This is a genomic window from uncultured Litoreibacter sp., from assembly GCF_947487515.1.
Classification (GTDB): Bacteria; Pseudomonadota; Alphaproteobacteria; order Rhodobacterales; family Rhodobacteraceae; genus Litoreibacter.
In genome coordinates, this window is record NZ_CANKWO010000004.1 from 54,097 (window position 1) to 108,193 (window position 54,097).

The 54,097-nt window shown below is 57.6% G+C and carries 60 protein-coding genes and 2 tRNA genes (2 of these 62 running past the window's edge); 38 read left to right on the plus strand and 24 right to left on the minus strand.

The window, feature by feature from the left end; translation table 11 throughout:
* Positions 1-759, minus strand: partial view of an O-acetylhomoserine aminocarboxypropyltransferase/cysteine synthase family protein gene (locus Q0746_RS14160; RefSeq protein ID WP_298261402.1) — the 5' portion only. It extends 534 nt beyond the left edge of the window; only the first 759 of its 1,293 coding nucleotides appear in the window; it begins with the start codon at positions 757-759; its stop codon lies off the left edge, out of view.
* A gap of 80 nt (positions 760-839) precedes the next feature.
* Between Q0746_RS14160 and Q0746_RS14165 the strand changes: the two genes are divergently transcribed.
* Positions 840-1,253: a VOC family protein gene (locus tag Q0746_RS14165; RefSeq protein WP_298261404.1), complete on the plus strand. Its 414-nt coding sequence runs from the start codon at positions 840-842 to the stop codon at positions 1,251-1,253.
* Between the two features lies 1 nt (position 1,254).
* Here the strand turns inward: Q0746_RS14165 and Q0746_RS14170 are convergent, their stop codons facing one another.
* The 3 genes from Q0746_RS14170 to rlmB form a co-directional block, all read right to left on the minus strand.
* On the minus strand, positions 1,255-1,728 hold the full coding sequence (locus Q0746_RS14170) for a CoA-binding protein (RefSeq protein ID WP_298261406.1): 474 nt from the start codon (positions 1,726-1,728) through the stop codon (positions 1,255-1,257).
* A 184-nt stretch (positions 1,729-1,912) separates the two neighbouring features.
* A complete protein-coding gene (locus Q0746_RS14175; protein ID WP_298261407.1) occupies positions 1,913-2,179 on the minus strand; it encodes a hypothetical protein in 267 nt (88 codons plus the stop codon).
* 9 nt (positions 2,180-2,188) lie between these two features.
* Positions 2,189-2,965 (minus strand): 23S rRNA (guanosine(2251)-2'-O)-methyltransferase RlmB, encoded by a 777-nt coding sequence (rlmB, locus tag Q0746_RS14180; protein ID WP_298261409.1) that lies wholly within the window; start codon positions 2,963-2,965, stop codon positions 2,189-2,191.
* Positions 2,966-3,059: 94 nt separating this feature from the next.
* Here rlmB and Q0746_RS14185 point away from each other — a divergent pair.
* Positions 3,060-3,143 (plus strand) — tRNA-Tyr (locus tag Q0746_RS14185).
* Between the two features lie 278 nt (positions 3,144-3,421).
* Here Q0746_RS14185 and Q0746_RS14190 read toward each other — a convergent pair.
* The gene (locus tag Q0746_RS14190; RefSeq protein ID WP_298261411.1) at positions 3,422-3,829 is read right to left on the minus strand and encodes a hypothetical protein; all 408 of its coding nucleotides are present in this window, start codon (positions 3,827-3,829) and stop codon (positions 3,422-3,424) included.
* Between the two features lie 244 nt (positions 3,830-4,073).
* On the opposite strand from Q0746_RS14190, the gene Q0746_RS14195 reads away from it, so the two are divergent.
* Complete coding sequence (locus Q0746_RS14195) at positions 4,074-5,036, plus strand: hypothetical protein (RefSeq protein WP_298262143.1); 963 nt, start codon at positions 4,074-4,076, stop codon at positions 5,034-5,036.
* On the opposite strand, the gene Q0746_RS14200 is transcribed toward Q0746_RS14195, so the two are convergent.
* Together Q0746_RS14200 and hisF are read right to left on the minus strand one after the other, a co-directional pair.
* Positions 5,033-5,341: a phosphoribosyl-ATP diphosphatase gene (locus Q0746_RS14200; RefSeq protein WP_298261413.1), complete on the minus strand. Its 309-nt coding sequence runs from the start codon at positions 5,339-5,341 to the stop codon at positions 5,033-5,035. The two genes, Q0746_RS14195 and Q0746_RS14200, sit on opposite strands and share 4 nt — an antisense overlap.
* The gene (hisF, locus tag Q0746_RS14205) at positions 5,338-6,102 is read right to left on the minus strand and encodes an imidazole glycerol phosphate synthase subunit HisF (protein ID WP_298261415.1); all 765 of its coding nucleotides are present in this window, start codon (positions 6,100-6,102) and stop codon (positions 5,338-5,340) included. Before hisF ends, Q0746_RS14200 begins: the two co-directional genes overlap by 4 nt.
* A 123-nt stretch (positions 6,103-6,225) precedes the next feature.
* Here hisF and Q0746_RS14210 point away from each other — a divergent pair, with 123 nt between their 5' ends.
* Positions 6,226-6,666: a DUF302 domain-containing protein gene (locus tag Q0746_RS14210; RefSeq protein WP_298261417.1), complete on the plus strand. Its 441-nt coding sequence runs from the start codon at positions 6,226-6,228 to the stop codon at positions 6,664-6,666.
* Here Q0746_RS14210 and Q0746_RS14215 read toward each other — a convergent pair.
* Both Q0746_RS14215 and hisA read right to left on the minus strand, forming a co-directional pair.
* On the minus strand, positions 6,663-7,136 hold the full coding sequence (locus Q0746_RS14215) for a DUF2867 domain-containing protein (RefSeq protein ID WP_298261419.1): 474 nt from the start codon (positions 7,134-7,136) through the stop codon (positions 6,663-6,665). The two genes, Q0746_RS14210 and Q0746_RS14215, sit on opposite strands and share 4 nt — an antisense overlap.
* A gap of 94 nt (positions 7,137-7,230) precedes the next feature.
* A complete protein-coding gene (hisA, locus tag Q0746_RS14220) occupies positions 7,231-7,953 on the minus strand; it encodes a 1-(5-phosphoribosyl)-5-[(5-phosphoribosylamino)methylideneamino]imidazole-4-carboxamide isomerase (RefSeq protein ID WP_298261422.1) in 723 nt (240 codons plus the stop codon).
* Between the two features lie 118 nt (positions 7,954-8,071).
* Here hisA and Q0746_RS14225 point away from each other — a divergent pair, with 118 nt between their 5' ends.
* Entirely contained in the window at positions 8,072-8,458 is a 387-nt protein-coding gene (locus tag Q0746_RS14225) for a DUF2147 domain-containing protein (protein WP_298261424.1), read from the plus strand.
* 134 nt (positions 8,459-8,592) lie between these two features.
* A complete protein-coding gene (locus tag Q0746_RS14230; RefSeq protein WP_298261426.1) occupies positions 8,593-8,748 on the plus strand; it encodes a hypothetical protein in 156 nt (51 codons plus the stop codon).
* A gap of 3 nt (positions 8,749-8,751) precedes the next feature.
* Here Q0746_RS14230 and hisH read toward each other — a convergent pair whose 3' ends face one another.
* Positions 8,752-9,402 carry an imidazole glycerol phosphate synthase subunit HisH gene (gene hisH / locus Q0746_RS14235; protein ID WP_298261428.1) on the minus strand — a complete coding sequence of 217 codons (651 nt, stop codon included), beginning with the start codon at positions 9,400-9,402 and terminating at the stop codon, positions 8,752-8,754.
* A gap of 49 nt (positions 9,403-9,451) precedes the next feature.
* Positions 9,452-10,039 carry an imidazoleglycerol-phosphate dehydratase HisB gene (hisB, locus tag Q0746_RS14240; protein WP_298261430.1) on the minus strand — a complete coding sequence of 196 codons (588 nt, stop codon included), beginning with the start codon at positions 10,037-10,039 and terminating at the stop codon, positions 9,452-9,454.
* Between the two features lie 270 nt (positions 10,040-10,309).
* On the opposite strand from hisB, the gene Q0746_RS14245 reads away from it, so the two are divergent.
* Positions 10,310-11,956 carry a Hint domain-containing protein gene (locus tag Q0746_RS14245; protein ID WP_298261432.1) on the plus strand — a complete coding sequence of 549 codons (1,647 nt, stop codon included), beginning with the start codon at positions 10,310-10,312 and terminating at the stop codon, positions 11,954-11,956.
* 94 nt (positions 11,957-12,050) lie between these two features.
* Here the strand turns inward: Q0746_RS14245 and Q0746_RS14250 are convergent.
* The 6 genes from Q0746_RS14250 to Q0746_RS14275 all read right to left on the minus strand — a co-directional run bounded on the left by Q0746_RS14250 (position 12,051) and on the right by Q0746_RS14275 (position 15,405).
* Positions 12,051-12,125 (minus strand) — tRNA-Gly (locus Q0746_RS14250).
* Between the two features lie 76 nt (positions 12,126-12,201).
* On the minus strand, positions 12,202-12,513 hold the full coding sequence (locus Q0746_RS14255; protein ID WP_298261434.1) for a hypothetical protein: 312 nt from the start codon (positions 12,511-12,513) through the stop codon (positions 12,202-12,204).
* Positions 12,514-12,551: 38 nt separating this feature from the next.
* A complete protein-coding gene (locus tag Q0746_RS14260) occupies positions 12,552-13,562 on the minus strand; it encodes an endonuclease/exonuclease/phosphatase family protein (protein ID WP_298261436.1) in 1,011 nt (336 codons plus the stop codon).
* Positions 13,563-13,572: 10 nt separating this feature from the next.
* Entirely contained in the window at positions 13,573-14,262 is a 690-nt protein-coding gene (locus Q0746_RS14265; protein WP_298261438.1) for a molecular chaperone DjiA, read from the minus strand.
* A gap of 31 nt (positions 14,263-14,293) precedes the next feature.
* Positions 14,294-14,785: a GNAT family N-acetyltransferase gene (locus tag Q0746_RS14270; RefSeq protein WP_298261440.1), complete on the minus strand. Its 492-nt coding sequence runs from the start codon at positions 14,783-14,785 to the stop codon at positions 14,294-14,296.
* Positions 14,782-15,405, minus strand: a complete 624-nt coding sequence (locus Q0746_RS14275; RefSeq protein WP_298261442.1) for a VOC family protein — start codon at positions 15,403-15,405, stop codon at positions 14,782-14,784. Before Q0746_RS14275 ends, Q0746_RS14270 begins: the two co-directional genes overlap by 4 nt.
* 65 nt (positions 15,406-15,470) lie before the next feature.
* On the opposite strand from Q0746_RS14275, the gene Q0746_RS14280 reads away from it, so the two are divergent.
* From Q0746_RS14280 to Q0746_RS14300, 5 genes are all read left to right on the plus strand, one after another.
* Positions 15,471-16,058: a 5-formyltetrahydrofolate cyclo-ligase gene (locus Q0746_RS14280; RefSeq protein ID WP_298262144.1), complete on the plus strand. Its 588-nt coding sequence runs from the start codon at positions 15,471-15,473 to the stop codon at positions 16,056-16,058.
* Positions 16,055-16,870: a TIGR00282 family metallophosphoesterase gene (locus Q0746_RS14285; protein WP_298261443.1), complete on the plus strand. Its 816-nt coding sequence runs from the start codon at positions 16,055-16,057 to the stop codon at positions 16,868-16,870. The genes Q0746_RS14280 and Q0746_RS14285 overlap by 4 nt, the downstream gene beginning before the upstream one ends.
* A gap of 48 nt (positions 16,871-16,918) precedes the next feature.
* Positions 16,919-17,824, plus strand: a complete 906-nt coding sequence (locus Q0746_RS14290; protein WP_298261445.1) for a DMT family transporter — start codon at positions 16,919-16,921, stop codon at positions 17,822-17,824.
* Positions 17,825-19,612 (plus strand): SLC13 family permease, encoded by a 1,788-nt coding sequence (locus tag Q0746_RS14295; RefSeq protein ID WP_298261447.1) that lies wholly within the window; start codon positions 17,825-17,827, stop codon positions 19,610-19,612.
* 82 nt (positions 19,613-19,694) lie between these two features.
* On the plus strand, positions 19,695-20,138 hold the full coding sequence (locus tag Q0746_RS14300; RefSeq protein WP_298261448.1) for a hypothetical protein: 444 nt from the start codon (positions 19,695-19,697) through the stop codon (positions 20,136-20,138).
* Here the strand turns inward: Q0746_RS14300 and Q0746_RS14305 are convergent.
* A complete protein-coding gene (locus Q0746_RS14305; RefSeq protein WP_298261450.1) occupies positions 20,135-21,916 on the minus strand; it encodes an SLC13 family permease in 1,782 nt (593 codons plus the stop codon). The two genes, Q0746_RS14300 and Q0746_RS14305, sit on opposite strands and share 4 nt — an antisense overlap.
* 118 nt (positions 21,917-22,034) lie before the next feature.
* Here Q0746_RS14305 and Q0746_RS14310 point away from each other — a divergent pair, with 118 nt between their 5' ends.
* Positions 22,035-22,775 (plus strand): YebC/PmpR family DNA-binding transcriptional regulator, encoded by a 741-nt coding sequence (locus tag Q0746_RS14310; protein ID WP_298261452.1) that lies wholly within the window; start codon positions 22,035-22,037, stop codon positions 22,773-22,775.
* Between the two features lie 95 nt (positions 22,776-22,870).
* Here the strand turns inward: Q0746_RS14310 and Q0746_RS14315 are convergent, their stop codons facing one another.
* Positions 22,871-23,749, minus strand: a complete 879-nt coding sequence (locus Q0746_RS14315; RefSeq protein WP_298261454.1) for a LysR family transcriptional regulator ArgP — start codon at positions 23,747-23,749, stop codon at positions 22,871-22,873.
* Positions 23,750-23,840: 91 nt separating this feature from the next.
* On the opposite strand from Q0746_RS14315, the gene Q0746_RS14320 reads away from it, so the two are divergent.
* From Q0746_RS14320 to betA, 7 genes are all read left to right on the plus strand, one after another.
* The gene (locus Q0746_RS14320) at positions 23,841-24,443 is read left to right on the plus strand and encodes a LysE/ArgO family amino acid transporter (protein WP_298261456.1); all 603 of its coding nucleotides are present in this window, start codon (positions 23,841-23,843) and stop codon (positions 24,441-24,443) included.
* A gap of 38 nt (positions 24,444-24,481) precedes the next feature.
* Entirely contained in the window at positions 24,482-25,378 is an 897-nt protein-coding gene (locus Q0746_RS14325; protein ID WP_298261458.1) for a DMT family transporter, read from the plus strand.
* Positions 25,379-25,498: 120 nt separating this feature from the next.
* Complete coding sequence (locus Q0746_RS14330; RefSeq protein ID WP_298261460.1) at positions 25,499-26,119, plus strand: hypothetical protein; 621 nt, start codon at positions 25,499-25,501, stop codon at positions 26,117-26,119.
* A gap of 77 nt (positions 26,120-26,196) precedes the next feature.
* Positions 26,197-26,769 carry a transcriptional regulator BetI gene (gene betI, locus Q0746_RS14335; RefSeq protein ID WP_298261462.1) on the plus strand — a complete coding sequence of 191 codons (573 nt, stop codon included), beginning with the start codon at positions 26,197-26,199 and terminating at the stop codon, positions 26,767-26,769.
* Positions 26,766-28,274 (plus strand): choline-sulfatase, encoded by a 1,509-nt coding sequence (betC, locus tag Q0746_RS14340; RefSeq protein WP_298261464.1) that lies wholly within the window; start codon positions 26,766-26,768, stop codon positions 28,272-28,274. Before betI ends, betC begins: the two co-directional genes overlap by 4 nt.
* 30 nt (positions 28,275-28,304) lie before the next feature.
* On the plus strand, positions 28,305-29,759 hold the full coding sequence (gene betB, locus Q0746_RS14345; protein WP_298261466.1) for a betaine-aldehyde dehydrogenase: 1,455 nt from the start codon (positions 28,305-28,307) through the stop codon (positions 29,757-29,759).
* A complete protein-coding gene (gene betA, locus Q0746_RS14350; protein WP_298261469.1) occupies positions 29,759-31,417 on the plus strand; it encodes a choline dehydrogenase in 1,659 nt (552 codons plus the stop codon). The genes betB and betA overlap by 1 nt, the downstream gene beginning before the upstream one ends.
* A gap of 50 nt (positions 31,418-31,467) precedes the next feature.
* Here betA and Q0746_RS14355 read toward each other — a convergent pair whose 3' ends face one another.
* The gene (locus Q0746_RS14355) at positions 31,468-32,328 is read right to left on the minus strand and encodes an AraC family transcriptional regulator (RefSeq protein WP_298261471.1); all 861 of its coding nucleotides are present in this window, start codon (positions 32,326-32,328) and stop codon (positions 31,468-31,470) included.
* 305 nt (positions 32,329-32,633) lie between these two features.
* Here Q0746_RS14355 and Q0746_RS14360 point away from each other — a divergent pair, with 305 nt between their 5' ends.
* From Q0746_RS14360 to Q0746_RS14370, 3 genes are all read left to right on the plus strand, one after another.
* Positions 32,634-32,954: a hypothetical protein gene (locus tag Q0746_RS14360; RefSeq protein ID WP_298261472.1), complete on the plus strand. Its 321-nt coding sequence runs from the start codon at positions 32,634-32,636 to the stop codon at positions 32,952-32,954.
* An 83-nt stretch (positions 32,955-33,037) separates the two neighbouring features.
* Positions 33,038-33,574, plus strand: coding sequence for a peptide-methionine (R)-S-oxide reductase (locus Q0746_RS14365; protein WP_298261474.1), 537 nt, complete (start codon positions 33,038-33,040; stop codon positions 33,572-33,574).
* Between the two features lie 86 nt (positions 33,575-33,660).
* The gene (locus Q0746_RS14370) at positions 33,661-36,042 is read left to right on the plus strand and encodes a UvrD-helicase domain-containing protein (protein ID WP_298261476.1); all 2,382 of its coding nucleotides are present in this window, start codon (positions 33,661-33,663) and stop codon (positions 36,040-36,042) included.
* Here the strand turns inward: Q0746_RS14370 and Q0746_RS14375 are convergent.
* The gene (locus Q0746_RS14375) at positions 36,039-36,635 is read right to left on the minus strand and encodes a LysE family translocator (RefSeq protein ID WP_298261478.1); all 597 of its coding nucleotides are present in this window, start codon (positions 36,633-36,635) and stop codon (positions 36,039-36,041) included. The two genes, Q0746_RS14370 and Q0746_RS14375, sit on opposite strands and share 4 nt — an antisense overlap.
* Before the next feature lie 73 nt (positions 36,636-36,708).
* Here Q0746_RS14375 and Q0746_RS14380 point away from each other — a divergent pair, with 73 nt between their 5' ends.
* Positions 36,709-37,161: an Lrp/AsnC family transcriptional regulator gene (locus Q0746_RS14380; RefSeq protein ID WP_298261480.1), complete on the plus strand. Its 453-nt coding sequence runs from the start codon at positions 36,709-36,711 to the stop codon at positions 37,159-37,161.
* Between the two features lie 274 nt (positions 37,162-37,435).
* Here the strand turns inward: Q0746_RS14380 and Q0746_RS14385 are convergent, their stop codons facing one another.
* Positions 37,436-37,648, minus strand: coding sequence for a DUF1127 domain-containing protein (locus tag Q0746_RS14385; RefSeq protein WP_298261482.1), 213 nt, complete (start codon positions 37,646-37,648; stop codon positions 37,436-37,438).
* A 341-nt stretch (positions 37,649-37,989) separates the two neighbouring features.
* Here Q0746_RS14385 and Q0746_RS14390 point away from each other — a divergent pair, with 341 nt between their 5' ends.
* From Q0746_RS14390 to murD, 11 genes are all read left to right on the plus strand, one after another.
* Positions 37,990-39,048: an Mrp/NBP35 family ATP-binding protein gene (locus Q0746_RS14390; protein WP_298261483.1), complete on the plus strand. Its 1,059-nt coding sequence runs from the start codon at positions 37,990-37,992 to the stop codon at positions 39,046-39,048.
* A gap of 178 nt (positions 39,049-39,226) precedes the next feature.
* Positions 39,227-39,667: a glyoxalase superfamily protein gene (locus Q0746_RS14395; protein WP_298261485.1), complete on the plus strand. Its 441-nt coding sequence runs from the start codon at positions 39,227-39,229 to the stop codon at positions 39,665-39,667.
* A gap of 1,420 nt (positions 39,668-41,087) precedes the next feature.
* Entirely contained in the window at positions 41,088-41,600 is a 513-nt protein-coding gene (gene mraZ, locus Q0746_RS14400; RefSeq protein ID WP_298261487.1) for a division/cell wall cluster transcriptional repressor MraZ, read from the plus strand.
* Positions 41,601-41,604: 4 nt separating this feature from the next.
* A complete protein-coding gene (rsmH, locus tag Q0746_RS14405) occupies positions 41,605-42,594 on the plus strand; it encodes a 16S rRNA (cytosine(1402)-N(4))-methyltransferase RsmH (RefSeq protein WP_298261489.1) in 990 nt (329 codons plus the stop codon).
* A complete protein-coding gene (locus tag Q0746_RS14410; RefSeq protein ID WP_298261491.1) occupies positions 42,594-42,968 on the plus strand; it encodes a cell division protein FtsL in 375 nt (124 codons plus the stop codon). The genes rsmH and Q0746_RS14410 overlap by 1 nt, the downstream gene beginning before the upstream one ends.
* Positions 42,965-44,749, plus strand: coding sequence for a penicillin-binding protein 2 (locus tag Q0746_RS14415; protein ID WP_298261493.1), 1,785 nt, complete (start codon positions 42,965-42,967; stop codon positions 44,747-44,749). Before Q0746_RS14410 ends, Q0746_RS14415 begins: the two co-directional genes overlap by 4 nt.
* A gap of 37 nt (positions 44,750-44,786) precedes the next feature.
* The gene (locus Q0746_RS14420; protein ID WP_298261495.1) at positions 44,787-46,268 is read left to right on the plus strand and encodes a UDP-N-acetylmuramoyl-L-alanyl-D-glutamate--2,6-diaminopimelate ligase; all 1,482 of its coding nucleotides are present in this window, start codon (positions 44,787-44,789) and stop codon (positions 46,266-46,268) included.
* Complete coding sequence (murF, locus tag Q0746_RS14425; protein WP_298261497.1) at positions 46,265-47,668, plus strand: UDP-N-acetylmuramoyl-tripeptide--D-alanyl-D-alanine ligase; 1,404 nt, start codon at positions 46,265-46,267, stop codon at positions 47,666-47,668. Before Q0746_RS14420 ends, murF begins: the two co-directional genes overlap by 4 nt.
* 18 nt (positions 47,669-47,686) lie before the next feature.
* Positions 47,687-48,772 carry a phospho-N-acetylmuramoyl-pentapeptide-transferase gene (gene mraY, locus Q0746_RS14430; RefSeq protein WP_298261498.1) on the plus strand — a complete coding sequence of 362 codons (1,086 nt, stop codon included), beginning with the start codon at positions 47,687-47,689 and terminating at the stop codon, positions 48,770-48,772.
* Entirely contained in the window at positions 48,773-49,108 is a 336-nt protein-coding gene (locus tag Q0746_RS14435) for a hypothetical protein (protein WP_298261500.1), read from the plus strand.
* Positions 49,105-50,508, plus strand: coding sequence for a UDP-N-acetylmuramoyl-L-alanine--D-glutamate ligase (murD, locus tag Q0746_RS14440; protein ID WP_298261502.1), 1,404 nt, complete (start codon positions 49,105-49,107; stop codon positions 50,506-50,508). Before Q0746_RS14435 ends, murD begins: the two co-directional genes overlap by 4 nt.
* 19 nt (positions 50,509-50,527) lie before the next feature.
* Here murD and Q0746_RS14445 read toward each other — a convergent pair whose 3' ends face one another.
* Together Q0746_RS14445 and Q0746_RS14450 are read right to left on the minus strand one after the other, a co-directional pair.
* The gene (locus tag Q0746_RS14445) at positions 50,528-50,842 is read right to left on the minus strand and encodes a hypothetical protein (RefSeq protein ID WP_298261504.1); all 315 of its coding nucleotides are present in this window, start codon (positions 50,840-50,842) and stop codon (positions 50,528-50,530) included.
* Positions 50,843-50,990: 148 nt separating this feature from the next.
* Positions 50,991-51,578 (minus strand): DUF6151 family protein, encoded by a 588-nt coding sequence (locus tag Q0746_RS14450; protein WP_298261506.1) that lies wholly within the window; start codon positions 51,576-51,578, stop codon positions 50,991-50,993.
* A gap of 155 nt (positions 51,579-51,733) precedes the next feature.
* Between Q0746_RS14450 and Q0746_RS14455 the strand changes: the two genes are divergently transcribed.
* The 3 genes in view from Q0746_RS14455 to murC are tightly spaced (each overlapping or abutting the next) and all read left to right on the plus strand, a layout consistent with a single transcriptional unit that may run on beyond the window.
* Complete coding sequence (locus Q0746_RS14455) at positions 51,734-52,903, plus strand: putative peptidoglycan glycosyltransferase FtsW (protein ID WP_298261508.1); 1,170 nt, start codon at positions 51,734-51,736, stop codon at positions 52,901-52,903.
* Positions 52,903-54,000, plus strand: a complete 1,098-nt coding sequence (gene murG / locus Q0746_RS14460) for an undecaprenyldiphospho-muramoylpentapeptide beta-N-acetylglucosaminyltransferase (protein ID WP_298261510.1) — start codon at positions 52,903-52,905, stop codon at positions 53,998-54,000. Before Q0746_RS14455 ends, murG begins: the two co-directional genes overlap by 1 nt.
* Positions 53,997-54,097 carry the beginning of a UDP-N-acetylmuramate--L-alanine ligase gene (gene murC / locus Q0746_RS14465; RefSeq protein ID WP_298261513.1) on the plus strand. It continues 1,306 nt past the right edge of the window, so the window shows 101 of its 1,407 coding nt (coding positions 1-101); the start codon lies at positions 53,997-53,999; its stop codon lies beyond the right edge, outside the window. Before murG ends, murC begins: the two co-directional genes overlap by 4 nt.

Below are 54,097 nucleotides of genomic sequence, written 5' to 3' on the forward strand. Positions count from 1 at the left end.
GGCGAAGGTCAGGCCGTGATAGGCGGGCTCGGGTTGGGAAAGCGACGGGAACTTATCCGATGCTGTCCAGTCAAACTTGCCGCTGTCCACAACGCAGCCACCGGTCACCGTGCCGTTGCCGGTCAGGTATTTCGTGGTGGAGTGGACGACCAATGTGGCCCCAAGGGCGATTGGGTTGCACAGGTAAGGGGTGGCGGTTGTGTTGTCGATGATCAAAGGCAGACCGACCTTATCGGCAACATCTGCGATTGCGCGCACGTCCATGACATGGCCACCAGGGTTGGCGATGGCTTCGCCGAAAATGGCGCGGGTGTTTTCATCGACAGCGGCCTCAACGGCGGCAGGGTCGTCCATGTCGACAAATTTAGCCTCCCAGCCGAAGCGTTTGATTGTTTGGGACAATTGCGTCACGGAGCCACCATAAAGGCGTGTAGATGCCACGATGTTGCACCCTGGCTGCATCAATGGAAACAACGCCATGATCTGAGCGGCGTGCCCCGAAGAACAGCAAACTGCGCCTACGCCACCCTCTAGGGTTGCGATACGCTCTTGCAACACTGCAACCGTGGGGTTGGTCAGACGCGAATAGATATAGCCTACTTCTTGCAGGTTGAACAAAGCGGCCGCGTGCTCGGCGTCGCGGAACACATAGGCTGTTGTTTGGTAGATAGGGGTTTGGCGTGCGCCGGTTGCTGGATCTGGCCGTGCACCTGCGTGGATTTGCAGCGTGTCGAAGCCAAGGTTTTGTGGATCGGACATTTGAATCTCCCTAAGATTTTAACTTGCGGTGGACACTAGAGGGTTGTCCGGACTGCTACAATGGTATGTAAATCATCATCATGTTGACTCCCTTTCATCTTGCCTACCACGTAACCGACCTTGACAAGGCCCGTAGGTTCTACGGTGACGTATTGGGGTGCAAGGAAGGGCGATCCACAGACACTTGGGTGGACTTCGACTTTTTCGGGCATCAGTTGTCCCTGCATGTCGGAACCCCGTTTGCCAATGATCTGACGGGAAAAGTCGGGGATCACATGGTGCCGATGCCGCATCTGGGCTTGGTGCTTGACTACAATGACTGGCGCCTTTTGGCTGACCGCTTGGCGCAGGCGGGCACTGAGTGGGTGCTGCCGCCTTCCGTGCGCTTCGAAGGGGAGCAGGGGGAGCAATGGACGATGTTCTTCCGTGACCCGTCTGGGAACCCGATCGAAATCAAAGGGTTTCGCGACATGTCAGGCGTTTTCGCGAGCTAAGCTACAACTTCGACGAAATCACACCGGTGTTGAAGCCGCCCATACGCAATTCGCCAAACAGACGTTGGTACTCAATTTTCGGGCAACGGTTTTGAATGACCGTGACGCCTGCGGTTTCCGCTTTGGAGGTGGCCGCATCATGAGAGACGCCGATTTGCATCCAGACGGTGCGCAACTCAGGCAAAACCTCAAGCGCCTCGTCGACAATTGCGGGAACTGCGTCGGATCGGCGGAAGATATCTACCATATCCACATGGGCGTTCTTTGGGATGTCCGACAGGCGCGCCGCGACGGTCTGGCCAAACAGGCTTTGCCCCGCCAAGCCAGGGTTCACACCAATGACCGTAAACCCCTTTAGCGTAAGATAGCGCGCCACATAGTAGCTGGGCCGCACGGGGTTGGCCGAAATGCCAACGCAGGCAATCACCTTAGTGGACTTCAAGACGTTTTTAAGATGGGCATCGGAGTATTCCATTCCGAAACTATGGAAGTGGATCACCGGTGACGCAAGCTACAAAAAAAGCGCCCATGGCGGGGGCCACAGGCGCAGTCACGGAACGAGGGACAGTATATTGGGGCGCGCAGTTCCGATGCGGCGCCCATGCAATCGACATGGGAATGGGCGGCAGCGATTGCCAGCATTCTTACAGAAACGTGATCTAGTCGAAGATATCTTCGACCTCGTCCCAGACCTCTTCGAGGGCGCGACGCCAGAACGCCTTTCGCGGCTTTCGTTTGCGGGCCGAATGAAAGGTCTTGGTCGGACGCGCCTTCACAGGCTGCGCCGGTGCCTTTAGCCATTTCATTTCGTGCAAGGGGGCCCCGCAACTAGCGCAGGCTAATTCATGCCCGTGGCGCGCGGTGGGCTTCAGCATGGAGCGGCTGCCGCAATAGCAGCAGGTGGCGATTTTGATGTTTGGGCGCATCGGTGACTCTTAGCTGGGGCGACCCACAGCATATAGGGACACTGCCGCCGCATTCGAGACATTGAGCGAGCCAAATTCCCCCGCCGGATCAATTTTTGCCAGCGTATCGCATGTTTCCTTGGTTTTTTCGCGAAGACCAGGGCCTTCTGCGCCCAAAACAAGGGCGATGGGTTGGTCTTGCTGAATGTCATCAAGCGATGTGTCACCCGTCGCATCCAACCCGACCACAAGGTAGCCCATCTCGCGTAGGGCTTCCATCGTGGTCGCAAGATTCTTGATGCGCAGATACGGCTGGCGTTCCAGTGAACCGGAGGCTGTCTTGGCCAAAGCACCCGTTTCTGGGGCTGAATGGCGATGCGGGGCGATTACTGCACGGGCTCCGAAGACTTCCGCCGAGCGTAGAATTGCCCCCACATTATGCGGATCGGTTACACGGTCCAACAGGATCACCCGAGCATTCTTTCCACGCGGGGCACAAAGTTCGGTCAGGTTGCCCCAATCCAGAGGCTTCACCTCAAGTGCGGCCCCTTGGTGGACGGATTGAGGATCAATCGGCGCTGCAAATTTGCGCGGGTCGCTGATCTCAGGTTCCATACCTGATTTGGCGATGTCTTCGGCCAAACGGTCGGCGGCATTCTTGGTCACAACAAGGCGCAGACGTTCGCGCATTGGGTTGGACAATGCGTCGCGCACAGCATGAATGCCAAAGAGCCAAACGGTCTCGGCGGCGGCAGCGCGGCGGTCGCGCTCTTTTTGGATGACCCATGTGGGTTTTTTCTGCTTCATAAGGGGGTCTAGATCATCTGAGAGAGAAAAGCGCAAGCGGCGGTGTGTTTTCGTATTGACGGGGCAGTGGTTGGCTTATATCTCAGCCGCCAGTGGGCGACAGGCCGCAAGGTGTGGCAGGAGACTGTAACTCTCTCGCGGAGACGCACGCCTGGTTCGATTCCAGGGTCGCCCACCACTAATCCAACATGTTGATTTATATACATCTCATCGCGGTATCGCGGCTGGGCTAGCGTCACGCCGTGACCTGCAAGTGGGGAAGATCTGCGAAGATATCAGGCCCTAGTTTCATATCGACCGAAAGGGGCGGATCCGTTGGCGCCCCCAATTCGGGCCGCTTTGGCGGTCGTTTCTCCGCCTATCAGTATAAAGGACGTGCGGGATGCTCAAAGGCTAGCACCGGTCTTGCGCCTTGGGTGCATGAGGGCACTGATTCCGGAATATACCGGTAGCACTTCAATTGATCTGCACATCCTTGCGCTGGTAACTATGTTCCAGCGTGGAGCCGTCATCAAACACCAGCTCGATGGACACCGTTTGCAAACTGTCCAAAGGGGCCACCACATAGGGCAGGTGGTCTTCCATTTTCAACGCCATCGGGGCGGCCTCGTCGCGGTGGCACGGTTCACCCTCCCAGACCTGCATGTCCGCGCCGTTGGTTGCATAGCGGATTTCCTCAATGCCGCAGCGATAGGTCAACAACGTGGTCATATAGAGCAGGTCCTGCCCCTCATAGGGGCGAATGGCGATCCACTGAGGGCGGATCAGTTCCAAAACCGGCTTGACCCCTGCCGATGTGGTGAAGTCTTGTGCTGCCAGCTGAACGGGCATGGCAAGGGCGAGAGCCAAGAAGTAAGCGCGCATAGTGGGGCCTCCGGTTCGGGTGATATGGCTCAGTATCGCGCAACTCTGCCGCAGGACGCAAACAATTCACATCCTGCACCCCCATATGACTTCCGGCGCAGATGTTTTCGACCTATGCTGTCCTCAATCAAAAAGCAGAGACGACATGGCCAAGAGCACCAAACCCAAATCCGCCAAAGCGACGGCCAAGCCGAAAAAGGCCAAAGCTGCCAAGAAACCCGCGCCACAAACCTTCAATATATTGATGGTCGGCCAAGGGGGGCGACTGCAATTCGAAGCGCTGTTGTTGGTGGCGTCCTTGCGCCAGACCAATCCGAATTTCAAAGGCCGCGTCATCATTGCCGAGCCGCAAATGAATCACCGCTGGGACAATGACCCGCGCATGGCCAACACCGATGTTCGTGAGGCGTTGGAAAGGCTTGGCGCTGAGATCAGGCCCTTTGAGAACCAAGTCTTCGGCTGTGGCTACCCTTACGGCAACAAAATCGAGGCGCTTCAGGTGATGCCCGAGGGCGAGCCGTTCTTGTTCCTTGATACCGATACAATCATCACCGGTGACCTGAGCAAGGTTCCGTTCGATTTTGACCGCCCCACGGCGTCGATGAAGCGTGAAAACACATGGCCGCAGTTGGAGCTATACGGGCCAGGATATAATCAAATCTGGGGCTCGCTCTACACGAAATTCGGGCTGGATTTTGAAAGCTCGCTCGATACCAGCTATCCGGATGAATACTGGCGCCGGTATATGTATTTTAACGCGGGCTTTTTCTACTTCCGCTGCCCCAAGGAATTTGGCGAACGCTTCTTGGAGTATGCCCGCCTGATCCGCGACGAACCACCTGAAGAACTTATCTGCCAAGAGATGAAACCATGGTTGGATCAAGTGGCCTTGCCCTTGGTGATCCAGTCCTTCGGAGGCGGGCGGGTGCCCGAAGTATCGGATATGTTGGACAATGTGGTGACCTGCCATTACCGCGTGTTGTCGCTGCTTTACGCACGCGAAACCGACGAGACGGTCAAGGTGTTGGAAGAGGTCGTCGCCCCCAACAAGATCAAGAAGGTCCTCAAGCAATATGAACCGATCCGCCGGATCGTGTTGCAAGGCAAAGGACATAAGGTGCGCGAGATGTTTGACCGCGAAAACCTACCGCGCCGTGAACAAGCCCTGCGCAACCAGATCAAGCGCGCCAAACTGTGGCTGCGCTAATCGCGCGCGGCTTTCTCGGCAAGTCCTGATTGGCCTGTACGGGCCTCTAGCACAGCCATGACGTCGCTCAAGGGGACATCGCGGGCCGCCAGCATGACCAGCAGGTGATACAAAACATCTGCGGCTTCATTGGTCAGGTTTTCGCGGTCGTCTTTTGCGGCGGCGATAATCGCTTCAATGGCCTCTTCGCCAAATTTCTCGGCGCATTTTTCTGGGCCCTTGGACAGCAGTTTGGCCGTCCATGAGCTGTCAGGGGCCGCCTCTTTGCGCGAGGCGATAATGGCTTCCAGATCATTTAGGGTCATGCGCCCAACCTCATGTTTAATCCCGCTTTGGCCATATGTTCTTTGGCTTCGGCAATGGTGTAATCACCAAAGTGGAAGATCGAGGCTGCCAGCACCGCATCTGCGCGCCCTTCGGTGACGCCCTCAACCAAGTGATCCAATGTGCCAACGCCGCCAGACGCAATGACCGGTACGCGGACCGCATCCGCAATGGCGCGGGTCAGAGGCAGATTAAAGCCCGCTCGCGTGCCGTCGCGGTCCATGGAGGTTAGCAAAATTTCACCAGCCCCTTTGGCCACAACGGTTTTGGCGAATTCTACTGCGTCAATGCCTGTGGGTTTGCGCCCGCCGTGGGTGAAGATTTCCCATTTGCCGGGGCTTACGGTTTTCGCGTCCAACGCGACAACAATACACTGAGAGCCAAAGCGGTCAGCTGCCTCGCCCACGACATCGGGATTGGCCACCGCAGCCGAGTTGAAGCTGACCTTATCGGCCCCCGCCAAAAGCAGTTTGCGCACATCCTCATGGGTGCGCACACCGCCGCCCACTGTCAGCGGGATGTAGCAGGCCTCTGCGGTGCGGGTGACCACATCAAACATAGTGCCGCGGTTTTCGTGGGTGGCGTTGATGTCCAAGAAGCACAACTCATCCGCTCCGGCGGCGTCATAGGCCTTTGCGGCCTCAACAGGATCACCCGCATCGACGAGGTCCACGAAGTTGATGCCCTTCACCACGCGGCCGTCCTTGACGTCGAGGCAGGGGATAATGCGGGTTTTCAACATGATGACGTCTCCGGCTGGTCTGGGGGCGGTTTAACGCCAATTTGCCCGTGATGCCAGTGATGTGATTGGTGTTTCAGTCCTAGGTATCGTGTTGTGCGCAAATTACATTTGAGGAGACCCATCATGCGTCAGATAATTATGTCTGCAGCCCTAATTGTGAGTGTAGCTATGCCTGCGTCCGCTGAACTGATCACTGTAAAATCCGCGAAACCTGTATCGGAGACCATGGACGCCCTAGAGGCGGCGGTTGGAAATGCCGGTGCAACCGTTTTCGCCCGCGTCGACCATCAAAAGGGTGCGGCAAATGCCGATCTGCAAATGCCCGCAGCCCAAGTACTGATCTTCGGCAACCCGAAGCTTGGCACACCGGCAATGAATGCCGATTTGCGCGCGTCTTTGTACCTGCCTTTGAAGGTAGCTGTGCATGAGGTCGAGGGCGGCTCTGTCCTGACCTATGAAGATCCCGCCGACATGTTCGCGGATCTTGATATCGCGGCGGACGCCCCCTTCGTCAAAAAGATGCAAGGTGCTTTGGGCAAGCTGACAGGTGCGGCCGCGAACTAGGCGGCAACCGGCCTTGACGCTTTGGCCACGCGGGCCAACGCGTTGCGGGCAATGAGAATGTGAAATGGCATGATGGCGGCAAGGTAGCACTTGCCGCCTATGTTGTGTGTATGCACCCAAGTTGCCAAAGATACCTGACCATGGTGCGCCAAGACCGATACGCGAAAATTCAGGTGCTTGTCATTGAAGCCGGCGATGACCTCGGTGTCGCTTGTATATTCGACGGGGAAGGGGCCCAATTTGTCCTCGGCGTCAGGGCCGTCTTGCGATAGGCCGAACGGGGCCGTGATCAACCCACGCAAGCGCAGAAGGGGCTGCGCCCAGTTAGGGAAATCAACTATAATTTCAGCGGCTTGGCGCGCGGGCATAGGGCTGGATACCGTGAAGCAGTCTATGAAGTCCCCATGCGCGACATAGCTTTGCAAACGGCTGTCTGGGGACAATTCACTGGATTTGACTTTGTGGGACATAGTGCACTTCCGAAATCGCGGACGGTATTGCCCGCGCCTGATCGACCCTATTATGTCTTGCGCAAATTACCCTGCGCTATCTGCGCGCAGGTCGCTAGCTTTTTAGCAGGTCCAGCGCTTCTTTCAGATCAATAGCCCCGTCATATAATGCACGCCCCGAGATCGCGCCGTCCAAAGGAGCACCCGTTGCCTTCAAGGCGCGCAGATCGTCCAGCGACGACACGCCACCCGATGCGATCACAGGGATAGAGACCGCCCGCGACAAAGCTGCGGTGGCCTCCACGTTTGGACCTTGCATGGCGCCGTCGCGGTTGATGTCCGTGTAGATCAACGCCGCGACGCCCGCGTCCTCGAACTGACGAGCAAGGTCCGTCACCTCAATGTTGGTTTCCTCGGCCCAGCCGCGCGTGGCAACCATGCCGTTACGCGCGTCCAAGCCAATGGCAACCTTGCCCGGAAAGGCACGGGCCGCTTCACGTACCAGATCGGGGTCTTCGACGGCCACCGTCCCAAGGATCACGCGCGCCAGACCTTTATCCAACCACCGTTCAATTGTGGCCATATCACGAATACCGCCCCCCAACTGGGCAGGGACTTGCGTTTGCTCAAGGATCGCATCCACTGCATCGCCATTGACCGGCTCACCGGCGAATGCCCCGTTCAGATCGACCAGATGCAGCCATTCGCACCCAGCTTCGACAAAGGCCATGGCCTGTGCGGCGGGGTTGTCGTTGAACACAGTCGCTTGCTCCATCTCGCCTTTGTACAGGCGGACACAATTCCCATCTTTGAGGTCGATTGCAGGGTAAAGGATCATGGCATTGGGCTTTCATGTCAGCAAGATTTGAGCGGTCTATTCCACATTCGCGCCCCGACGTCACGCTTGATTTGCGCGCCAGATTTCGCACCATGTTTGCCAGAACAGGGAGGACACCATGAAATCAGTTAAATTCGCAGCCGCGTTTGTACTGGCGTTTGCAGGTCAGGCAATGGCCGATCCGGCCGAAGGCGTTTGGAAGACACAGGTCGATGACGGTGCCTATGCACATGTTACCATGGCGAAATGTGGGGCCGCCATTTGCGGGACAATTTCACGGACGTTCAATGCGTCGGGGGAATATAAGTCACCAAATCTTGGCAAGCAGATTGTGCGCTCGATGAAGCCATTGGGCGGTGGCAAATACGAAGGCAAGGTTTGGCGGCCCTCAAATGACAAAATTTATTATGGCAAGATTGATCTTGGCGGAAACAGCTTGAAACTGGCGGGCTGCATTGCTGGTGGCTTGCTGTGCTCCAAGCAAACATGGACCCGCTTGAAGTAGATAGAATTCACAATCTATTTAGATAAATGTCGAGGTAACCCCTCGGCCTTTTGGTTCCAAAATTCACCCAATCTTATCTCCTGCAGCGGATTGTCAAGCAGAGCCACAAATGGTTCGTTGCTTGGGAGAAACAGATGAAAGCTTTTATTTTACTTGCCATCACCGGAAGTCTGACATTGGGGTGCTCGGCCATCAAGATGGATGTTCCGCTCACGGAAGTCGAAGGCTGGGTGCAGATGATTTCCAATTCCGAAGTCAGCGGCGTGCCTGTTCTATCTGTGACCTGGTAGCCGTTACGGCGCCCAGCGCAGAAAGTTCGAGATCATGCGCAGGCCTGTGGATTGGCTCTTTTCGGGGTGAAACTGCATCCCGATCATGTTGTCGCGCCCCACAATGGCGGTGATGTCTCCGGCGTAATCCACATGTGCCAAGCGATGGGCAGGGTCTGCCACGCGGAAGCTGTAGGAATGGACGAAATATGCGTGATCGCCGGTTTTGACACCCTCTAACACAGGGTGGGCCGCGGGCACGTCATCCAAAACCAGATCGTTCCACCCCATATGAGGCACTTTCAACGAAGGGTCCGAAGGTGTGATCATCGCAATCTCGCCTCCGATCCAGTCAAACCCTTTTGTATCCTCGTATTCGCGTCCCAAGCTGGCCATCATTTGCATGCCGACGCAAATCCCCATGAAGGGGCGCGCCTTGGCAATGACAGCGTCTTCAATGGCTTCGAACAAGGCGGCACGATCACGGGTTAAGGCGTTGCGACACGCTGGAAAGGCCCCGTCACCAGGCAACACAACCCGATCAGCCCGCGCCACGTCTTCTGGCTTGGAGGAGACGATCACCTCCCCGCCGTTAACCTCTGCGGACATGCGTTGAAACGACTTTTCAGCCGAGTGTAGATTACCGCTATCGTAATCGACGAGGACGGTCAGCATAGTGAGGCTCCGGTTCTAGGGGCAGGGCGTTCGAGGTTGCGATCAGCGCTCAAAGCGTGCCTTTGGTCGATGGGATGGCATCGGATTTGCGCGGGTCGGTCTCAACGGCACTGCGCAGGGCACGGGCCACCGCTTTGAACGCAGCTTCCACAATGTGGTGGCTGTTGAAGCCGTGCAGGCGGTCGATGTGCAACGTAATGCCGCCGTGGGTTGCCAGAGCTTGGAAAAACTCTTGAACCAGCTCCGTGTCAAATGCCCCGATCTTTTGCGTAGGAATGTCGAGGTTGCAGATCAGATAGGGGCGCGCCGACAGATCCAACGCGCACCGAACCTGCGCGTCATCCATGGCAAGGTGGCACTCGCCATAGCGGCGGATGCCGCGTTTGTCGCCCAAGGCCTGTGCCAGAGCTTGGCCCAACGCGATCCCAGTATCCTCGACGGTGTGGTGGTCGTCGATGTGCAAATCACCTTTGGCGCGAATGGTCATGTCAATGAGCGCGTGACGGCCCAATTGATCAAGCATGTGGTCAAAGAAGCCCACGCCGGTTTGGTTGTCATAGATGCCGGTGCCGTCGAGATTGATCTCTACGGAAATGTCGGTCTCAGCCGTACTGCGCGTAATTTTGGCGGTTCGCATGGGGCTCTCCTTTGGGCCGTTCGCTGCGTTATACGCAGGCGGGTTGCTTAGGCCAAGGGGGCGCGGTTCGGGCGTGGGCAGTTGTCGCGAAAATGCCGGACAGTCTTAACGCCACAATTGAACCACCGCGGCTAGGGGCGGGCTCGGCCAAGCAATGGGGCTCAATTCAGACAATTTGAGATAAAGGCGCAAAAACTCCAAAACCGCGCCATATTTCGAACACGCCGACACGGTCTTTGAACGCCAAGAGTTAGGTGGAGACGAGTAAAGATGGCGGCGTTGAACGCAGATTTATCGGCCAGCGCGGTAGCGATGGCCACAGAAATTTTGGGGGCAGGGTTCACGATCAACTCGGCAACCTATTTTGGCGATTCGGCCTCTTCGGGTATTTACACCGATGGGGACACGACCAATCCTGATGTTCTTCCTTCTGACACCGGCGTCATCTTTTCGACAGGCAATGTGTCGACATTTGCCAATGCAACAGGCGCGAACAACAACGGTGTGGGCACGACTACCGACACGGCAGGCATCGACGGCAACGCGGCGTTTAATACGGCGGCGGGGCAGTCTACCTTTGACGCTTCCTACATTGAAATCTCGTTCACCCCTGAGCCCGGGCAAACCTCGATCAACCTCGAGTTTCGCTTCTATTCGGAGGAATACAACGAGTATGTATATTCCAACTTCAACGACATCGCATTGGTCCAGCTTGACGGGGTAACGCAGCCAATTTCTGTCGGGTCGGGAGAGATTTCGGTAAACGGCATCAATGACGCGGGCAACGTTAACCCGACAAACGGCAGCGAAGCCAATGACCCCAATCCGGGAAATGGCCAGTTCGATAGCGCAAACCCGAACTTATACATCGACAATGTCAGCGGTGCGTATCAAACGGAAATGGACGGGTTTACGGTGACTTTGTCGCTGGATATCCCTGTCACCCCCGGAGTGACCCAGACCTTGATGATCGGAATCGCTGATGTAGGGGACACTGCCTACGACAGCTCGATTGTGATTGCATCGAACAATGTGCCCGATACCTCGGATACCGACCCGATTGCGACAGATGACACCGGCATCGAAACTTGGGGGGTAAACCCCAAGACCGTAGATATTCTGGCCAATGACACTGACCCGACGGGGCAGGCGCTCACGATTACGCAGATCAACGGTGTGAACGTTGTCGCGGGGCAAACCGTGAACCTTCCCACGGGCCAAGATGTGACGCTGAATGCCAATGGCACGATTACGCTGGTGAACACTGCGGGCAACTTGGGGTCGACTTCATTTAGCTACACGGTCGCCGATACTGACGGGAACACGGACAGTGCCTTCGTCACCTTTGACGCGGCGCCGATTTGCTTTTGTGACGGGACGCTGATTGATACACCAAGCGGCTTGCGCCGTATTGAGACGTTGCGCGTCGGTGATCTTGTGCTGACGCAGGACGACGGCCCGCAACCGATCCGGTGGACGGGCAGCCGAGACATGTTTGCCAGCTCCAAACACGCGCCGATTGAATTCGACATAGGCGCGATTGGAAACGACCGCGTCTTGCGGGTCTCCCCCCAGCATAGAATTCTTCGCGCAGGCCATCTGCCGCAAATGTATTTTGGTCAAGAAGAGGTGCTGATTGCAGCACGGCATTTGGTCAATGGAAGCAGCATTCGCCAGTTGGGGATGGGGCGGGTGAGCTATCATCACCTGATGTTCGACAAACACCAGATTGTGGTGGCCGACGGGGTGGCTTGCGAAAGCTATCAACCCGGGGACTACAGTCTGCCTGGGTTGAACGACGCCGCGCGGGATGAGCTATTTGAGGTGTTTCCGGAATTGCGTTCGAACGTTGGCAGTTTCGGTCGGGCCGCTCGTATGAGCGTGACAGGCGCAATGTCGCATCTTCTGGCGGCTTGACGGAGCAGGGGATCAGGCTCCATGCGCCCCTCAGGGCGTCCATCAAACAAAGAAAAGCCCCGGCTCGCGCCGAGGCTTTTTCGTTTTGACCAGATGGAGCGGGCGAGGCGATTCGAACGCCCGACCCTAACCTTGGCAAGGTTATGCTCTACCCCTGAGCTACGCCCGCGCCGTCTGGTGAGCCGTGATTTAGCGGTGGTGCGCGGGGGCCGCAAGAGGGAATTCACGACAAATGCAAAAAACTTTCACAAGTCGATGCTTCCGTCCGGATTTACCTTAGGTTCCGCGTCGGGCTGCACATTGGGGCTTGGTTTGCGGCGAATAAGGATATCGCCATTCGGGAGCACCTCGGGGGCCTCGTAAGCATTGAGGTCAGACATTTTGTCCGACAGCTGTTCCATTAAGGGCAACATATCCTCCGCCAGCCCTTCGAATAATTCCCGAAAGTTCTCCGCAAGCGGCGCAAGCTCCTCAAGCCCGAACGGCGTCGACGTGTCCTGCGCCGATGCGTGGCTGGGGGAGAGCGCCAAAGCGCATAGGATGATCACATGTTTCATGCCCAGAATATGGGGGCAAACCGGTCGAATTTCAAACTTTACAGATCGATGTCCAATGTGACCGGAAAGTGGTCCGAAGCGGTTAGCAACGCGTCTCGTACCTCGGGAGAGTTCCAGCAGTCCGGATCATCAAACGGGTGCCAAATGTGCCATTTCGGGGCTTTGGCCTTTAGATCGGGGGACACCATGATGTAGTCAAGCAACGCGTTTAGATAGCGGTTTTCGTGGCGCACAAAGAAACGCGACGTAGTTGGGCGGGCCCCAAAGGGCTGCGTCATGACCGCATGGGCGTGGGGGTCAAACAAGGCCAATGAAGGGTCGTCGGTTTGCCCCAACACAATTTCCACGCCAGAGCGGCCGAATAACTTCTCATAGCCATCCAATCCGGGGCCGTCGTTGAAATCGCCCATGACGGCAATCGACTCGCCGGCTTTCAGGTGCTCGGTTATGCGGGCGCGCAGCCAGATACATTGCGCCAGCTGCTTGCGGCGGTTGGCGATCGAGATGCGCATGGCATCCGCCTCGTTGCGCGCGCCATGCGGGGCCTTGGATTTGAGATGCGCACCGATAAGGCGAAGGGTGTTTCCCGCTTTGGTGGTCAAAGACACCTCCAGGGGGGGCTTGGAGAACACCACATCGTCCTTCTTGGCGTCGATGTCCAAATCCATCTGAAAGGTTTCGTTAAAATGCGGCGCATCCTCGCTTTGGCGCGGGTCATGGGTCGCGGTTACCACCTTGGGGTCATAGAGAAGGGCGATTTCTTGTTGGGTGTTGTTTGCATAGCCAATCAGGGCCTTGGAGGCGCGCAGCCCGAAATGTTGCGCGAAGGTTTCCAGTGCGGCACTGCCCGACCGGTTGGGGGAGCTGTCCGGAGCCTCAATCACCATCACCACATCCGCGTCTATCGCGCGAAACACCTGCCCCACGGCCTGCGCCTGCATTGCTTTGGTCACATTGTAGCGCGACGACCAGCTGTCATCTTGCAGCAAGGCATTGTTGGAATCGAAGAGGTAGGTGAACCATTCGACATTATAGGTGGCAATTCTCATAGAGGTGTTTTCACTCTGCGGGTTCAAGCGCAGAGTGGATTTCATCCCACGCGGCGTTTATGCGGATCAGGCGACGCTCGGCCAGTTTGACCGCCTCATGCGGGACCCCGCGGGCTGCCATGATGTCGGGGTGACTTTCCTTGACCAACTGGCGCCAGCGTTTGCGAATCTCCTCGACATCCATATCGCGGGTGACCTGCAGCACGGTGTAGGGGTCGGGGGTCGCGTCGGGGACAAAACGTGATCGAAGGCAGCGGAACTCCTGATCGGTGATGTTGAAAATGCGTGCGACATCCGCCAGATAGTTTTCCTCCAGCGGGTGGTAGTTCCCATCGGCCATTGCGATGTGGAACAGCCCCTCCATCAAGTCATAGAGGGTCGTGTGGTTGTCCTCGAACATATCTGCGATTTTGCGCGCATAATCGTCAAATCCGGCAACGTCTTGCCGTGCAAGGTTGAACAGCTTGGCCGCTTGTTCTTCTTCTTCTGCGGGGATCGTGAACACTTCGCGAAATGCCGTAACCTCATCGCGGGTCACCCGCCCGTCGGCCTTGGCCATCTTCGCGCCAAGGGCAATGACGGCAATGGTAAACCCCACGCGCCGCTCCGGAGGGGTGCGCAGATGCTCAAAAACCGCCAAGAGGCTTTCCCCTGCGGCCAGCGCCGAAAGCGCGTTTGATATGCGTGTCCAAACTGACATGGGGCTAGGCTAAACCATCCGGTTCAGCTTGTCAGACAAATTTCTGCATCAGCATAAGGTCGATGTAGCGTTCGAACTTATGGCCTGCCCTAGGGATCAAGCCGACCTGCGAGAACCCCAATTTTTTGTGAAATGCGATGGCCTGCGGGTTTTCCGCCGAAATGCCCGCAATCATCGAATGAACCTGCGCCGCGCGCGCATGGTCTTCCAAGGCGGTCACCAAGGTCCGCCCCAAACCGCGACCGCGCAACGTTGATGCAATGTGGACGGTTAGCTCCACCGTTTGTGCGTAGCCGAGGCCCGACCGGAAGGGCCCGTATTTTGCGTAGCCCACCACCGCACCGCTGTCTTCGGCCACCAGATAGGGATCGCCGCGCTGGGCATGGTTGGCCACCCCGTCCTTGACGTCACTTGGTGTAACGGGCTGCGGGGAAAATGTGATCGTGGTCTCTTGAATGATCGGGTTGAGAACCGCACAAATACCGGTCGCATCTGACGGGCGCGCGGGGCGGATCAGGGTCACGAAAGCCGCTTTGGCCCGAGCGGGGTGTCGAATGTTGCCGACAGGCTTGGGGTCTCACTTGGCGCAAAGACCATAGTGTCGCGCGGCAACAAAGGCGCGAAGATTTCGGCAATTTCTTCGGCCTGCGGGTGGTTCAGCACCAATGAGCTCAACCGGATGTTTTGATCCGGCAACTCAGGGGCAGGGTGCTTGCCCCCGTGCCATTGTATCAATGCAGGCCCCCAACCACCCCAAGGCAAGATGCCATCGTCGGGAACGGCCATCGACCACCTGAAATCTCCGCGTTCCAAGGCAACGGCTTTGCCAAAGCCATCTGGCAGCGCGGCCAACGCGGCCTCCAGATCGTCGGTGCCAAGGATCCAGTTGGTCAGCCGTGGCGGGCCGGAGAAATTGTCGATGTTGAACCAGCGCGGTCGGTTTGGCGCGGGCGCATCTGGGTTTATGGAGATGACCTCAAAATACTCCTGCGGCCCCAAAGACAGCAGGTGATTATGTGTGGCCATATGTGGATGCTCGCCGCGGGTTGCGAGCTTGACCCCCAAGGCGGTTTCCACATGAATGCGGCCCGCGTCCAAGGTTTCGGCAGCGACGGCGAGGTGGTCAAATTTGAGTGTGTTCATGCGTCGCACTCTAGGCACTCAGAGGAGGTCTTGCCAAGAGGCTTGTGACGGGCAACAACACCGGAATGGATGAATTGACCCAAGCTAAAGCCTCAGCGCGCAAGGCCGCCTTCGCCCGCCGCAAAGAGGCCAAGTCAACTGACAGGGATGCGGCGGCTGTCGCCCAGCTGTTGCAAGCTGTGCTGCCCTTTCAGGGGCGTGCAATGGCGGGCTACATGCCGATACGAACCGAAGTTGATCCGGTGCCGGTGATGGCTGCCATGGCGGCTTGGGGGGCGGTATGTGTGCCGGTGATAAAAGGCGCAGGGCAGCCGTTGGAGTTCCACCGCTGGGAGCCGGGTTGCGAAATGGTGGAAGGTGCCTTCGGGGCATATGTCCCCGCCAAAGCCGAAGTGATCGTGCCAGAGGTGCTGATCGTCCCTTTGGTGGCCTTTGACCGCCAAGGCGGGCGATTGGGCTACGGCGGCGGCTTTTATGACCGCACGCTTGAGGGCCTGCGCGCCCGCGGGAAAACCACCGCAATCGGCTACGCCTTTCAAGCCCAAGAGGCCGAAAACCTGCCGTTAGAGCCAACGGACCAGCCGTTAGATATGATGGTCACCGACGCGGCTGTGTTGCGTCTGTCTGGGAATGCGCCTAGGTCTCGCGGATGAAGATATTGTTTCTCGGGGATGTGATGGGGCGTGCGGGGCGCGCGGCCATCGTGGATCGACTGCCCAAACTGCGGGCAGAGTGGGCGTTGGATTTTGTCGTCGTGAACGGTGAGAACGCCAGCTCTGGCATGGGGTTGACCGCTGCGCACGCCAAGGTGCTTTTGGATGCGGGCGCGGATTGCCTGACGTTGGGCGACCATGCCTTTGACCAGCGCGACATGCTGCAGTTCATCGAAAAAGAGCCGCGCGTAATTCGCCCTTTGAACTTTGCGAAGGATGCCCCAGGCCGAGGTCATGGGGTGTTTGAAGCGGGCCGCGGGCGCAAAATTCTGGTCACGCAAGTGCTGGGGCAAGTGTTTATGAAGCGCGCCTTTGAAGACCCCTTTGGCAAGCTTGAACAAGTGTTGAAGGCGCATCCTCGCGGGGGGATGGTGCAGGCGTCTTTGGTGGATATTCACTGCGAAGCCACTTCCGAAAAAATGGCAATGGGTCATTGGTGCGACGGGCGCGCAAGCGTCTGCGTGGGCACCCATACCCATGTGCCAACCGCGGATGCGATGATCATGCCGCAAGGCTGCGCCTATCTGACGGACGCGGGCATGTGCGGCGACTACAATTCGGTGATCGGCATGGAAAAGGCCGAGCCAATGCGCCGCTTTGTCACGGGCATGGTCAAAGGCCGGTTTACCCCCGCAGTGGAGGAAGCGACCCTCTCCGGCCTTTATGTAGAGACCGATGATCGCACAGGTGCAGCCACCCGCATCGAGATGGTCCGCCAAGGCGGGCGGCTGGCGCAAACTGGCCCAGCGTAACACCCTATTTGAGCCCCGATATGAGCCCCCGAAAAGGATGACCCTACCATGAGCGAGCGCAACAATTTGTTCGGTGCGCTGCTTGTTATGGGCGCGGGGTGGGGGCTGACCCAACCGCTGAGCAAAATCGCCGTTGAAGGCGGCTATAGGCAATTCGGCTTGGTGTTCTGGCAGGTGGTTATCGCGGGCTGCGTGCTTGGCGTGATCTGTATGTTGCGCGGCAAGCCGATGGTCTTCGGGCGCCACCAGATTTGGTCTTGCACTGTGATCGCGTTGATCGGGACGGTTCTTCCGGGGGCGGGGTCTTTTGCAGCGCTGGAGGTTTTGCCGTCCGGTTTGGTGTCCATCCTGCTGTCGTTGGTCCCCATGTTGGCCTTTCCTGTCGCGGTTCTCTTGGGAAACGAGACTTTCCAGTGGTCGCGGCTGATTGGGTTGGTCTTTGGCCTGTGCGGAGTGTTGCTGATCGTGCTGCCAGAGGCCAGTTTGCCGGATCGTGCGATGGTGGCCTATATCCCGCTGGCGATGATTGCCCCGCTGTTCTACGCGGTGGAGGGCAACTACGTCGCCCGTTGGGGCACGGCTGGGCTTGATCCGTTGCAATTGCTGTTCGGCGCAAGCGTGATCGCGGCGTTGGTATCGGGACCTGTGGCCCTGCTGCGGGGGCAGTTTATTGATCCCGTGACCAGCTATGGGCTTGCCGAATGGGCGCTGATCGCTTCCTCGCTTGTCCATGCGTTCGTCTATGCCGGTTACGTCTGGCTTGTGGGCCGCGCAGGGCCGGTGTTTGCGGTGCAGGTCGGCTATCTTGTGACCGCATTCGGAGTCGTTTGGGCAATGTGGTTGCTGGGAGAGCGCTATTCGCTTTGGGTCTGGGCCGCCTTTGCTATACTGATGGTCGGGCTGGCTCTGGTACACCCACGCGCACCTGAAAAGATTGAACCACTGGAACCCTAGATGGAACTTCTCGACCTGTCCCAAAATACCCGCGCTCTCTTGGCCTTGCTTGTGGTCATTGGAATGTTTGCCCTGTTCGTGCGCGAAACCTACCCGACCGAAGTGGTGGCGATCGGCGGGGCGTCGGTGTTGCTGGCGACGGGGGTGCTGCCCTATCAGTCGGCCTTGGCGGTGCTGTCCAATCCGGCCCCTTGGACAATTGCGGCCATGTTTATCATTATGGGAGCCTTGGTGCGCACGGGGGCGTTGGATTGGTTCACACAAACCGCCGATAGAAACGCGGCCAAGAACCCTGCGTTGGCATTGGCCGCGATGTTTGCCTTCATCGTGTTTTCCTCGGCAATCGTGTCCAACACTCCGGTGGTCGTGGTGATGATCCCTGTCTTCGTGCAGCTGTCTCGTACTTTGGGGGTGTCCGCCTCGAAGCTGCTGATCCCGTTGTCCTATGCGGCGATTTTGGGGGGGACGCTGACGTTGATCGGGACCTCGACAAACCTGTTGGTCGATGGTGTGGCGCGCGCCAACGGGCTGGCCCCGTTTACGATCTTCGAAGTCACGCCCTTGGGCATCATCTTGGTGGTTTGGGGCATGATCTACCTGCGCTATATCAGTCCGCGCTTGCTTCCCGAGCGCGACAGCATGGCGACGATGCTGTCTGATCGCTCCAAAATGAAATTCTTCACCGAGGCGGCGATTCCCCCAGACAGCAACTTGATCGGCCGCGAAGTCTTGGATGTGCAGCTGTTCAAACGGGAAGGTGTGCGGCTGGTGGATGTGGTGCGCGGTGACACCTCTTTGCGCCGCAACCTGCAAAGCGTCACGCTGCAAACCGGTGACCGCGTGGTGTTGCGTACCGAAATGACAGAGCTTTTGTCGCTGCAACGGAACAAAGAACTCAAGCGCGTCGATCAACTGTCGGCCGTTGAGACCTCGACGGTGGAGGTCCTGATCACGCCCGGATGCAAGATGGTCGGGCGCTCGCTTGGGTCCATGCGCTTGCGGCGTCGCTATGGGGTGTATCCTTTGGCGGTGCATCGGCGGAACCAAAATATTGGGCGGCAGCTGGATGATCTGATCGTTCGGGTCGGTGACACGTTGCTTTTGGAGGGCGCGCAGGAAGATATCTCGCGGTTGGCCAATGACATGGAGCTTGTTGATGTCTCGCATCCCTCCGCGCGGGCCTTTCGCCGATCCCACGCCCCGATCGCCATCGCGACCCTTTTGGCGCTTGTGGCCTTGGCGGGATTCGGGGTGGCTCCGATTTTCTTGCTGTCGATTCTTGCGGTGGCCACGGTGTTGCTGACCCGCTGCATTGACGCGGATGAGGCGTTTTCCCATGTCGATGGCCGCTTGCTGGTGCTGATCTTCGCGATGCTGGCCATCGGGGCAGCGCTTGAGGCCTCGGGCGCCGTGTCGCTGATCGTTGAGGCTTTGGCCCCATGGATGATGAATTTGCCGCCGTTCTTTGTGGTGTGGGGGATTTACCTGCTGACCTCTGTTTTGACAGAGCTGGTGTCCAATAATGCGGTGGCCGTGGTGGTCACGCCCATCGCCATCGGGTTGGCCTCGGCCATGGGGTTGGATGCGCGGCCCTTGGTGGTGGCGGTGATGGTGGCTGCCTCCGCCAGTTTTGCGACGCCCATCGGCTATCAAACCAACATGCTTGTCTATGGCCCGGGGGGCTATAAGTTCACCGATTTTATGCGCGCAGGTATTCCGTTGAACCTGTCGATCGGGTTGCTGGCGTCCTTGGTGATCCCGATGATTTGGCCTTTGTCCTTGCCATAAAGCGTTAATCTTCCGTATTGGGGGATTCCCTGAGCGGGGCGGGCAGTGTAGATTGCCCGCAAATTACGTATGCGAGGACCCTATGCGCGCCACAACCTGTAGCCTTATTGCCGTAGTGGCGCTGTCCGTGTCCGGATGTGGTTTCCTGCGCGATGTTCTCTTCGACCGCCGTGCCCCCTTTGAGACACCAGCCCCACAGCCAGAGCGCGAAGCCCGTCCGGTTCTTGTCGCCCTAGAGGCGGATGCGGTGTTGGTCGGCATGGATGACACCGTGCAATGTCTGGGCAGTGCAGGGGCCGCGGGTCGCGCCAACGGCTGGACCGGTACGTTGTCCGAATGCCCGTACCCCTATACCTACGAGGTGGTTTTGGCGGCGGGCACTTTGCCGGGGCGCGTGGTGTTGCAAGAAGTGATCAACCCGTTGATCGTGGATGACGCCGAAGTGCCCTTCCGCCCGCTGGCGGTGGTCACTGTGACGGACCCGAACGGGCAATCCTACCGCTTTGAAAGTGCGGCAGGCTTCTAAAGCGGCCAGAACGCTAGGATGGCAGGGATAGACACCGCCACCACCAGAATTTCCAAAGGCAACCCCAAGCGCCAGTAGTCCCCGAAGCTGTAGCCGCCCGGGCCTAGGATCAACGTGTTGTTCTTGTGCCCGATGGGCGTCAGAAATGCACAGGATGCGGCCACGGCGACGGCCATCAAGAACGGGTCGGGATTTACCCCCATGGTTTGCGCCATGGTGATCCCAACCGGAGCCGCCACAATCGCGGTGGCCGTGTTGTTGAGCACATCCGACAAGGTCATGGTTACCACCATCAAAATGGTCAGCACGGCCCAAGGGGGCATGCCATCCGTCAATGACACAAGGCTGCCCGCGATAAGCTCTGTGCCGCCTGATGCTTCAAGGGCCGCCCCCAGAGGGATCATCGACCCCAGTAGCACGACCACCGGCCACTCGATGTGGGTGTAGAGCTCTGACAAAGGAACGATGCGCGTCAGCACGAAGGTCACGACAACTATCCCAAGCGCCACCGGCAGGTAGATAATCCCCAAGGAGGCCGCAATCACGGCGGCGGCGAACAGGCCAATCGCCAGCCATGTCTTCTTGTCTTCAGTCACCGCAAGCCCGCGGGCCGCAAGTGGAAGGCATCCCAGCCATTCAGTCACGTCGTTGGCGCTGTCTTGGGGCACCAGCAGCAACAGAATGTCGCCGGTTTCAACCACGGTTTTACGCACCTGCTTGCGGATGCTCTTCCCGCTGCGTGATATGCCCATCAGCACAGAGCGTTGGCGCCAAGCCAGCCCGATCGCCTGCGCTGTCTTGCCGTTGATGCGGCTTTGCTCGGTGACCACGACCTCGATGACCTTCAAGCCGTCGCTGTCGGCGCGCAAGTGGCCTTCGCGTTTGGCGTCGGCAAAATCCAGCGACAATGTCGTGCGCAACTCATCCAAGGCGTCGGGCGTGGCCTCTAGAACCAAGGCGTCGCCTGCCATCAGGGCAGAGTTCTGCGCCGTGCCATAGCGGCGTTTGCCATCGCGGATCAGGCCCAAAATGGCGACATCGGCTTTCTCGGCGTCTTCTTGCAGTTCGCGCAGGCGTTTGCCGATCAGCTTGGATTTCTCGGGGATCGTCAGCTCCGCGATGTAATCCGCGTAGTCATCCATCGGATTGCCCGCGCGGCCTTGGTCGCTGCCTTGCGGGATCAGGCGCCACCCGATGAGAGCCACAAACAGCAACCCCGCAATGGCAGTGACACCGCCCACTGGTGCGAAGTCGAACATTTTGAACGGCTCGCCCAACATGTCCTCGCGAATGGATGCGATGATGATATTCGGCGGCGTGCCGATCAATGTCGCCATGCCTCCAAGAATGGTGCAAAACGACAGGGGCATCAGCGACAGACCGGGGCCGCGCCCCGCTTTGCGGGCCGTTTGGATGTCTACGGGCATGAGCAGGGCCAAGGCCGCCACATTGTTCATAAAGGCAGATAACACGCCGCCAATCAGCCCCATCAACGCGATATGCGCCCCAAGGGAGCGCGCGCTATCAACCAATGTGCGCGTGATCAAGAAAACCGCACCAGATCGCACCAACCCCGCAGAGACCACCAAAACCAAGGCCACAACCAAAGTGGCAGGGTGCCCGAAGCCCTCGAAAGCGTGCTTGGGCTCGATCACGCCGAGCACAACCCCCGCCATCAAGGCGGAAAAGGCAATTAGATCATACCGCCAACGCCCCCACAGCAAGAGAACGAAAACAACTCCGAAGAGGGCGAACAGGGTGATTTGATCTTGTGTCATGGGGTAGGTGTATCGGTCTTTTGCGCGCGCCGGAAGCGGGGAAAATCGTGCTGTGTCTTGCAGATTGCAGGACGCTTGCCTAAAAGCAGCGCAACACAGCATTTAAGGGGAGAGACCCATGGCCGGCCACTCAAAATGGGCAAACATCCAACACCGCAAAGGTCGTCAGGATAAACTACGCTCCAAACTGTTCTCCAAGCTTGCCAAGGAAATCACCGTGGCAGCCAAGATGGGCGACCCTGATCCCGATAAAAACCCGCGTCTGCGTTTGGCTGTTAAAGAGGCAAAATCGCAATCCGTGCCCAAGGACGTGATCGATCGCGCGATTAAAAAGTCGCAAGGCGGTGATGCTGAAAACTACGACGAAATTCGCTATGAAGGTTACGGCCCGGGCGGTGTGGCTGTCATTGTTGAGACGATGACCGACAACAAGAACCGTACTGCATCCACCGTGCGTTCGACGTTTACAAAAAACGGCGGCAACTTGGGCGAGACAGGCTCGGTTGGTTTCATGTTCGATCGCAAGGGACAGGTCATTTATCCTGCTGCAGTGGGCGACGCAGACACCGTGATGATGGCGGCCATCGAGGCTGGGGCGGAAGATGTGGATTCCTCCGACGAGGGCCATGTCATCATTTGTGCGGACACGGATTTGAACACAGTCTCCACTGCACTAGAAGCTGAACTGGGGGAATCTGAATCAACGAAGTTGATCTGGCAGCCTACCACGACGACTGAACTGGATTTGGAAGGTATGACCAAGCTGATGAAGCTGATCGACGCGCTGGAAGATGATGACGACATCCAGAACGTTACCGCCAATTTCGAGGCCAGCGACGAGGTCATGGCGCAGCTCTAGTTTCGCCCCATTTTTTTCGCCCTATGTGCGGCGCGATCTTCCTGAGCGAAGGTCGCGCCGTTTTGTCTTGCGATGGTGGTCGCGCATGTTGCCTGTCAGGGGCGGTGAACAAGATTTGCTTTTGCGTGGTGCAATACTGATTTTGTGAGGGATTGAAGCGGCTTGGCGGTTCGGCGTGACACCTGCCAGTATAGCTGAACCTCCATGGGTGCGTTCGGGGAAACCTCTACAAGCCGCCCCGCGCGCAGATGTTCACGGCACAGCATTTCAGGGTTCATCCCCCAGCCCAAACCCAGACAGGCGGCTCTGATGAAGGCATGCGTCGAGGCCATTCGGTGCTTTTGCAAGGTGACCGCACGGCCAGCCACAGCCTTTGCCCAGTCGCTTTGCAGCCTGTCTTTGTCATTGAACGTGAGGGCAGGCGCGGCCTCCAGTGCTGTGAGGTTTGGCCCCTCTGGCATGTATCGCGCCATATACTCTGGGGAGGCCGTTGCGAAATACCGCATAGCCCCCAATGCGTAGCTGTCGCAGCCCTGCACTGGGCCGGGATGGCCGGTAATCGCCGCCGCTACCTCGCCAGAGCGCAACCAGTCTGCGCTATGGTCTTGGTCGTCTACAATCAAGTCAAACAAAAAGCTGTCATCGGTGGAAAGGGCCGGCAACAACCATGTCGCAAGGCTATCCGCATTCACCGCAATTCGGACCGGCGTTTTGGATTCGCTTGCGGGCAGCCCGACCTCCAGTGCTTTCTCCATCAAGCGGACTTGATCGGTATGGACCGCAAGAAGCCTGCCCGCTTTGGTGCCGCTGCACGGTTGCCCGCGCTTCACAAGGACGGTGCCAACTTGATCCTCAAGCTGTTTGATGCGCTGCGAAATCGCTGATTGCGTCACCCCAATTTGAGCCGCAGCAGTGTCGAAGCTGCCGGTGCGGATTACGGCACTAAGGGCCTCTAGCTGTTTGTAGTCATACATAAGCTATTCTAATGCCAATTAAGAATGATTAGCTAGTCTATATAGGTCAGCACATATATCACCCCAAAGAAACGTCAATTAAGGTCATGATATGCAAGTCTTCTTTTCAGGGTTTCTGCTCAGTTTTTCGCTGATCATGGCGATCGGAGCTCAGAATGCCTTTGTGCTCCGGCAAGGTATTCGCCGCGAACATGTGTTACTTTGCGTGGCGGTCTGCGGGGTGTCGGATGCCTTGCTCATCACATTTGGGGTGACAAGCTTCGGCGTGTTGAACGAGATGATGCCGTGGCTTGGTCCGATCATGCGGTATGGCGGAGCGGTATTTTTGCTGGTTTACGGGGCAATGGCGTTCAAATCCGCATGGACCAGCACAGAGGCCTTGGACGTCGAGGGGCGCGCGCGCAAAGATTGGCGCAAAGTTGTGGCGACCTTATTGGCGCTGACCTTCCTGAATCCTCATGTCTATCTGGATACAGTGATTTTGCTGGGCTCCATTGCTGCGCAATATGGTGAGGACCGCACGCTGTTCGGGGCTGGGGCGGTGATTGCGTCGCTTACATTTTTCACCTTGCTTGGATTTGGCGCGCGATTGCTGGCGCCGTTGTTTGCGCGGCCCAAAGCATGGCGGGTTCTGGATGCCATGGTGGGGGCTACGATGTGGCTGATCGCCTTTAGCCTCATCTTCAACGGATAGGGGTTGCACCTCCCGAAGCAAGCGCGTCAGGTGACGCCATGGCACAAACGCGAAACAGGCCCGTTGCGGGCGCAATCTGGATGTTGATCACTGGGCTGATGTTCGTGGCCGTGACCGCAATCGTAAAATATGTCGGGTCCGAGTTGCCCGCCGCTCAAGCCGCCTTTTTGCGCTACCTTTTGGGGCTCGTCTTTGTGATCCCGATGATCGGCGCAATTGTTCGGGCAAAACTGACGCCGCGCGCTTTGAAAATTTTCTGTTTCCGCGGGGGTATTCATACTTTGGGTGTGACGCTGTGGTTCTATGCGATGACCCAGATTTCAATCGCCGAGGTCACGGCGATGAACTACCTGTCGCCAGTCTATGTGACACTCGGGGCGGCGGTCTTCTTGGGCGAGAAGCTGGCCTTTCGCCGCATGATGGCGGTGGCTGTCGCTTTGATCGGGGCGATGGTGATCTTGCGTCCAGGGTTTCGGGAGTTGTCCTCTGGTCATTTTGCGATGTTGGTCACGGCCGTGATGTTCGCGGGATCCTACCTGTCGGCCAAGTTGATGGCGGATGAGGTCAGTCCGGCAATTGTTGTGAGCATGCTGTCTATTACCGTGACCATCGGCTTGGCTCCGTTGGCGGCAATGGTTTGGGTGACCCCCAGTTTGACGCAGCTTGGTTGGATGTTTCTGCTGGCCTGTTTTGCCACTGCGGGGCACTATTCTATGACGCTGGCTTTCCAAGCGGCACCGGTCACAGTCACCCAGCCGGTGACGTTTTTACAATTGTTCTGGGCCGTGCTTTTAGGCGCGTTGGTGTTTGGCGAGGGGTTTGACGGCTGGGTGATCTTCGGCGGGGTCATCATCCTTGCGTCGGTCAGTTTCATTACGTGGCGCGAAGCTGTGTTGAGACGGTCTGAGGAGCCCAAACTCACCCCAGAAGCCTAGCAAAAAACCGATAGATTTCAGAGCGCATATCGCTCTAATTGGTGCCAGTATTTTCAAAAATGATTTAAAGGGACCAGCTCAATGCACCTCAATTTATGTTCAAGATATGTAGTGGCACTGATGGCGGCATTATTCCTAGCCTCGTGCAATGAAGTTTCGACGTCACAAAGCGGTCCGGATAGCGGCACAGAGCGAAAGGCCAGCCGTATGATGTCGCTTGTGGCAAAATCAGCGATCATCAGCCCAGCCCCCTTGGCTTGCCCGTTGAGCATTTATCGCAGCAAATCCAATCAAGACGGCGAAGTCGCAAACTGTAAAACCCACCCGAAGCTGTGCATTGCGCAATGTGAGCAGGGCAATCGAAAATCGTGCTTTGATGCGGCTCAGGTGATCGAGGCCGCGCGGGCGCGCGATGGCAATCAAGCAACCTATCCGCTGTATGTAGAGGGCTGTGCGTTGGGTGACAGCAATGCCTGTGTCAACGCAATCGCAACCTTGAAGAATACGGTTTGGAGCAGCCCACCCCCCGCGAAAGCAGTCGCTCCGGCGTGCCAATACAAGACCGTGAAACGCATGTGTGATGAGAAGGCCCCGTGGGGGTGCTACATGACCGCGAAAGAATATCAGCGCCACGGCAAGAACGGTTACGTCAAGAACAGCAAAGTTAAACATGACCGCTATATGCGCCGCGCCTGTGCGTTGGCCCCTAAGTCTGGGGCATGCTTGGACCCATATAAATAAGGGATGAAGTCGGCGTTGGTGAAGGGGCAAGTTTTTATTGATTGACGAGTCAATCAAAAACGATCAAGCGTATCGCCATGCCAAAGCTTGGAATGGAACCGATACGCCGTGAGGCCCTAGTCACCGCCGCAATCGCCGAAATCGGCGCGGCGGGGTCGCTTGATGTAACAGTCAGTGCGATCTCCAAGCGCGCTGGCATGTCATCGGCTTTGGCGCATCATTACTTCGGCAATAAAGACCAGATTTTTCTTGCTGCCATGCGCCATATTCTGGCTGGGTTCGCCGTCGAAGTGCGGGGGCGCCTCAGCTTAACCACCACTCCGCGTGATCGTTTGACGGCGTTGCTTGAAGCAAGTTTCGCGCAATCCTGCTTTGATCCGGAAATCATCTCGGCTTGGTTGAACTTCTATGTAAAGGCGCATTCCAGTCCGGATGCCATGCGTTTGCTGCGCGTCTACCAAAGACGTTTGCGCAGCAATTTGATCTATGCGCTGCGTCCAATCGCAGCCACCCCCGAGGCCTTGGCCGATGCGATCGCGGCTTTGATCGACGGGCTCTACATTCGGGCCGCCCTTGGTGCGCCCATTGCCCGTGATCCTGCCGCGACAATTCTTGCCTTCACCGTACCCCATCTTGAGGACCAGCTATGACACAACCGAACTTCCTGATTTTTATGGTCGATCAACTCAACGGCACATTCTTTCCAGATGGCCCTGCAGATTGGCTTCACGCCCCGAACATCAAAAAGCTGGCGGCCCGCTCCACGCGGTTCAAAAACGCCTATACGGCCTCGCCCCTATGTGCGCCGGGCCGAGCCAGCTTCATGACCGGTCAGCTGCCGTCGCGCACTGGGGTTTATGACAACGCAGCAGAATTCGCGTCCTCCATCCCGACCTTTGCGCATCACTTGCGTCGCGCGGGCTATCAAACCTGCCTGTCGGGCAAAATGCACTTTGTTGGCCCCGATCAGTTGCACGGGTTTGAGGAGCGCATGACCACCGACATTTATCCCGCCGATTTTGGCTGGACACCCGACTACCGCAAACCCGGCGAGCGGATCGAGTGGTGGTATCACAACATGGGGTCTGTCACTGGCGCAGGTGTGGCCGAAATTTCCAACCAGATGGAATACGACGATGAGGTCGCCTATCACGCGACCCGCAAAATTTACGATCTGGCGCGCGGCAATGACGACCGCCCTTGGTGCCTGATGGCCAGCTTCACGCACCCGCATGATCCCTATGTGGCGCGCAAAAAATACTGGGATCTCTATGAGGATTGCGAGCACCTGATGCCGGAAGTCGGCCCGATCCCTTATGAGGAACAAGACGGTCACTCCAAGCGCATTCTGGATGCCAACGACCGCGACAACTTCAACATCACCGAAGACCACATTCGTCGCGCCCGCCGTGCCTATTTCGCCAACATTTCTTACTTGGACGACAAAGTCGGCGAGGTGATGGAGGCATTGGAAGCCACACGCCAAGACGCAACCATCCTGTTTGTCGCCGACCATGGCGACATGCTGGGGGAACGCGGCTTGTGGTTCAAGATGAGCTTCTTTGAGGGGTCATCGCGCGTTCCGTTCATGATCTCCTCGCCTGATATGGAAGCGGGGCTGGTCACCACGCCCGTGTCCAACATCGACTTCTGTCCGACCGTTTGTGACCTCGCGGGCATTGATATGTCCGAAGTGATGCCGTGGACGGATGGCGAGTCCATCGCGCCTTTGGGCAAGGGGCAGACACGCGACACTCCTGTCGCGATGGAATACGCGGCCGAAGCCAGCTACGCGCCGCTGGTGTCCCTGCGCTATGGCCAGTGGAAGTTCAACCGCTGCGCGCTGGACGACGACCAATTGTTTGATCTGGACGCGGATCCGCATGAATTGACCAACCTCGTGGATGATCCTGCCCACGCGGGTACGCTGTCCTCCTTGCAAGCCAAATGCGAAGCCCGATGGGATTTGGAGGCCTATGACGCCGCTGTGCGCCACTCTCAGGCTGGTCGTTGGGTCGTCTACGAGGCGCTGCGCAAAGGTGGCTACTACCCTTGGGACTACCAACCGCTGCAAAAAGCATCCGAGCGCTACATGCGCAATCACATGGACCTCAACACGCTCGAGGAAAGCCAGCGCTTTCCCCGTGGCGAATAAAATCAGAACTTTTTGTCGGAGCACATCCACATGCAAAACGCACAACCTACCGCCAGCCATTTCATCAATGGCGCCTACGTCGAAGACACCTCCGGTGCAAAGATCGAATGTATCTACCCAGCGACGGGTGAGGTGATCGCGACATTGCACGAGGCCACGCCCGCAATAGTCGATCAAGCCCTAGAGGCTGCCAAAGAGGGCCAGAAAATCTGGGCCGCAATGACCGGCACCGAGCGGGGCCGCGTCTTGCGCCGTGCCGCCGATATGATCCGCGACCGCAACCGTGATCTGTCGGTTCTGGAAACCCTAGATACGGGCAAGCCATTGCAAGAAACGCTGGTGGCCGATGCGACGTCCGGCGCGGATGCGTTGGAATACTTCGGTGGCTTGGCAGGGTCACTTACGGGCGAGCATGTGCAACTGGGCCAAGACTGGGTCTACACCATCCGCGAAGCCTTGGGTGTTTGCGTCGGCATCGGTGCGTGGAACTACCCGACGCAGATTGCGTGCTGGAAAGGTGCGCCTGCGCTGGCTTGTGGCAACTCGATGGTGTTCAAACCCTCCGAGACAACGCCGCTGAGCGCTTTGAAAGTCGCGGAAATCCTGTTCGAAGCCGGACTGCCCGCAGGGGTCTACAACGTAGTCCAAGGCCGCGGCGCAGTAGGGGCATCGTTGGTCACCGATCCGCGCGTCGCCAAAGTGTCACTCACTGGGTCGGTTCCAACAGGTCGCAAGGTCTATGCTGCCGCGGCGGAAGGCATGAAGCACGTCACGATGGAGTTGGGCGGCAAATCCCCGATGATCGTCTTTGAAGACGCCGACATCGACAACGCCGTGTCTGGTGCGATCTTGGGCAACTTCTATTCTTCGGGCCAAGTCTGCTCCAATGGCACCCGCGTGTTCGTCCACAAAAGCATCAAAGAGGCCTTCATCAAGCGCCTGAGTGAACGCCTTGAAGGCGTGGTCATGGGCGATCCGCTGGATGAGGCCACAAATTTCGGGCCGATGGTCTCCGCAGATCAGATGAATATCGCAATGGGCTATGTCCAAAAGGGTGTGCAAGAGGGGGCAACCTTGGTTGCTGGTGGCAAGCAGCTGGATAGGGATGGCTACTTCATGGAGCCAACCGTTTTTGCCGATGTCACCGATGATATGACCATCGCACGCGAGGAAATCTTTGGCCCTGTGATGTCCATTTTCGACTTCGACACCGAAGAAGAAGTATTGGCGCGGGCGAATGACACCGAGTTTGGCCTTGCCGCTGGTGTGTTCACCAACGACCTGACCCGCGCGCACCGCGTTGTTGCGGGCTTCGAGGCGGGGACTTGCTACATCAACACCTACAACTTGGCCCCTGTTGAGGCTCCGTTCGGTGGCTCCAAAGCGTCGGGCGTTGGGCGTGAGAATTCGAAAGAAGCGATCAACCACTACTCCGAAGTGAAAACAGTCTACGTCGCAATGACCCCAGTAGAGGCGCAGTTCTGATGCAAGCGGATTACGTCATTGTCGGCGCGGGCTCTGCGGGCTGCGCCATGGCTTACCGTCTGGCAGAGGCGGGGGAATCTGTGCTGGTGATTGAACACGGCGGCACAGATATCGGCCCATTCATCCAGATGCCTGGCGCGCTGAGCTACCCTATGAATATGTCGCGCTATGACTGGGGCTATAAGTCCGAGCCTGAGCCACACCTGCAAGACCGCGAACTGGTCACCCCGCGCGGCAAGGTCGTCGGTGGGTCGTCTTCGATCAACGGTATGGTTTACGTGCGCGGCCACGCAGGGGACTTTGATCACTGGGCAGAGCAGGGGGCCGACGGCTGGTCTTACGCCCATGTGCTTCCCTACTACAAACGCATGGAGAATTGGTCCTCAGGCGGGCGCGGTGGCGATCGCAGTTGGCGCGGCAAAAACGGGCCGCTGAATGTCACCCGTGGCCCCGGAAAGAACCCACTGACCAAAGCGTTTGTAAAAGCTGGTGAGCAGGCGGGCTATCAAGTGACGCCCGATTACAACGGCGAGCAGCAAGAAGGCGTCGGCCCGTTTGATGCGACAATCAGAAACGGCCGGCGTTGGTCTGCCGCGAACGCGTATTTGCGCCCTGCGCTGAAACGCAAGAATTGCACGCTTGTTCAGGCCTTCGCGCAAAAGGTGGTCATCGAAGATGGCCGCGCGACGGGTGTCGAAGTTCTGCGCGGGGGCAAGGTCGAAGTCATCAAGGCGGGCAAAGAAGTCATCCTTGCCGCCTCATCGATCAATAGCCCCAAGCTTTTGATGTTGTCGGGCATCGGCCCTGCGCAGCACCTGAAAGACCACGGGATCGAGGTTGTCGCGGATCGCCAAGGCGTGGGGCAAAACCTGCAAGACCACTTGGAAATCTACCTGCAAATGGCCGCCTCTAAGCCCGTTAGCCTGTATAAATACTGGAATATTCCAGGCAAAGGCTGGGTCGGCACTCAGTGGTTGCTGGCAAAGTTGGGCCTTGGTGCGTCCAATCAGTTCGAATCCGGCGGCTTCATCCGTTCGGCGGCTGGGGTGCGCTACCCTGACATCCAGTTCCACTTCTTGCCAATTGCAGTGCGCTATGACGGCAAAGCGGCGGCAGAAGGGCACGGATATCAAGCTCACGTCGGGCCTATGCGGTCCAAGTCACGCGGGCAGGTGACCTTGAAATCAAGCGATCCGGCAGAGGCGCCGAAGATTGAATTCAACTACATGTCCCACCCCGATGATTGGGAGGACTTCCGCAAATGCGTTCGCCTCACACGTGAGATATTCGGACAAGAGGCGTTTTCGCAGTACACACGCCACGAAATCCAACCCGGTGCGGATGTGGAAACGGACGAGCAAATCGATGCCTTCATCGCAGAGCACGCCGAAAGTGCATATCATCCCTGCGGCACCGCCCGCATGGGGCGCCGCAACGATGCCATGGCCGTAGTTGATCCAGAGTGTCGCGTGATTGGGGTTGAAGGGTTGCGCCTCGCCGATAGCTCGATCTTCCCGCGCATCACCAACGGCAACCTGAATGCGCCGTCTATCATGGTGGGCGAAAAGGCCGCGGATCACATTCTTGGCCGCGACCCGCTTCCTGCGGACAACTCCAAGCCATGGATTCACCCGAACTGGCGTACTGAGCAGCGGTAATAAACATCGTTTGATTGTGTCGGTCCCCGACAGTCGGGGGCCGTCTCTACCTAAGCGCGTGGCGCGCGCCGGTAGGCACTGGGGCTGGCGCCCGTCTCTCGCCGAAAGGCACGGTTGAAAGCATTAGCGTCGGCATAACCGGTCTTATAGGCAATCTCATCCACAAGCAGGGTGGTGCTTTCCAGCATCTTGCAGGCCTGCCCCATCCGGCATTGCCGCACATAGTGGATCGGGGACAGCCCGGTTGCCAGTTTGAAGCGCTCGGCGAAGGCAGTGCGCGATTGTCCGTATATGTCTGCAAGGGAATCCACCGTCCACGCCGCACTAGGGTTGGAGTGGATTTCTTCCAGTACACCCTTAATTCGCGGGTTGGCCAGCGCTTGCAGGGTTTCATCATGAGAAAGGGCGCTTTGGAGCCAGTCGTGAACCGTATGCAGGCATAGAATTTCGGTCAAACGGTTCAGCACGCTTTGCTGGGGGGCGGATGTTTTGCTGACCTCGGCGTTGATAAGTTGAAAGATCAGGTCGAGCTTATGCGCCCGCCCGTCCGTGCCGCTGCGCTCGATCAGCATGTCGGGAAGGCGCGAGGTGATGGCTTTCGGGGTGTTTTCGGTGAATTGGAAATAGCCACAGAACAAATGCGCGTTCATAGCGCCATCCGCGTTCTCATCGCTGAAGTAGCAATGCGCTTTTCCATTCGGGATGATCACAATGTCGCCAGCCAGTAGCAAGCTTGGCTCCGGCATGCCGTCGATCTGCAGCCATGTTTGACCGGATAAAACCAGATGAAACCGAGCGAAGCCCTCCGAGGAAGGATGGCAGAAGTACCATGGGGCGGTCAGGGTCTCCCCGACGCAGGCCGTGCCGCGAACGCGAATTAGATCAAGGAGTTTTAAGATGTCATCAGTCATGCTTCTTTGATCTGAAAGATGCTGATCACGTTCTATAGACGAAGCCGTTATCTCGCACACATTGAAGCGAGAAAGAGTGAGGCATCAGACACGAAACCGTCAGATCGGACACGTCTGTGTGATCTACGTGCGATGACTTGGACGATCTGCAAGAAATGCCGGACGCACGGCACTGTTCCCTGTTTCTCAACCCGTTAACCTTAAAATCCGGAAGTCATTAAGTCCCTGTAAATGGCAGCATGACATACCGCAGACGGCTCAGTTCGATCTGGGTGAAAATTATTGGTCAAACTGGAGAAACGATCATGAAAACTATTCTAGCCGCCACCGTAGCAACTTTGGCATTTGCCGCCCCTTCGTTCGCAGAAACATCTGCAGCCGAACTGTTCGCCATGAGCAACGCCTCTGCTGCCGAGACAATCTTGCGTGAAACATCCATGGGCGACGTCACATCTGCCCGCATTCGTTTGGCATTGGGCAACATGAGCGCGGCAGAGCGCCAGGCCTTTTTCCAAGCGGACACCGTATCGCGCCAGCGCATTCTGAAGAACGCCAAGCTGTTTGGTGACAGCAACAGCGCCGCTGAAATGGCGTCCGAATCCGTAAAGGCAGCTGCTGGCAACTAGGTTCGCCTGTCGCGACGACGTTTACTCGGGCGGGCTGCGGTGATGCGTAGCCCGCCCCTATAGTTTAAGGAAAGGCCACCTCAATGACCCATGCAAACGGTAACAGTCTTACACGGCGGGGGTTCTTCGCGAGCACAGGCGCAGCAGCTCTGACTGTTGCAAGCACACCGGTGGTGGCCAGTGTAGAGGCGGGAAGCGCCTCGAACTTCAAATTTGAAATCAATCGCACAGTGGATGAATGGCTGACCCAATTGGGCGAGCAAAGCTACGCGATCATGCGCGAAGGGTTCACCGAGGCCCCTAAATCCAGCCCGTTGTGGGAAGAAACCCGCGCTGGCACCTACCATTGCAAAGGCTGCGACTTACACAACTACAGCGCCAATCAGAAAGTCGTTCTGGAGAAAGGCTGGGTGTTCTTCTACCACGCAGAGCCCGATTCTGTCCTGATGGCGATTGACGGTGCGGTGCCGGAATATGGTGCGATGTCCGAGGATGCCGCGTTGATTGAGTTGCATTGCCGCCGATGTGCGGGGCACTTGGGGCATCTTGTGATCATTGCGGGCGGCATGAAGCACTGTATCAACGGCGCATCATTGGACTTCAAACCGACGGCCGCCTAGCGCCGCCAAAGGGATGCAAAACAAACTGCGGAACGAAATAAGAACACCTCTTTCCCTAAAGAGGGGATCACGCTATCCTATCTGGCATGACCAGTTTTAACGACGAAGATGCCTTCGAAGCCGCCAGCCTGCCTTTATCCCAACGCGCCATGGGTGCGACGATGGGGGCACGTGCTGCACCTTATCTTGACGGGTTGAACCCCGCACAACGCGAAGCGGTGGAAACTTTGGATGGCCCCGTTTTGATGCTGGCAGGCGCTGGCACGGGCAAAACCAAAGCCCTGACATCGCGTATTGCACATCTTTTGACCACCGGCAGTGCGCGGCCCAATGAAATCCTTGCCGTGACCTTCACGAATAAGGCCGCGCGCGAGATGAAGAGCCGTGTGGCGGGCCTATTGGGGGAGGCCATCGAAGGGGTGCCTTGGTTGGGCACCTTCCACTCTATCTGTGTGAAACAGTTGCGCAGGCACGCCGAATTGGTGGACTTGAAGTCAAATTTCACCATTTTGGACACAGACGACCAAATTCGCCTGCTCAAGCAATTGATCGTGGCGGAAGGCATCGACGACAAACGTTGGCCTGCGCGAATGCTGGCCGGTTTGATCGATAGCTGGAAGAACCGTGCTTGGACGCCGGAGGCTTTGCCTGCCTCTGAAGCGGGGGCCTATGACCACAAAGGCGGTAAGATTTACGCCCAATACCAAGAGCGCCTGCGCACGCTGAATGCCTGTGACTTTGGCGACTTGTTGTTGCATATGGTGACGATATTTCAGCAGCACCCCGATGTTTTGGAACAATACCAGCGCTGGTTCCGGTACATTCTGGTGGACGAGTACCAAGATACCAATGTCGCTCAATACATGTGGCTGCGCTTGCTGGCCGCGGCGCATAAGAACATCTGCTGCGTCGGGGATGATGATCAGTCGATCTACGGCTGGCGCGGTGCCGAAGTGGGCAACATTTTGCGGTTCGAAAAAGACTTCGAGGGCGCAAAAATTGTCAAATTGGAACAAAACTACCGCTCGACCGAACATATCCTTGGCGCGGCCTCTGGTGTGATCTCTGGCAACAAGGGACGCTTGGGAAAGACCCTGTTTACCGAAAGTAAGGGGGGCGAAAAGGTCCGATTAATCGGTCATTGGGACGGCGAGGAAGAGGCCCGCTGGATCGGTGACGAAATCGAGTCAATGCAATCGGGCACCCGCGGTATGAACCCGATTGGGTTGAACCAAATGGCGATCCTTGTGCGGGCCTCGCATCAGATGCGCAGCTTTGAGGACCGGTTCTTGAGCATTGGTCTGCCGTACCGCGTTATTGGCGGTCCTCGTTTCTACGAACGGTTGGAAATTCGGGATGCCATGGCCTATTTCCGCCTGATCACCAGCCCCAGTGACGATCTTGCCTTCGAGCGGATCGTCAATACGCCCAAACGCGGTCTTGGCGATAAGGCTGTGCAGAAAATCCAAGTGATGGCGCGCAGCAACGGTCTGTCTTTGCTTGACGGGGCCAAGCTGCTTCTGGAAACCAAGGGCTTGGGCGGAAAAGGCGCGAAAGAGCTGGCCAAACTGGTTGATGGGTTGGACCGCTGGGGGGCTGCCGCGCGGATCGGTGATATGTCTCACATCGAGATTGCAGAAATGGCACTGGAAGAATCCGGTTACACCGAGATGTGGCAAAATGACAAAACCCCGGAAGCCCCGGGGCGTCTCGATAACCTCAAAGAGTTGGTCAAAGCGCTGGAGCAGTTCGAAAACCTGCAAGGGTTCTTGGAACATATCGCGCTGGTCATGGACAATGACACCGAAGAGGCGTCCGAAAAAGTGTCGATCATGACGCTGCATGGCTCCAAAGGGTTGGAATTTCCTGCCGTGTTTCTTCCTGGATGGGAGGAGGGGCTATTTCCTTCGCAGCGCTCCATGGACGAATCCGGTGTCAAAGGCTTGGAGGAAGAGCGTCGCCTCGCATATGTCGGCATCACACGGGCCGAAACGCTTTGCACAATCTCCTTTGCCGGCAACCGCCGCGTCTATGGCCAGTGGCAAAATGCGCTGCCATCACGCTTCATCGATGAGCTGCCGGAGCGTCACGTCGAAATTCTGACGCCTCCTGGGATTTACGGTCACCAAGCAGGATCCGCCAGCGATATGCTGGACGCCTTGGGGGGCAGTGACCTGCATGAGGCAGCCGCCAAAGCCAATGTCTATAACTCGCCGGGGTGGCGCCGTTTGCAAGACCGTCAGGCCAGCCGCGGGTCAACCTCTTCGGGCATGGGCGTGACAATCGAGGCTCAAGCCGTTTCGTCGTTCTCCGTCGGGGAGCGGGTGTTTCACCAAAAATTCGGCTACGGCGAGATCACCGCCTTAGAGGGGGACAAGCTTGACGTGGCCTTCGACAAGGCAGGCGACAAAAAGGTCATCGGAAAGTTCCTAACGGCGGCAGACAGCGCGGGCGACGTGCCGTTTTAGGTTTGCTTCAACAGTGGATAAAGTGACGCGAGCAACAAGGCGGCCATCGTGTAGTTGAAGGCCTGCAATCGCGCGGGCTTGGTTAAAAGGCGCCGCATTTGTTGCCCCAAAACGGTCCACATAGAAACCGAAGGCGCATTGACTGCCCCAAAAATTATGGCGACCAAGGTAACAGCCAAAACGGACCTGTCCGGCGCGTAAATCGTAATCGCCGTGAGCGCCATGGCCCAAGCTTTGGGATTTACCCATTGAAAGGCAGCGGCTTGCAAGAAGGTCATGGGGGTCCCTGTTGCTTCTGCGCCCTTTGGGGGGGCGGCATTTGCGATCTTCCAAGCAAGCCAAGACATGTAACCTACCGATGCAACTTTCAAAATCAGGTGGCTTTCGGGAAATTGGTCGAAGATTTGCATAAGCCCGATGCCCACGAGGAACACCATCAGCATGAAGCCGATTGAGATTCCCAACATGTGAGGAATGCTGCGACGAAATCCGAAGTTCGCTCCAGAGGCCATAAGCATCAGATTGTTAGGGCCAGGCGTGGCAGATGACACGAATGCAAAGAGGATCAGCGCGGAGATAAGTTCAATATTCATGCCGATGATTCTAGGCGCCTTTTGGCGAATTTATGTTGCGTTTTGACTGATGTTGTCCCAATTGTTGCAACCTATGAGCGATTTGGATCAGATCAACGAAAACATATTGCGTGAGCTCTCTCGGGATGGTCGGGTCAGTAACCTTGATCTGGCGGACCGTGTAGGGCTGTCGCCTTCGGCCTGCTTGCGTCGTGTGCAAGATCTGGAAAGGCGTGGGATTATCCAAGGATATCGCGCTGTTTTGGACCGAACTCAGCTTGGAACTGGGTTTGTGGCCTATGTGGGTGTGGGGTTGTCGAATCACTCCAAGGCGTCTCAGGAGGCATTCGAGCGCTCTATTGCGCGCAGCCCGCAGGTGGTCGAATGCCACAATATCACAGGATCGATTGAGTATCTGCTGCGCATCGAATGCGCGGATCTGGCAGCCTACAAGGTGTTTCATACCGATATTCTTGGGGCATTGGAATCGGTGAATGCGATCACATCCTATGTGGTCATGGGCTCCTCGAAAGACGAACGCGCTTAATCCGGCGGACCTCCAGACACAAAAAAACGGTGACGCGGGAGGAGGTGCGTCACCGTTCTTATGTGCGGCTCCGACCAGGGAGGAGGAAGGTCATCGCCGTATGACGGGCCAGCCTCGGGAGGAGGTGAAGCTGTTCCGTGGTGCTCAGCACATGCGTCTAAGGGAGGAGGAAGACGCAGTGCCGATCTGGTCAGCGGCGGCACCTAAGGGAGGAGGAAGGTGCCACCGCTAAAGCGAACTCGGCTAAAGGGAGGATAAAGCCGAGAGCGCAAACTTATTTTCCGTAAGCTGCCTCATAGGCGACGGATTTGATGTTGCCGCGTGTCATGCCCAAGTCAGCCAATTCGCGGCCGCTCAAGTACTGCAACTCGTTCAATGTTGTGCGGTACACGTTGTATTTCGCACGACGCTCAACCAGTTCGTTTTTCAATGCGACCAAGCCTTCAAAGAAGGAAGGAGCAGTGCGGATGCTTGTTGTAAAAGCCATGTCCATTTACCTTTTCTCTGCGAAACCGTGGCACCGATGTTTCGATGTCTTCGTTTCTGTTGCCTCATATTTAGTGAAATGCTGCGCTGCAACAAGACACAGATTAACATTTCCGCTATGCAGCACGCGCATGGCTTAACGTGTTGTTTTGCTTACGTAACGTGACTTGGATTATGACATTTTTGTGAACTCCCGTTAGCGCTGCCATCTCAAATGGCCGGAGGGCGCGCCCTATGGCTGGCCGAAAACTGTCACACTGATGGGTGGGTTGGGGGTTGCCCTTGTGGCCCATGGGCTCCACTTAGGTGGGACCCAAAATTAACCACGACAGGGATGCCCCGATGACTGTGACCCGTGATTCAATTCTAGACGCTCTTCGGGTGTTGAAACTGCCTGACGGTGAGGATGTGGTGGCCAAAGATATGGTCCGCGCTTTGGCTGTCGACGCAGGCGCTGTGCGCTTCGTCATCGAAGCTGCACCCGAGGTGGCCAAACATCTGGAACCTCTTCGTGCCGCCGCACAACAAATCGTAGAACGCATGGAAGGCGTAGACAGTGCCTCTGTGTTGTTGACAGCGCATTCAGACAAAAAGCCGCCTTCCCTAAAGGTAGGTAAACATCCGGAGCCGCAAGATGGTCCGACGAAACCCAAAGGGGTCGCGCGCATTTTGGCGGTGGCATCCGGTAAAGGGGGCGTGGGCAAATCTACCTTGTCGTCCAACCTCGCTGTAGCGTTGGCGAAGCAAGGCCGCCGCGTAGGGTTGCTCGATGCTGATATATATGGACCGTCCCAGCCGCGTATGATGGGAGTAAGCAAACGCCCTGCGTCGCCGGACGGCAAAACGATCATCCCTTTGAAGGCCCACGGTGTGACCATGATGTCGATTGGTTTGATGATGGACCCTGACAAGGCGATCGTCTGGCGCGGGCCTATGCTAATGGGCGCGTTGCAGCAGATGTTAGGGCAGGTGGAATGGGGCGAGCTGGACGTGCTGATCGTTGATCTGCCGCCGGGTACGGGCGATGTGCAGTTGACCCTGTGTACCAAATCCGAGCTGTCCGGCGCCATCGTGGTCTCCACCCCGCAAGATGTGGCGCTTCTGGATGCACGCAAAGCCATCGACATGTTTAACACGTTGAAAACTCCGGTGCTGGGGCTGGTGGAAAACATGTCCATGTATGTCTGCCCCAAATGTGGAACTGAGGCGCATATCTTCGGCCACGGCGGCGTGAAGGCGGATGCGGCCAAGATGGGCTTGCCGTTTCTAGGGGAAATCCCGCTGGATGTAGATGTGCGGCTCGCCGGAGACAGCGGAACGCCGATTGCCGCGGGCGACAGCCCCGTAGCGCAGGCCTACGCCAAATTGGCCGAGGGGCTGGTTAAAGGCGGAATGGCTTGACCCAAGCCTGATAATAGGGGTAGGAGGCGGCAGGGCAGCAGAATGCCCGCCGCCCGCTAGGCTTGTCCTTTGGTGAAATTCTGTATCTAGCAAGATCACATCTGCAACTGACGCGCAGGGTGATGGCAACGCGGGCTCCATCAAACCGATTTCGCGTCATCTTGTAATGGATGATCAAATGACCAATCTAGACCCTATGCCTTCGGTGGAAGACCTAAAGGCTCAAGCCAAACGACTTCGATCGCAAATGGCTTCTATGAATACACCCGTTTCGCATTCCCAATCGCTGGAGCTTCTGGCCCAGCAAATGGGTTTGCGTGACTGGAACACTTTACAGGCGCGCGCCGCTGCGCTGTCGAACCATCGCCCGCCTTGGGCCGTTGGGGATTTCGTGCGGGGGCGTTATCTGGATCAGCCGTGTTCAGGGCGCATCTTGTCGCTGACAGCTATCGCGGGTGGGCGATACCGCATGACGCTGCATCTGGATGACCCCGTGGATGTGGTGACCTTCGATAGCTTCTCGTCATTCCGCCAACGCATCAACGCGACGGTGGATAGTCATGGGATTAGTGTCGGTAAGCGCTCCGACGGGGTGCCGCATCTGGTGTTGAACCACTAGCAGCAAGGGCCTTGGCCGCCATCCCGCCGCGCCTCAACCTGCCTAAAAGGGACGGGTTGAGGCGCACCACGCCGCAGATGGGGCAGGGTGAGTTCGTGGGGCGGTCGTAAACCTATGGCGCAATGCCGAAGCCAGATGGCGGGTGTGAGCCCAAATAAACGGATGCTGCGGTTAATATATGCTGTCGTGTGGCTGTCAAAAACCGCCAACAATCCTCGAGGTTTTGTGCGGGCTGTTTGAAAGCGCGAATGTCGATGTTTTTACATCGTGCCAAAAAGGAAGGTTTCTGGAGGCGCCTTGCTCAGAACGGTTTTAAGTTTATTATTTTCCATGGCAGTGAAAGTTTGACATGCACCGATTATTTTTCATCTCCTGTTTTGCTTTGGTATCCTGTGCGCCGGAAAACGAGTTTGCCTTTTCCGAGGCGGACAAAATTACCTGTGAAGCCGATGGTTCACGATACGTAAGCGACCCGCTCGTTAACGGATACTCTTGTGTCGAGGGCACTTCTGACGCTGGCAAAATGTGCCTAAGCGCGACGGAATGTGAAGGGTGGTGTGGTGTCACCCGGGAAGGTGCACCTGGCCAATGTTCCGCCCAAAAGAAAATGATTTTCGGCTGCTATGACTTTTATGATAGCGACGGCCAATATGTTTCAATTTGCATATAAGATAGGAACGGCGGCCTTCCCACTACAACTATAGCCCTGCTCAAGCGATCTGTTTTGGGTGGTGCTCAAACATCATCCGTTTTTGGGATGGGGCGTCAAATCGGACATTGACGCACTTCGCTTGGATGAAGGCAAAGCCCGCATAACCACCCTCTCTCCGCAAACACTCACCAAATTCCTCAGCCGCGCATAGTCTTGCGCGGCTTTTGTTGTTTTGCCCTGTGGATAACTTGCGTCGCGAATCAAAATGACTCAAAAGGGGGTGATTCGGGTGGGATTTCATGGGCTGAGCATGGGAAATCACTTCAAAATGGAAAAATCATGGGAAATCATGGGAAAAATTTCAGAAAATTTGAGCCACTATATCTAGTGGTGCCTCACAGCGCTGTCACCAACTGAGCCAAAAACACCCCCATTTCAGCGACTCGGGGCGGGCGGAAAAATCTTATTCCCACGCTGTCCCGTAAAAACCCATTGATTACCATATCGTCCCATGGCACAAAGTTCTCACGATAAAGACGGCAACTAAAAACAAGGGGCGATTAAGAACCCCAAGGCGACCAAAAGGTTTCATACAGGCACCGACTTTATCTAACTACGTTTGACCCTGCGCGAGTAGACATCCCCCCAGGTGGCGCGGGTCAAACACCTCCCTAAACGGGAACGAGGGCGGCAAGTTGATCAGTGGCAGCAGATCAACTTGCCGTTTTCCGTTTAAGGGCTTGAGAATATGAAAGGGTGGCGCGGACAGTGGCACAACGGTTCAGAGGTGAAGGCGTCCACAAGGTGGACAGCAAGGGCAGGGTCTCGATCCCAGCCCTGTTTCGCCGTGTTCTGGAAGCCTCTGACCCCGATTGGACCGACGGTCTGAACCCGAATGTTGTCATTGTATACGGTGGCAAAACTCAAAATTACCTTGAAGCCTATACGCAAGAAGCCATTCAAGAGGTCGATGACAAGATCGCGCGTTTGCCGCGCGGCTCCAAACAGCGTCGCGCGCTGGAGCACATCTTCAACTCGCAATCCCTGCCCACGCAAACCGACGACACGGGTCGTTTGGTTTTGCCCGCAAAGCTGCGCGAGAAAATTGGCATCACAAATGAGGCCAAATTCGTGGCCATGGGCGACACGTTCCAAATCTGGGCGCCAGACGCCTTTGATGATCGCAATGCAGACATCGAAGACTGGTTGGACGAGCAGGGCGAAGACTTCGACCCATTGGAATTGTTGGAGATGGCGCCAGAGCCATCCCCCGCGGAGTAGGCCCATGTCTGCAAGAGTGCCGCGTGAGACGAACCCTGATGCGCCGCACCTGCCGGTCCTCATTGATGCAATCTTAGACAATGTCACGCCTCAAGGGGTCTGGGTGGATGGCACCTTTGGCGCTGGCGGCTACACCAAAGCTTTCCTTGATAAAGGGGCGAAGGTTATCGGCATTGACCGCGACCCTTTGGTCTTTGAAATGGCAGCCAGTTGGGTTGAAACCTACCCCGCGCTGACACTCAAACGCGGTACATTCTCCGAGTTGGACAAGCTGGCGGGCGAATTGGTCGACGGCGTGGTTCTCGATCTGGGCGTGTCCTCTATGCAGTTGGATCAAGCAGAGCGCGGCTTCTCTTTCCTGCGTGACGGCCCGCTTGATATGCGCATGGGGCAAGATGGGCTAAGTGCCGCTGATCTGGTCAACGAGGGCTCCGAGGCCTTGCTGGCCGACATCCTGTTTCAATACGGCGAAGAACGTGCATCGCGCCGCATCGCCAAGGCGATGATCGCCGCGCGTCCGATCACCACAACGGCCAAGCTGGTGGAGGTGATCGAAAGCGTTCTGCCCAAAGGCAATCCCAGCAAGAGCCATCCCGCGACCCGCAGCTTTCAGGCGCTACGTATCGCTGTAAATGACGAATTCGGGCAACTTATCAGCGGGTTGGAAGCCGCAGAGCGTGCATTGAAACCCGGCGGTGAGCTGGCCGTGGTGACCTTTCATTCGCTGGAAGACCGTATCGTCAAAAAATATCTCCAAGCGCGCGCTGGCAAAACCGGTGGCGGCTCGCGCTATGCGCCCGAACAAGAGTTCGACGCGCCAACATTTGAGCTGATCACGCGCAAGGCTGTGACGGCAGACAAGGACGAGCTGGAGCGTAACCCGCGATCACGTTCGGCCAAACTTAGGGTCGGGCGGCGCACGGACGCCCCCGCAGCAGACAAGGGGAGGGCAGGTCTTGGCCTGCCCAAACTGACAGGACAGGAGCTTTTGTAATGCGTGGACTATTTTATTCGGTATCGGCCCTTGCGGTCATGGGGCTTGGCTACTGGGCCTATTACGAAAACTACGAAACCCAAGACGCGCTGCGCACGGCCTCTGGCTTGCAACGTGAAATCGGGTCATCCCGCGAAACCATGTCCGTTCTGGCCGCAGAATGGGCCTATCTGAACCGCCCCGAACGTCTGCGCGATCTGGCCGACCTGAACTTCCCCGATCTGGAACTTCTGCCGATCACACCGGGTCAGTTCGGGGATGTGGCGCAGGTCACCTTCGCCTCCCCCGAGGCAGAGTTTAACCTCGACGACATCAATGGCGCCGTGGATGTGCGCGGCAATTATCTGGCTGAGGACGGAGAGCAATACCCATGATCCGGACCCCGCTGCGCCCCTTGGCGCGAATTCTGCAAGCAAGACAGAAGGGCGAGAACCCAGACAAGATCGAGCGCGACAACATTCGTGCCCGTCATGAAGAAATGCGCGACAAAATGCGCCTGCGTGCCGAAAGCCGCTTGCTGTTCGTGGGGGTGTTCTTTGTGATCGCCTTCGCGCTGGTCGGTGCGCGGATGACCGAACTGGCCTCAAGCGAAGCAGTGGAGCCGCAAGCCTCCGCCACGGGTGCGAAGATTGTTGCGCAACGCGCTGATATTGTTGATAGAAATGATCGCGTGCTGGCGACCAACCTGATCACCAACTCCCTATACGCCCAACCTCATCTGATGATCGAGCCGGAGCGCGCCGCCAAAGAGCTGGTCGCCATCTTCCCTGATCTGGACTTGGCACGTTTGAAGAAAGATTTCTCCGGCAAGCGTAAGTTCTTGTGGATTAAGAAAAAACTCAGCCCAGAGCAATTGCAAAAAGTGCATGATATTGGCGATCCGGGGTTGCTTTTTGGACCGCGTGAGATGCGCCTTTACCCCAACGGCAAGCTGGCTGCACATATCTTGGGTGGGGCGAGCTTCGGGCGTGAAGGCGTTCATTCTGCTGAAGTAATCGGGACCGCCGGTGTCGAGAAATCATTCGACACCTACTTGCGGGACCCAGCTATGGAAGGCGCCCCTTTGCGCCTGTCGCTCGACATGAGCATCCAAGCCGCATCACGTCAGGTCCTAGAGGGCGGCATGAAATTGATGAACGCCAAAGGGGCCACCAGCATTTTGATGGATGTGCACACGGGCGAAGTTATCTCGATGATTTCCCTGCCCGATTTTGATCCCAACACCCGCCCCAACGGGTTGATCAAAGGGGACCCGTCCGACAGCCCCTTGTTTAACCGCGCGGTGCAAGGCGTGTATGAGCTTGGCTCGACATTCAAGATTTTTGCCGCCGCTCAGGCGCTAGAGGTCGGTCTTGTGAACCCAAACACGATGATCAACACCAAAGGCCCCATGCAAAAAGGCCGCCATAAAATTCGTGACTTCCACAACTATGGCCCAGCCCTCAGCGTGACCGATATTATCGTGAAGTCCTCCAATATTGGCACCGCACGCATGGCGCTTGATATTGGTGCGAAACGTCAAAAGCAGTTTCTCAAAGACCTCGGGTTCTTTGCGCCAACTCCGGTGGAGCTGGTCGAAGCCCCGGGGGCGAAGCCGCTGTTGCCGAAGAACTGGGCTGATATTCACACGATGACTGTGTCCTATGGGCACGGCATGGCGGCCAGCCCGCTGCATCTCGCCGCGGCCTATTCGACCATGGTCAACGGCGGCACATTGGTTAAGCCGACTTTGCTGAAGCAAACCGAGGTCGTCAAAGGCCCACGCGTCATTTCGCAAAGGACCTCTCAGCAGGCCCGCATGATGCTGCGCGAGGTGGTGAAGCGCGGTACGGCGTCTTTTGCCCGTGTCGAAGGATATGAGGTGGGGGGCAAGACCGGCACCGCCGATAAGCCAAAGCGCCGCGGTGGCTATCACAAGGACAAGGTGATCGCGACATTCGCATCCGCCTTCCCGATGAGTGATCCAAAATATGTGCTTGTCGTGACCCTAGACGAGCCGTCTGAAAACTCTGGTAAAAAGCCACGTCGCACCGCCGGTTGGACCGCTGTGCCCGTGGCGGCCGAAATGATCCGGCGCACTGCCCCCCTTTTGGGCTTGCGGCCAGCGCTTGATCGCGGTGAATTAAGCCAAGTTGTAAACACCGCATCCCGCTAGGCATTTGGCCCCGCGGGGCGACACTCTCGGGGGCACTATGGCACGCACACGCGCAAGCCTGAATGAATTGGGGCTAACCGCTCAGGGCACAGCGGATGTGCAGGTCACTGGCCTGTCCGTCGACAGCCGTCTCGTTAAACCCGGACATCTGTTCGCAGCCTTGCCGGGATCGAACGTCCATGGGGCGGAATTCATTCAATACGCCTTGCGTATGGATGCAGGCGCCATTCTGACCGACCCGGAAGGTGCGGAAATCGCCGCCGAAGACATCGCCGCCTCCGGTGCAGCATTGGTCGTCACCGAGGACCCGCGCCAAGCCTTAGCCTATGCCGCGGCCCTTTGGTACGGGGCGCAGCCCAGCTCCATGGTGGCGGTGACAGGGACCAATGGCAAAACATCGGTCGCAAGCTTTACCCGTCAGATTTGGCTGGAAATGGGGCTGGACGCCGTCAATTTCGGCACCGCGGGCGTCGAGGGGGCCTTCACAGCCCCGATGACCCATACCACCCCAGAGCCGATCACCCTGCACAAACTCCTGTCCGAGATGGCAGGGCAGGGCATCACGCATGCCGCGATGGAGGCCTCCAGTCACGGGCTGGAGCAACGCCGCCTCGACGGGGTGCGCTTGATTGCGGCGGCCTTTACGAATTTCACCCAAGACCACCTAGATTACCACGAAACCTTCCTTGAGTATTTCAACGCCAAAGCAGGTTTGTTCCGGCGCGTGTTGGCGCAAGACGGCGTGGCGGTGATCAATATGGATGACCCCAAGGGCACCGAAATGGCCGCAATCGCCAACGAACGCGGCCACCGTTTGCTGCGTGTCGGCAGTTCGGACAATTGTGACCTGCAACTCCTTGGCCAGCGCTTTGATGCCACCGGTCAGGACCTGCGCTTTTCCTTTGACGGCGATGTGCACCAAGCGCGCCTTGACCTGATCGGCGGCTTTCAGGCCTCCAACGTCATGGTCGCCGCAGGCCTTGCGATCGGGGCGGGGGCGAAGCCCGCTGAGGTGTTCGAGACCTTGCCAATGCTGACCACAGTGCGCGGGCGTATGCAAAAGGCCGCAACCCGTGCCAATGGGGCTGCGGTGTTTGTCGATTATGCCCATACGCCCGATGCGCTGGCCACAGCCCTTAAGGCCATGCGCCCCCATGTGATGGGGCGCCTTATCGTGGTCTTTGGCGCAGGCGGGGACCGCGACACCGGCAAGCGCCCACTTATGGGGGCGGCTGCGCGGGATCATGCTGATGTGGTCTTTGTGACAGATGATAATCCGCGCTCCGAAGAGCCATCCGCCATTCGCGCCGCGATCATGGAGGCCGTCCCGAACGCCACCGAGGTGGGGGATCGCGCCGAGGCTATTTTGCGCGGAGTGGATGCGCTTGGCGCCGGAGATACGTTGCTCATCGCGGGCAAAGGCCATGAAACTGGGCAGGTCGTGGGCGATGACATTTTGCCCTTTGATGACGTGGAACAAGCAAGCGTGGCGGTGGCTGCGTTGGAGGAACTGCTATGACGCTTTGGACATCTGACGAGGCAGTGGCCGCAACTGGTGGAACATCTGCCGTAAGCTGGACGGCTACCGGTGTCTCCATCGATACGCGCACGTTAGAGGCGGGCGATATGTTCGTGGCCCTGAAGGCAGAACGCGACGGGCATGACTTCGTCGCCCAAGCCTTGGAAAAGGGGGCGGGCTGTGCGCTGGTGTCCAAAATACCCGATGGGGTGCCCAAGGACGCACCTTTGCTGCTGGTGGAGGATGTGTTGGCCGGCCTTGAAGCCCTTGGTCGGGCAGCGAGATCGCGTACACATGCGCAGGTGATCGGCGTCACCGGCTCGGTGGGGAAAACATCGACCAAGGAAATGTTGCGCACTGCATTGACGGGCCAAGGGGCCATCCACGCCGCCGAGAAAAGCTATAACAACCATTGGGGCGTGCCGCTGACTTTGGCACGCATGCCGCGCGATACTGATTTTGCCGTGATTGAAATCGGCATGAACCATCCTGGCGAAATCGCACCTTTGGCCAAAATGGCGTGCCCGAATGTGGCGATAATCACCATCGTGGCCCCCGCGCATCTGGAGGCCTTTGTGTCCGTTGAGGACATCGCGCGCGAAAAGGCGGCGATCTTTGAGGGGCTCGAGCAGGGGGGTACAGCGATCATCAATGCCGATCTGGCTACGACGCAACTGCTGCTCTCCAAGGCACCTTCAAACTGTGAAACCTTCGGTCAGTCCGAGGCCGCCGACTGGCAACTGTTGGAGGCGACCTCTGGCGATGCGTCTACGGTCTGCCGCGCAAGCCACGCGGGCACGGCATTGGTGTTCAAACTTGGTGCGCTTGGGCGTCACTTTGCGATGAACGGGTTGGCCTGTCTGGCGGCCGCACATGCGGCAGGGGCCGATTTGGGGCGCGCTGCGGTAGAGCTGAGCAACTGGGCCCCCCCTTCTGGGCGGGGGCAGCGCAAGTTCATCCACCTTGACGCTCAGATGCCGGAGCAGGGGATCGATTTGTTCGACGACGCCTATAACGCCAATCCCGCCTCCGTCGGGGCGGCTCTTGATGTTTTGGCCAGCGCCACACGGCCATCGGCCGCAGGGCGCCGCGTGGCCATCCTTGGTGATATGAAAGAGCTCGGGGAGACCGAAGCTGATTTGCACGCCAGTTTCGCCACCCATCAGGCGATGGAACATATCGATCAAGTCCACTGTGTTGGACCATTGATGAAACATCTCTACGATTCCCTTCCCGCCTCCAAGCAGGGCCTATGGGCGCAGACCAGCGCCGAGTTGGCTGAAAGTCCGCTGGCACTGGTTCGGGCAGGTGATGTGGTGATGGCAAAGGGATCTTTGTCGATGAAAATGGCTCTGATCGTTGACGCCATCAAAAATTTGGGCCAATCCGTAGCTAAGTAACCAAAGGGGCACCGCTACATGTTGTATTGGCTCACCGCATTTTCAGATGGCGGCGATTTCTTTAACCTTTTTCGCTACATCACGTTTCGTGCGGGCGGGGCATTCTTCACAGCGCTTATTTTCGGGTTCGTCTTCGGGCGGCCGTTGATCAATCTGCTCAAACGCAAGCAGCGTAACGGTCAACCCATTCGCGATGACGGGCCAGAAAGCCACATCCTGACCAAGCAAGGCACCCCGACGATGGGGGGCGTGTTGATCCTTGGCGCTTTGATCTTGTCGACACTTCTGTGGGCGCGGTTGGACAATGGGTTTGTCTGGATCGTGCTGTTGGTCACAATCGGGTTTGGCGCGATCGGTTTCGTGGATGACTACGCGAAGGTGACCTCCAATTCCCATGCGGGCCTGTCGGCACGTATCCGGTTGATTTTGGGCTTTATCATCGCGGCCATCGCGGGCTTTTTCGCGACGACGTTGCATCCCGACGGGCTGGTCAACCAGCTGGCCTTGCCGGTGTACAAAGACACTTTGGTGAACCTCGGGTTCATGTTCATTCCGTTCACAATGTTGGTGATCGTGGGGGCGGCCAATTCGGTCAACCTCACCGATGGGCTGGACGGGCTGGCCATCATGCCGGTGATGATTGCGGCAGCGACCTTGGGCGTGATTGCCTATGCGGTGGGCCGCGTCGACTTCACCGACTACCTTGGTTTGCACTATGTTCCTGGCACGGGCGAGCTGCTGATCTTCATGGCTGGCATGATTGGCGGCGGGCTTGGCTTTCTTTGGTATAACGCCCCGCCGGCGGCTGTTTTCATGGGCGATACCGGTTCGTTGGCTTTGGGCGGCGCGCTTGGCACCATTGCGGTTCTGACCAAGCACGAGCTGGTCATGGGCATCGTTGGCGGCCTTTTTGTGGTGGAAACCCTGTCGGTGATTATTCAGGTTCTCTACTTCAAGAAAACCGGCAAACGGGTGTTTTTGATGGCCCCGATCCATCACCACTTTGAAAAGAAGGGCTGGGCAGAGCCGCAAATCGTTATCCGGTTCTGGATCATCTCTTTGATCCTTGCCATGATTGGCCTTGCAACATTGAAGGTGCGCTAGATGCCCCATGCGGAAATCAAATACTCGGCTGATCTGACACTCGATACACAGGCGATGATGGCGCTGATCGAGACAACGATTGCCAATCATGACAGCGGGGCAGGGGCCGTGAAGTCGCGGGCCTTTCAGGTCGGGGATTACAAGCATTCTCATGTGATTATCAACATCACCTTGTTGCCCAAGGCGCATCGCGATGCGGACTTCATGAATGCGCTTATGGGGGATCTATCTGCGGGCCTTAAGGGCGTGGTGGATCAGCCGTGTGCCTTCTCGCTGGAGCTGAGCTTTAACGGGCCCTACTACCACACCGCCTATCTTGCTGGGCCAGCCACTTGATCCCTGTTCAAGGATATGCCGGTGCAACGGTCGCCGTTCTTGGCCTTGGTCGCTCTGGGCTGTCTGCGGCGCGCGCATTGCGCGAAGGCAAGGCGCATGCGGTGGTTTGGGACGACAATGAAGCAGCCCGAGACACAGCGGCAGCCGAGGGTTTCGAGGTCCGCGATCTGGGCAAGCAAGGGGGCTTTGACGGCGTCGCTTCTTTGATCGTCTCTCCTGGAATTCCGCATCTCTATCCTTCTCCGAATAAGGTGGTGCGCGCCGCATGGGCGGCGGGTGTGCCGGTGGATAACGATATCTCTTTGTTCTTTCGCTCGTTCGCCACGTCGGAGTGGGACAATTTCGAGCGCATGCCAAAGATCATCGCGGTTACCGGCTCGAACGGCAAATCAACAACGTCTGCTCTGATCCACCACATCCTTGAGCATGCCCAACGTCCGACGCAACTTGCGGGCAACATCGGGCGCGGGGTGCTGGATATCGATCCCGCCATCGACGGCGAAGTAGTGGTGCTGGAGCTGTCTAGCTATCAAACCGACCTTGCGCGATCTTTGACGCCGGACGTCGCGGTCTTCACCAATCTGACCCCTGATCATTTGGATCGCCATGACGGCATGGGAGGGTATTTCGCCGCCAAACGTCGATTGTTTTCAGAAGGCGGTCCTGACCGGTGCATCATTGGGGTGGACGAAGACGAAGGTCTCTATCTCGCCAACCAAATGGCAAGCAACGCCGTGGATGATCGGGTGATCCGCGTCTCGTCAGCGCGTAAACTGGCTGGCGAGGGGTGGAATGTCTTTGCCAAGAAGGGCTTCTTGTCCGAATGGCGCAAGGGCAAGCAAATCGCGTCGATTGATCTGCGCAACATCTCCGGATTGCCCGGCTCTCATAACCACCAAAACGCCTGTGCCGCCTATGCGGCTTGCCGCACGGTCGGGCTGGCTCCGCGGGTGATCGAGGCAGCGTTTCACAGTTTCGGCGGCTTGCCGCATCGCTCCCAGTTGGTGGGCGAGGTGGACGGAGTGAAATTCGTCAACGACAGCAAGGCCACCAATGTCGATAGCGCCGCCAAGGCGTTGCAGGCGTTCACCAACATTCGCTGGATTTGCGGCGGGTTGGAAAAAGAAGGCGGGCTCGACGCGCTGCTGCCCCATGTGGGCGGCGTCACCAAGGCCTATGTGATCGGTCGCGAGGCGGCAAACTTCGCGATGCAACTGGGTGATCTGCCCCATGAGGTCTGCACCGATATGGCCACGGCGGTCGGACGCGCAACTGCTGATGCTACAAGCGGCGATACAGTTCTCCTCGCGCCTGCCGCGGCAAGTTTCGATCAATACGACAGCTTCGAGAAACGCGGCGAAGACTTCATTGCGCAGGTTGCGGCCATCACTCAGGCGTGAGCGCTCTGCTCCCGTTTTCTCAATATCCCATGTCGCGTTCCGCACGTTGCTTTTTCTTGGCGCGGTCCAATGTGAATTCACAACCTGCTCTTGTTGCTGTGGTGCACGAATAGGTCTGGCCCGCGACCACGATTGCCCAGACCTCTTTGCCCTTTTGACGGCCATTTAGGGCGATCGCACGCTTGAGGCGGTAGTCGGTTCCCTCAATGGTAATCTTGCTGTCGGGTAATGGCTTCGTGCTGGCCTTCACGATCGTCGGTATTCCTGGGTTTGCGCATGCGCTCGCCAGCAGTAACGCGCAGCCAACACCATAAGTTTTTGCAAAATTCTTCATGTAAACTTCCCCTAGACAATTCTGACTATGAGGGAGCGTAACACAGCTTGGATATCGCTCAAAACGCGGGCGGGTTGGGCTGGTCACGCTGCGCGCCAATGAGGTGGCGTATTTTGTCGAGGGGCGGGCAGGCGCTTTCCCTGTCAGTTCACCGTGCGTAGGCGGCTTCTCGCTCTGCCTCACTCAAGACAACGGGTTTCACCACAGAGCGCCCGTCTTCGCCAAAGAACGGCGTGTTCTTCCACGTCCCGGACACCCGTGCCTTTAGCATGTTGCGGATGGTGTATCCGGCAAAGCGCAATAGGCTTCCGTGTGGCTCTGGGACGGGTCCGGTGGCTTGGTCCGGTTTGTATTTGATTGTGACGGGGCCCAAGGACTCTTGGTTCGTCAAATTGGCGCTCATAAATCCAACGAACGACAATTTCGGGTTCCCCATTGTGTTGCAAATCGCGGTGTTACAGCAGCTGGTGTGCCAGCGGTACAGCCCTTTGGGGGCCAGTTGCAGGACTGCCAATTTATCCGCCCCAGCGGTGATTTCGACCTGTGACGGCTGGGTTTGATACAGATCGGTTCCGCCCGAGCTGTCCAGAATGTGGTCCTCTTGATTGAGGTGATGGGCAAAGGCGCGGCAGTCTTTGCAATAGCACATGGCGTGATTGCACGAAGAGGCACTCGGGCCATGAATGACGGCTTGAAATTCGCCACATTGGCAGGACAGGGTCAATTGAGGGGTCATTCGTTTGCTCCGTTCGTGGATATCAACATCATGACAACCGGCGCGCATCCGCGCAATTCCAAAACTTGAGGCTGGATTGCCGCAGCTTTTGCCGCTAACATTGGCGAATAGACCCGAAAAATCGGGCGATTGAGGCAGTTAAGGCGGTAATTCTCATGACTGAGATGGTGTATGGCACCGCTCTGGTGCAACCAGGCGAGCCAATTTTACCCAAATGGTGGCGTACGTTGGATCGCTGGTCGATGACCTGCGTCTTCGCATTGTTTGGGATCGGACTCTTGCTGGGGTTGGCCGCGTCGCCGCCCTTGGCCGAGAAAAACGGCCTTGATCCTTTCCATTACGTATCACGTCAGGCCTTCTTTGGCTGTGTTGCGATGATGACGATGATCGCGGTGTCGATGATGTCGACCTTGATGGTGCGCCGCTTGGCGACCTTGATGTTTCTGGCCACGCTTGTGGCTTTGGTTATGTTGCCTGTGTTCGGGACGGATTTTGGCAAAGGGGCCACGCGCTGGTATTCGCTGGGCTTTGCCTCGGTGCAGCCGTCGGAGTTCCTCAAGCCTGTGTTTATCGTCACCTCCGCGTGGTTGATCGCCGGAGGTCAGGAGATCAACGGCCCGCCCGGCAAGCTTTATTCCTTCCTTCTTACTCTGGTGGTGGTGGGTTTTCTGGCGATGCAGCCCGACTTTGGCCAAGCCTGCTTGGTGCTGTTTAGCTGGGGCGTGGTGTATTTCGTTGCTGGCGCGCCGATGATCTTGTTGGCGGGCATGGCCGGTGCGGTGGTCTTCGCAGGCCTGACGGCGTATTCGCTGTCCGAGCACTTTGCCCGTCGTATCGATGGTTTCTTGACCGCCGAGGTCGATCCAACCACCCAATTGGGCTATGCCACAAACGCCATTCGCGAAGGTGGATACTTCGGTGTCGGCGTCGGCGAAGGCTCGGTGAAATGGTCCCTGCCTGATGCGCATACCGACTTCATTATCGCCGTGGCTGCCGAGGAATACGGCCTCGTTATGGTGCTGGCGATCATCGCACTCTATGCCATCTTCTCGGTGCGTTGCTTGCACCGTTTGATGAAAGAGCGTGACCCGTTCACGCGTCTCGCAGGCACCGGCCTTGTGGCGATGTTCTCCATGCAGGCCTTTATCAACATGGGTGTGGCTGTGCGTCTGCTGCCCGCCAAAGGCATGACGCTTCCCTTCGTCTCCAACGGTGGGTCATCGCTCATTGCAGGGGGCATTGCCCTTGGGATGCTGCTGGCCTTCACTCGTCAGCGCCCGCAAGACGAGATGCGCGATATCCTTCTGCGCCGCAGGGGGCAATGATGTCTGACGCGCCACTTTTGGTGATTGCCGCTGGCGGTACCGGCGGGCATATGTTCCCCGCGCAGGCCTTGGCCGAAGCAATGCTGGCGCGTGGTTGGCGGGTGAAACTGTCGACCGACGCGCGCGGGGCACGCTACACAGGCGGCTTCCCCCAAGATGTCTCTATCGAGCAAGTCAAATCGGCCACATTTTCCCGCGGCGGTGTGGCTGGCAAACTCGCAGCGCCCTTCAAACTGGCGGCGGGCGTGCTGTCGGCAATGATGGCGTTTCGCAAGGATCGGCCTTCCGCGGTGGTGGGCTTTGGCGGTTACCCAAGCTTTCCCGCCATTTCTGCGGCGACGTTGATGAAGCTGCCCCGCGCCATCCACGAGCAAAACGGCGTGCTGGGCCGCGTCAACCAAGTGTTCGCCAAACGGGTCAATGCGGTGGCTTGCGGCACATGGCCAACCGACCTTCCCGAAGGGGTGGAGGGGGTATTCACCGGCAACCCTGTGCGGGGCGCTGTGTTGGAGCGGGCCTCCGCGGGCTATATCTCGCCAGGCGATTACCCAATGAGCATCGTCGTGATTGGTGGCTCGCAGGGCGCGCGCATCCTCAGCGAGGTGGTGCCTGCGGCAATTGCCGCCTTGCCAGATGCCCTGAAAACCCACCTTCGTGTGGCCCATCAGGCTCGCGATGAAGACGCCGAGACCGCCGCCGCGACCTATGCGCAGGCCGGTATCGACGCTGAGGTGCAACCCTTCTTTGAGGATGTGCCCAGCCGTTTCGCCGAGGCGCAACTTGTGATCTCGCGCTCTGGCGCGTCATCGGTGGCGGATATTTCTGTCATCGGTCGCCCGTCAATTCTGGTGCCCTTCGCGGCCGCCACCGCGGACCATCAAACCGCCAATGCGCGTGGCTTGGTCGAGGCGGGTGCGGCAATTATGGTCCCAGAAAGCCAACTCACGCCAGACACGCTGGCGGCGAATATCGAAACCATCCTCACCAATCCCGACGGGGCGCTTAAGATGGTGCAGGCGGCCTTATCCGTCTCCCGCCCTGACGCCACCGAACGCTTGGTCGAAATTGTTGAAACTCTCGCAAAGAAGAGCAAATGAACGCATCCGCTACAAAACTCCCGTTAGAACTCGGCGCCATCCACTTCGTGGGCATCGGCGGCATTGGCATGTCCGGCATCGCCGAGGTGCTGTTGAA

What these genes read in the sequence shown, in the direction of transcription:
- rlmB (WP_298261409.1), bottom strand. Translation starts at nt 2,965, where the DNA reads ATGAAGCAGAAAAAACCCACATGGGTCATCCAAAAAGAGCGCGACCGC.
- betI (WP_298261462.1), top strand. Translation starts at nt 26,197, where the DNA reads ATGCCAAAGCTTGGAATGGAACCGATACGCCGTGAGGCCCTAGTCACC.
- hisB (WP_298261430.1), bottom strand. Translation starts at nt 10,039, where the DNA reads ATGCGAACCGCCAAAATTACGCGCAGTACGGCTGAGACCGACATTTCC.
- Q0746_RS14370 (WP_298261476.1), top strand. Translation starts at nt 33,661, where the DNA reads ATGACCAGTTTTAACGACGAAGATGCCTTCGAAGCCGCCAGCCTGCCT.
- Q0746_RS14420 (WP_298261495.1), top strand. Translation starts at nt 44,787, where the DNA reads ATGGCACGCACACGCGCAAGCCTGAATGAATTGGGGCTAACCGCTCAG.
- Q0746_RS14210 (WP_298261417.1), top strand. Translation starts at nt 6,226, where the DNA reads ATGCGTCAGATAATTATGTCTGCAGCCCTAATTGTGAGTGTAGCTATG.
- Q0746_RS14380 (WP_298261480.1), top strand. Translation starts at nt 36,709, where the DNA reads ATGAGCGATTTGGATCAGATCAACGAAAACATATTGCGTGAGCTCTCT.
- Q0746_RS14455 (WP_298261508.1), top strand. Translation starts at nt 51,734, where the DNA reads ATGACTGAGATGGTGTATGGCACCGCTCTGGTGCAACCAGGCGAGCCA.
- Q0746_RS14245 (WP_298261432.1), top strand. Translation starts at nt 10,310, where the DNA reads ATGGCGGCGTTGAACGCAGATTTATCGGCCAGCGCGGTAGCGATGGCC.
- Q0746_RS14285 (WP_298261443.1), top strand. Translation starts at nt 16,055, where the DNA reads ATGAAGATATTGTTTCTCGGGGATGTGATGGGGCGTGCGGGGCGCGCG.
- Q0746_RS14410 (WP_298261491.1), top strand. Translation starts at nt 42,594, where the DNA reads ATGCGTGGACTATTTTATTCGGTATCGGCCCTTGCGGTCATGGGGCTT.
- Q0746_RS14165 (WP_298261404.1), top strand. Translation starts at nt 840, where the DNA reads ATGTTGACTCCCTTTCATCTTGCCTACCACGTAACCGACCTTGACAAG.
- Q0746_RS14170 (WP_298261406.1), bottom strand. Translation starts at nt 1,728, where the DNA reads ATGGAATACTCCGATGCCCATCTTAAAAACGTCTTGAAGTCCACTAAG.
- Q0746_RS14200 (WP_298261413.1), bottom strand. Translation starts at nt 5,341, where the DNA reads ATGACCCTAAATGATCTGGAAGCCATTATCGCCTCGCGCAAAGAGGCG.
- Q0746_RS14315 (WP_298261454.1), bottom strand. Translation starts at nt 23,749, where the DNA reads ATGTATGACTACAAACAGCTAGAGGCCCTTAGTGCCGTAATCCGCACC.
- Q0746_RS14320 (WP_298261456.1), top strand. Translation starts at nt 23,841, where the DNA reads ATGCAAGTCTTCTTTTCAGGGTTTCTGCTCAGTTTTTCGCTGATCATG.
- Q0746_RS14450 (WP_298261506.1), bottom strand. Translation starts at nt 51,578, where the DNA reads ATGACCCCTCAATTGACCCTGTCCTGCCAATGTGGCGAATTTCAAGCC.
- Q0746_RS14255 (WP_298261434.1), bottom strand. Translation starts at nt 12,513, where the DNA reads ATGAAACATGTGATCATCCTATGCGCTTTGGCGCTCTCCCCCAGCCAC.
- Q0746_RS14260 (WP_298261436.1), bottom strand. Translation starts at nt 13,562, where the DNA reads ATGAGAATTGCCACCTATAATGTCGAATGGTTCACCTACCTCTTCGAT.
- hisH (WP_298261428.1), bottom strand. Translation starts at nt 9,402, where the DNA reads ATGCTGACCGTCCTCGTCGATTACGATAGCGGTAATCTACACTCGGCT.
- Q0746_RS14360 (WP_298261472.1), top strand. Translation starts at nt 32,634, where the DNA reads ATGAAAACTATTCTAGCCGCCACCGTAGCAACTTTGGCATTTGCCGCC.
- Q0746_RS14395 (WP_298261485.1), top strand. Translation starts at nt 39,227, where the DNA reads ATGACCAATCTAGACCCTATGCCTTCGGTGGAAGACCTAAAGGCTCAA.
- Q0746_RS14265 (WP_298261438.1), bottom strand. Translation starts at nt 14,262, where the DNA reads ATGTCAGTTTGGACACGCATATCAAACGCGCTTTCGGCGCTGGCCGCA.
- Q0746_RS14175 (WP_298261407.1), bottom strand. Translation starts at nt 2,179, where the DNA reads ATGCGCCCAAACATCAAAATCGCCACCTGCTGCTATTGCGGCAGCCGC.
- mraY (WP_298261498.1), top strand. Translation starts at nt 47,687, where the DNA reads ATGTTGTATTGGCTCACCGCATTTTCAGATGGCGGCGATTTCTTTAAC.
- Q0746_RS14355 (WP_298261471.1), bottom strand. Translation starts at nt 32,328, where the DNA reads ATGACTGATGACATCTTAAAACTCCTTGATCTAATTCGCGTTCGCGGC.
- Q0746_RS14310 (WP_298261452.1), top strand. Translation starts at nt 22,035, where the DNA reads ATGGCCGGCCACTCAAAATGGGCAAACATCCAACACCGCAAAGGTCGT.
- betA (WP_298261469.1), top strand. Translation starts at nt 29,759, where the DNA reads ATGCAAGCGGATTACGTCATTGTCGGCGCGGGCTCTGCGGGCTGCGCC.
- Q0746_RS14445 (WP_298261504.1), bottom strand. Translation starts at nt 50,842, where the DNA reads ATGAAGAATTTTGCAAAAACTTATGGTGTTGGCTGCGCGTTACTGCTG.
- hisA (WP_298261422.1), bottom strand. Translation starts at nt 7,953, where the DNA reads ATGATCCTTTACCCTGCAATCGACCTCAAAGATGGGAATTGTGTCCGC.
- Q0746_RS14230 (WP_298261426.1), top strand. Translation starts at nt 8,593, where the DNA reads ATGAAAGCTTTTATTTTACTTGCCATCACCGGAAGTCTGACATTGGGG.
- rsmH (WP_298261489.1), top strand. Translation starts at nt 41,605, where the DNA reads ATGTCTGCAAGAGTGCCGCGTGAGACGAACCCTGATGCGCCGCACCTG.
- hisF (WP_298261415.1), bottom strand. Translation starts at nt 6,102, where the DNA reads ATGTTGAAAACCCGCATTATCCCCTGCCTCGACGTCAAGGACGGCCGC.
- murG (WP_298261510.1), top strand. Translation starts at nt 52,903, where the DNA reads ATGTCTGACGCGCCACTTTTGGTGATTGCCGCTGGCGGTACCGGCGGG.
- Q0746_RS14225 (WP_298261424.1), top strand. Translation starts at nt 8,072, where the DNA reads ATGAAATCAGTTAAATTCGCAGCCGCGTTTGTACTGGCGTTTGCAGGT.
- Q0746_RS14280 (WP_298262144.1), top strand. Translation starts at nt 15,471, where the DNA reads ATGGATGAATTGACCCAAGCTAAAGCCTCAGCGCGCAAGGCCGCCTTC.
- betC (WP_298261464.1), top strand. Translation starts at nt 26,766, where the DNA reads ATGACACAACCGAACTTCCTGATTTTTATGGTCGATCAACTCAACGGC.
- Q0746_RS14295 (WP_298261447.1), top strand. Translation starts at nt 17,825, where the DNA reads ATGGAACTTCTCGACCTGTCCCAAAATACCCGCGCTCTCTTGGCCTTG.
- betB (WP_298261466.1), top strand. Translation starts at nt 28,305, where the DNA reads ATGCAAAACGCACAACCTACCGCCAGCCATTTCATCAATGGCGCCTAC.
- Q0746_RS14390 (WP_298261483.1), top strand. Translation starts at nt 37,990, where the DNA reads ATGACTGTGACCCGTGATTCAATTCTAGACGCTCTTCGGGTGTTGAAA.
- Q0746_RS14215 (WP_298261419.1), bottom strand. Translation starts at nt 7,136, where the DNA reads ATGTCCCACAAAGTCAAATCCAGTGAATTGTCCCCAGACAGCCGTTTG.
- Q0746_RS14365 (WP_298261474.1), top strand. Translation starts at nt 33,038, where the DNA reads ATGACCCATGCAAACGGTAACAGTCTTACACGGCGGGGGTTCTTCGCG.
- Q0746_RS14275 (WP_298261442.1), bottom strand. Translation starts at nt 15,405, where the DNA reads ATGAACACACTCAAATTTGACCACCTCGCCGTCGCTGCCGAAACCTTG.
- Q0746_RS14290 (WP_298261445.1), top strand. Translation starts at nt 16,919, where the DNA reads ATGAGCGAGCGCAACAATTTGTTCGGTGCGCTGCTTGTTATGGGCGCG.
- Q0746_RS14435 (WP_298261500.1), top strand. Translation starts at nt 48,773, where the DNA reads ATGCCCCATGCGGAAATCAAATACTCGGCTGATCTGACACTCGATACA.
- Q0746_RS14385 (WP_298261482.1), bottom strand. Translation starts at nt 37,648, where the DNA reads ATGGCTTTTACAACAAGCATCCGCACTGCTCCTTCCTTCTTTGAAGGC.
- Q0746_RS14300 (WP_298261448.1), top strand. Translation starts at nt 19,695, where the DNA reads ATGCGCGCCACAACCTGTAGCCTTATTGCCGTAGTGGCGCTGTCCGTG.
- murF (WP_298261497.1), top strand. Translation starts at nt 46,265, where the DNA reads ATGACGCTTTGGACATCTGACGAGGCAGTGGCCGCAACTGGTGGAACA.
- Q0746_RS14375 (WP_298261478.1), bottom strand. Translation starts at nt 36,635, where the DNA reads ATGAATATTGAACTTATCTCCGCGCTGATCCTCTTTGCATTCGTGTCA.
- Q0746_RS14415 (WP_298261493.1), top strand. Translation starts at nt 42,965, where the DNA reads ATGATCCGGACCCCGCTGCGCCCCTTGGCGCGAATTCTGCAAGCAAGA.
- Q0746_RS14190 (WP_298261411.1), bottom strand. Translation starts at nt 3,829, where the DNA reads ATGCGCGCTTACTTCTTGGCTCTCGCCCTTGCCATGCCCGTTCAGCTG.
- Q0746_RS14305 (WP_298261450.1), bottom strand. Translation starts at nt 21,916, where the DNA reads ATGACACAAGATCAAATCACCCTGTTCGCCCTCTTCGGAGTTGTTTTC.
- Q0746_RS14195 (WP_298262143.1), top strand. Translation starts at nt 4,074, where the DNA reads ATGGTCGGCCAAGGGGGGCGACTGCAATTCGAAGCGCTGTTGTTGGTG.
- Q0746_RS14325 (WP_298261458.1), top strand. Translation starts at nt 24,482, where the DNA reads ATGGCACAAACGCGAAACAGGCCCGTTGCGGGCGCAATCTGGATGTTG.
- Q0746_RS14330 (WP_298261460.1), top strand. Translation starts at nt 25,499, where the DNA reads ATGGCGGCATTATTCCTAGCCTCGTGCAATGAAGTTTCGACGTCACAA.